Below are 55,844 nucleotides of genomic sequence, written 5' to 3'. Positions count from 1 at the left end.
CATGGGTTGTCCATTAGAAGATGCCCAATTAGCCACCCAGGTACTGCTGGAGGCTGATTTGCGCGGCGTAGATTCCCATGGCGTGGCCCGACTGAGCGGTTACATTCGCCTGTGGGAAGCCGGCCGCATCAATCCGAAGCCTGCTATTAACATTGTGCACGAAACACCCAGCACCGCCACAGTGGACGGCGATGGCGGGCTTGGCCTGGTGGTAGCCCCACGCGCTATGGAAATTGCCATGAAGAAAGCAGAGAACGTAGGGACGGGATGGGTGTCGGTGCGCAATTCCAATCACTTCGGTATTGCGGGTTACCATGCCATGCAGGCCCTTCAGCGCGACATGATCGGGATGGCCATGACCAATGCCAGCCCACTGGTGGCGCCTACCCACTCGACACAGCGCATGCTGGGCACCAACCCGATTGCCGTTGCCGTACCTGCCAACGAGCAGCCCCCTTTTGTAGCTGACCTGGCCACCACCACGGCCGCCAACGGCAAGCTGGAAATATTGCAGCGCAAGCAAAAGAAAACACCTAGCGGCTGGGTACAAACGGCTACGGGACTGGGCTCTACCAATGCTTTTGAAGTACAGGCCGGTGGCGCCCTGCTTCCGTTGGGCAGCACCAAGAACCGCGGCAGCCACAAAGGCTATGCGCTGGGCTCTATTGTCGATATTTTTTCGGGTGTGCTTTCGGGTGCCAACTACGGGCCTTGGGTGCCGCCTTTCGTGAGTTTTTTGGCCCCGCCTGCCGACCCCGTGGGACAAGGTATAGGGCACTTTTTGGGCGCTATGCGCATCGATGCCTTCCGCCCTGCCGACGAGTTTAAGCACCACATGGACAACTGGATCACAGCTTTCCGTAACGCCCACGTAAAGCGTGGTGAGAAAGCCGTGCTTATACCTGGCGACCCGGAGCGCATCATGACAGCCAACCGGCTCAAGAAAGGTATACCGTTGCTGCCTCCTGTTGAGAAAGATCTGGAAGAGGTGGGTAAAAAGTTTGGTGTTAAATTTTAAGGTATGGCTGCGGGCAAGGTAGTGCCGTTTCTGCGGGCGCTCGGACTAGTCTCTACGAAGCGAAGCATCCTCATGCTGGTGCTGACCTGGGTGCTAAACCTAGCATGGCTCACCGTGAACTACTTTTGGAACCTGGTGCCTATACCTGTCCTGATCGCTATACCTGTACTACTACTTATCTATGCCCTGATCGCACTGGCAGCCTATGTGTACTGGGGTGTAAAGGGTGTGCGTGAACAGGACGAGCCTTACGCCAACGTGATGGTCGGCGTGATTGTAGCAGCCAGCTTGCTATACCTGAACTATAACTTCTTCGAATTCATACTTTCAGTCATCAAGTAGGCTATAAAACAAGAAGAGCTGACCCTGAGGGCCAGCTCTTCTTGTTTTATACAAGGTATAGCTTATTCAATTTTTTTGCCTGCCATAGCTTTTTTGATGGAAATCTGCATCACACGCTCCGCAAACGGGCTTGTCTGCTCTTCCAGTATATCCACTGCCTTTAGTATCTGGTCTTTGTCGCCGCTTGGCAAGGCATCGCGCAGTTTTTGCAGATTCTCGCGTGTCAGGTTGATCTCTTCTTCTGTGAGGTGCTCACCGTTCTTTTCCAGAAAGCGCTCAACCTGGTAGAGCATCTGCTCCGCTGTGGTGCGGGCTTCGATCACCATGCGCGCCGACACATCCTCACGGGCATGCGTGATGGAGTCCATCAGCATTTGCTCCACCTGCGAGTCGGTGAGTCCGTACTGGGGCTTCACTTCCACTTCCTGGCGCACGCCGGAGCGCAGCTCAATGGCCTCTACTTTCAGAATACCATCGGCATTCAGGATAAAGTTCACATCCACCTTCGGGAAACCGGCTGGCATGGCAGGTATACCTTTCAGGTCGAACTCAGCCAGTTTGCGGTTTTCCTTCACCAGGTCACGCTCTCCCTGGTATACAGAGATCTTCATATTTACCTGTCCGTCAATGGATGTTGTGTACTGACGTCCTGCTTTTGTAGGTATCTTAGAGTTACGGGGGATGATGGAGTCCATCAGGCCGCCCATGGTTTCTATACCCAAGGTAAGCGGCGTGACGTCCAGCAGCAGGATGTCCTTGCGGTTACCTGCCAGGATATCGGCTTGTATGGCGGCACCTAAGGCCACTACTTCATCGGGGTTGAGGGTATTATTGGCTGGCTTACCGAAAAACTCTGATACGGCTTCGTATACCAACGGCACACGGGTAGAGCCTCCTACCATGATCACCGCATCAATCTGTTCCGGCTTCAGTTTGGCGTCGGCCATGGCCATACGGCAACTGTCGATTGTCTTGGCGACAATCGGCGCGATCAGTTCCTCAAAGGTATGCCGCGTGATATAACACTCTATGTTATCGCCTAGGTTGCTCGTGTATACTTCGTTGGAGCTAAGCGTTTTCTTGGCTTCCTCCGCTTTAAGACGCAACTCCTGCTGCAGATTCTTATCTCGGTTAAGAGTATCCGCTATCAGCTCATTTTCCTGAATCCAGTAGTTGATGATAGCACGGTCCAGATCGTCGCCGCCCAGGTAAGTGTCCCCGTGCGTCGAGAGCACTTCAAATATACCTTGGTGAATGCTCAGAATAGAGATATCGAAAGTACCACCGCCTAAATCGTATACTGCTATGGTTTTCTCTTCAGCAGGGTCTATACCTATACCGTAGGCAAGTGAAGCAGCTGTTGGTTCGTTCACAATGCGGAGCACTTCCAGCCCAGCCAGTTTGCCGGCGTCGCGGGTGGCCTGGCGCTGGGAGTCGTTGAAGTAGGCCGGCACCGTAATGACCGCTCTGTTGACGGGTGTTTTCAAGGCATGTTCGGCACGTTCGCGCAGCTCCTTTAGTATCTCTGCCGAGAGCTCAATCGGGGAGTAAAATTTATCGCCTACCCTGATTTTTACCAACCCTTCGCTGTCATCGTCAATAATCTTGTAGCCAAAATAGTCTTTGTGCTCGCCCAGGTCTTTGTAAGATTTGCCTAACAGGCGCTTTACAGAATAGATGGTATTCGACGGGTCTGTCGTCAGGTACTCCTTTGCGTCGTTGCCGACAATGGTTTCGCCGTTCGGTGTGAAGTGCACCACAGAGGGTACAATGGTACCGCGCCCCAGATCGTTTATCGCAACGGGTTTCTTTGTTTCGGGATGTATGTAGGCTACCAGGCTATTGGTAGTCCCAAGGTCTATACCTACAATCACCTCTTCCTGCTGAAGGGCGCCTGTAGAAAGGTTTATCGCAACTTTTGCCATGTCTTTATGCTTTGGTAAGGCCACCGCTTCAGAGCAGCAGCTCATATGCACAAAGTTACGAATAATTTAGGGAGCGGGCTTGCTTTGCGGGGAACTCTGAAACGGAAACGTGAAGACACTATAAACAAAAAGCCCGGGAGATACCCAGGCTCATCATTCAGTTTGGCGCTATTCCTTACTTCTCTTTTTTCGGGACAACAATAAACACATCCTCCCCTGGCCGTTTCATCAGGTATTTCTCCCGTGCGAACTTTTCCAGCAGCTCCGGATTACCCATTAGCTCCTCCCGATCCTGCTGCACTTCGGCCATCTTTTCGAGGTAATACTCTTTGTCCTTTTCCTTATCACGCAATTCTTTACTCATGCGGTATTGTGTGATAAAATCGTTGGAGTCAAAGAAAAGCATCCATACCAGAAACAGTACACCTGTAATGAAATAGAAACTGCGAAAAACTTTAGGTATACGTTTGATCATATATAGTAGACTATCGGTATTATGCTGAGGGCTTTACACAAAAATAAGGCTGTGAGTCGTAAACCCACAGCCTTATGCCTAAAATATTTTCAATTGGTTCTTTAGAACTTCTTGCCTGGATAATAAGCCACCTCTCCCAGTTCCTCCTCAATGCGGAGCAATTGGTTGTATTTGGCCATACGGTCCGAGCGGGAAGCAGAACCGGTCTTGATCTGGCCGGTATTCAAAGCTACCGCCAGGTCAGCGATCGTGTTGTCCTCTGTCTCGCCAGAGCGGTGCGACATCACACTCTTATAACCATGACGCAAGCCCAGGTTAATGGCATTGATCGTCTCAGTTAGAGTACCGATCTGGTTTACCTTGATCAGAATAGAGTTGGCCACGCCCTGGTCTATACCTTGCTGCAGGCGCTTCACGTTGGTTACAAACAAGTCATCCCCTACCAACTGCACCTTGTTTCCAATGGTTTCGGTCAGCTCTTTCCACCCTTTCCAGTCGTCCTCGTCCATACCGTCTTCGATAGAAGCGATCGGGTACTTCTCGGTCCACTCTTTCCAGTAGCTTACCATCTCAGAAGAAGTCAGCTTGTCGCCAGTTGACTTCTTGAAGGTATACAGACCGGTAGACTTATCGTAGAACTCGGAGCTGGCGGCGTCCATAGCAATCATCATATCGTCGCCTGGCTTGTAACCGGCCGCCTCAATCGCCTGCAGTACTACCTCAATCGCCTCCACGTTAGAGGCAATGTTTGGAGCAAAACCGCCCTCGTCGCCTACGTTTGTAGAAAGGCCTTTCTTCTTCAGTACGTTCTTGAGGTGGTGGAATACCTCAGAACCCATGCGCAGCGCTTCAGAGAACGAAGGCGCACCTACCGGCATGATCATGAACTCCTGAAAATCGATGGCATTATCTGCGTGGCTACCACCATTCAGAATATTCATCATGGGCACCGGCAAGGTATTGGCGTTTACACCACCTACATAGCGGTAAAGCGGCATACCCAGCTCCTGCGCAGCGGCACGGGCAATCGCCAGCGACACACCCAGGATAGCATTCGCACCAAGATTGGCTTTATTGTCCGAACCGTCCAACTCGATCATGATCTTGTCGAGCAGGTTTTGTTCGAACACCGGAAAACCAACCAGTTCCTCGGCAATTTTCTCATTCACGTTATTTACTGCCTGCAATACACCTTTGCCCATGTACTTGCCTTTGTCGCCGTCGCGTAGCTCAACCGCTTCGTGCACACCAGTGGAAGCACCGGAAGGAACAGCTGCACGGCCCAACACGCCATTTTCAGTAAACACATCTACTTCTACAGTAGGATTGCCTCTCGAATCGAAGATTTGGCGGGCCTTAATATCTGTAATTAAGCTCATTGGTTTGTTTTTATATAGTTTTACTTGTTTTGCTCCAACAGGGCGATAAAATCATCGAACAGATAAGTAGAGTCATGTGGTCCTGGTGAAGACTCCGGGTGATACTGCACCGAAAAGGCAGGCTTGCCCTTCATGCGTATACCCTCAATGGTGTTGTCATTGAGGTTAACATGCGTCACTTCAACCTCCGGATGATTCTTAATTTGATCTGCATCCACTACAAAACCATGATTCTGAGAGGTAATCTCACTAAAACCCGTAATCAGATTTTTAACAGGGTGGTTCAGTCCTCTATGTCCGTTATGCATTTTGTAAGTGGCTATCCCATTAGCCTGAGCTAACATCTGATGCCCCATACAGATACCGAACATTGGCCTGTTCTTGTCCAAAATTTGCTTTACACTTTCAATGGCCATGGTAGTGGCAGCAGGATCGCCGGGGCCATTAGAAATAAAGTAACCATCTGGGTTCCATTTCTCCATTTCTTCAAAAGGAGTATTATACGGAAATACCTTCACAGCACATCCACGCTGCACCAGGTTAATAAGACTATTACGCTTCACGCCCAGGTCAAGTACGGCTACTCTATACTTGATTTCTGCGGGTTGCATATCATATTCTTCTTGCGTGCTTACTTTAGAAGCGAGTTCAAGTCCAGCCATGGAGGGAACCTCATCAAGCTTACGCTTTAACTCATCTATATCAGCTATATCAGAGGAGATTATACCGTTCATGGCACCTTTATCACGAATATGGCGGACCAAGGCACGCGTATCGATTTCGCAGATACCCACAATCCCAGCCTTTTCAAAGTAATCCTGCAAGGATCCTTCAGCTGTTTTACGTGAGAAGTGATGAGAAAATTCCTTACATACAAGGCCATTGATCTGTACCTTATTGGACTCAACTTCGGCAGACTGTACACCATAGTTGCCAATGTGCGAGAAGGTCGTCACAACCAGTTGACCATAATAAGATGGGTCTGTAAAAATTTCCTGGTAACCAGTCATACCTGTGTTAAAGCATAACTCACCACCAGTTGTACCTATGCGTCCCAGGCTTTTGCCTGTAAATACGGTACCATCTTTTAATAAAAGGATTGCCTCGGAAGTCGTATGTTTCTTCATCTTAAAAAAATTTAATACAAAAATAAAAAAGGGACACGACTTACGTCATGTCCCTTTATAATATTTCACAAATGAAGCTTATTCAGCATCTTTTGTATCTTCTTTAGTACCTTCTGTCTCAGGAGTTGAAGGAGCAGAAGCCTCGGTAGACTCAGCGCCTTTTTTCTTAGAAGAAGAACGACGACGAGTTTTCTTAGCACCAGCTGCAGTACCAGTTGAAGACAGCATATCTTCGTTGTAGTCTACAAGCTCGATCACACACATTTCAGCGTTGTCACCCAGTCTGTAACCAGTCTTGATGATACGAGTGTAACCACCTGGACGAGCTGCAATCTTTACAGATACTTCATCGAACAATTCCTTAACAGACTCTTTATCCTGAAGATAAGCAAATACTGTTCTTCTAGAGTGTGTGGTATCGTTCTTTGATTTAGTCAGCAAAGGCTCAACATACTTACGCAATGCTTTCGCCTTAGCTACTGTGGTAGAGATACGCTTATGTACGATAAGTGAAGCTGCCATATTTGACAACATCGCCTTACGATGTGAAGCTGTTCTACCTAAATGATTTATTTTTTTACCGTGTCTCATTATTTTGATTTGTGCACGTGCATACCGTCGATCAACCCGCTAGAGGATCGGGAATTATGCCGTAGATTAATTAATCTTCTTCTAATTTATACTTAGAAAGATCCATCCCGAAAGTTAAACCCTTCTCCTGTACGAGGTTCTCAAGCTCAGTAAGAGACTTCTTACCAAAGTTACGGAACTTCATCATGTCAGAAATGTCTAATTGCACTAGGTCACCGAGCGTTTTGATGTCGGCAGCCTTAAGGCAGTTGTAAGCTCTAACTGACAAGTCCATATCCTGAAGAGAAGTCTTAAGGACTTTGCGCATGTGAAGCAGTTCTTCATCCACAGCTTCTTCCTCTTCAGGTTTAGCTGTCTCAAATGTCATAGTGTTGTCAGAGAAGAGCATGAAGTGCTGAATCAAAATATTGGCAGCACCTTTCAAAGCATCTTCCGGGTGGATAGAACCATCTGTCTGTATGTCAAGCACAAGCTTTTCATAGTCAGTCTTCTGCTCAACACGAGTATTTTCTACGCTAAACTTCACATTTTTAATTGGTGTGAAGATCGCGTCTATCGGAATAAGACCGAAAACCTGATCTGCTGGCTTATTATCTTCAGCCGGAACGTAACCACGTCCTTTCTGGATAGTAAGCTCAACCTCTAAAGTCATATTCTTATCAAGGTTGCAGATCACAAGCTCAGGATTTAAAACCTCAAAACTTGTAGAAAATTTATTGATGTCACCAGCAGCAAATTTATCCTGGCCTGAAATGGAAACTGTGATCTTATCATCAATAACTTCGCTTACTTTCTTGAAACGAACCATTTTCAGGTTAAGGATAATGTCAGAGATATCCTCCACTACGCCTTCAACAGACGAGAACTCATGCAGTACACCAGGTATGCGAACGCTAGTAATAGCGAAACCTTCCAGAGAAGAAAGCAAAATTCTTCGCAGAGCATTACCGATGGTTACTCCGTAACCTTTTTCAAGCGGCTTGAATTCAAATAAACCATGAAAGTCGTCGGCTTTTTCCATTACAACTTTCTCTGGCATTTGAAATGCTAATATTGACATACTTGCAGTGTTAAAGGTTAAAAATTGATTATGCGGCTTACTTAGAGTAAAGCTCGACGATCAGCTGCTCCTGAATCTTTTCAGGAATCTGGTCACGCTGTGGCGCAGACACAAATTTACCAACCATCTCGGCTCCGTCCCACTCTAGCCAGCTGAACTGACGTGCATTGCGCACAGTCAGGCTGGTTGTAATCGCCTCAAGAGATTTAGATTTCTCTCTAACAGCTACCGTATCACCAACTTTCAAGCTATAAGAAGGTATATTAACAATCTCACCGTTAACAGTGATATGTTTGTGCAACACAAGCTGACGAGCAGCTCTTCTTGTTGGTGCTATACCTAATCTATAAACAGTGTTATCTAATCTTGACTCGAGTAAGATCAACAAGTTTTCACCTGTGATACCGCCTTTACGGGCTGCTTTCTCAAACAAGTTAGCAAACTGCTTTTCAAGCATGCCATAGATGTATTTTGCCTTTTGCTTTTCAGCAAGCTGAACTGCATATTCAGACTGCTTCTTACGACGACCACGGCCGTGCATCCCTGGAGGATAGCTTTTCTTTTTAAGTGCTTTGCTTGGGCCAAAGATTTCCTCATTGAATTTGCGGGAAATCTTGCTTTTAGGACCAGTATATCTTGCCATTGTATTTAATCTGATTTACTAATTAAACTCTTCTGCGTTTAGGAGGACGACATCCGTTGTGAGGAAGTGGCGTAACATCCTTGATAGTTGTTACTTCGATGCCAGTATTCTGTACAGTACGGATGGCGGACTCTCTACCTGCACCAGGACCTTTAACAAAAACTTCAGCTTTACGCATGCCAAGGTCATAAGCAACCTTAGCGCAATCTGAAGCTGCCATCTGTGCAGCGTAAGGAGTGTTCTTTTTAGAACCTTTAAAACCCATTTTACCAGCAGAAGCCCAAGAGATAACTTGTCCTGCGTTATTGGTTACTGAGATAATAATATTGTTGAAAGAAGCCTTGATGTGTACTTGGCCAGTTGATTCTACAACAACTACACGCTTCTTAGCTTTATCTTTTCTTTTCTGAGCCATGATCAAAAATTATTTAGAAGCCTTCTTCTTGTTTGCTACTGTCTTACGCTTACCTTTTCTTGTGCGCGAGTTATTCTTAGTGCGCTGACCACGTACAGGTAGACCTTTACGGTGTCTCAAACCACGGTAGCAGCCAATATCAAGAAGACGCTTAATATGCAATTGCACTTCTGATCTTAAAACACCTTCGGTTTTAATTTCAGCTGCAATGATATTTCTGATCTCATTAGCTTCATCTTCGGTCCAGTCTTTCACCTTTTTGTCAAGATCCACCCCGGCTTTGTTAAGGATTTGAACAGAGAGATTGCGACCAATACCAAAAATGTAGGTCAAAGAGATCTCTCCTCTTTTGTTATCCGGAATATCTACTCCTGCTATTCTTGCCATAATAAATAATTATCCTTGTCTTTGTTTATATCTTGGATTTTTCTTGTTGATCACATAAAGCTTCCCCTTGCGGCGGATCACTTTACATTCAGCACTTCTCTTTTTTACTGATGCTTTAACTTTCATTGTATTTATTTATATCGATAAACAATTCTACCTTTAGTTAAATCGTAGGGAGACATCTCTAGTTTAACTCTGTCGCCAGGCAAAATCTTAATATAGTTCATTCTCATCTTACCTGAGATGTGAGCTATTACCTGATGACCATTTTCTAACTCTACCCGGAACATTGCATTTGATAATGCTTCTATGATAGTACCGTCTTGTTCGATAGAGGACTGCTTCGCCATTTATTGTTGTTTAGCTTTATCTATGTAATCAAAAGTAGTTAATACTTCTGCTTTATCTTTTCGAATTACAACTGTATGCTCAAAATGAGCGGAAGGCTTTTTGTCTCTGGTTCTAATGGTCCACCCATCTTCCTCTTGAACAACATAGCGTGTGCCCAAATTAATCATTGGTTCAATAGCTAGTACTAAACCGCTTTGCAATTTTAGTCCCTGACCACGCTTACCGTAATTAGGAACCTCAGGTGACTCATGCAAATTTCTACCAATTCCGTGACCTACCAATTCACGTACTACACCATAGCCAAAACTTTCAGCATAATTTTGAATGGCATAGCTTACATCACCCAAACGAGCACCTTCAATCGCTTTGTCAATGCCGTGATAAAGCGAGGTCTTCGTAACTTCTAGTAAGTTGGTTATATCATCAGAGACATTACCAACAGCATGTGTATAAGCACAATCACTATGAAAACCTTGAAAGTAAACTCCACAATCAACAGAGATCACATCTCCATCGTTCAAAATGTAGTTGCTTGGCATACCATGAACTACAGTGGAATTAACAGAGATGCAAAGACTAAAAGGAAAACCGTTGTAATTCTTAAATGAAGGAACAGCTTTATGGTCTTTAATAAACTCCTCTGCTCTTTTATCCAGCTCAAGAGTTGAAACCCCTTCCTTTATAAGAAGAGCTATTTCGCCATGTGCTTTACTTAGTATTAAAGCACTCTGGCGAATTAGCTCAATTTCTTCTTCAGTCTTGTAAAATATCATCTATTAGGAAACCATGGCGATGTTCTCCGTTCTGCCTCTTAGCTTACCGGATTTCATCATACCATCGTAATGACGCATTAACAAATAACTTTCAATTTGTTGCAGTGTGTCTAAAACAACACCCACCATAATAATAAGAGAAGTACCACCGAAAAACTGAGAGAATTCTCTTGTTACCCCCATCATCATTGCGATTGCAGGGAATATAGCAACGAGTGCTAAGTAGATCGCTCCCGGAAGAGTTATCTTAGTAAGAATATTATCAATGTACTCAGAAGTAGCACGTCCTGGTTTAACACCTGGAACGAAACCACCGCTTCTTTTCAGATCGTCCGCGATTTGATTAGGATTAACACTTATAGCTGTGTAAAAATAAGTAAAAACCAGAATCATTAAACCAAAAACAACATTATATTGCCAAGAAGTAAAATCTGAAAAAGTGGCACCAATGTAACTAGCAGTTTCATTAGAATCAGCCCAGATCGAAGCAATCATTGATGGAAGAAACATTAACGATTGAGCAAATATAATAGGCATAACACCCGCAGCATTTACCTTAAGAGGGATAAACTGACGCTGACCGCTGTAAAGTGAACTGCCGCCAACCTGTTTTGCATATTGCACTGGAATTCTTCGCACAGCCTGCGTCAACATTACGACAGACATTACTACAAAGAATAGAACTACCAGTTCAAAGATAAATAACAATGCTCCATTCAACTCTTTTGAAAGACCCTCTGCTACAATTGCTCCTGGGAATCGAGAGATAATACCAATCATGATAAGCATCGAAATACCATTTCCGATACCTTTATCCGTAATTCGCTCACCTAACCACATACAGAAGATTGTACCTGAAGTGAGGACAATCATGGAAGTAATTGTGAAAAGCGTAGTGTTGATAACTATAGCTTCACTATTTATGGTAGCTACAAATCCTACAGCTTGAGCTAATGTAATAATGATAGTAAGAACTCGGGTGATTTGATTGATTTTCTTTCGACCAGATTCACCCTCCTTCTGCATTTTTTGAAAATAAGGAACAGCAATTGTGAGCAACTGTAATACGATAGAAGCTGATATATATGGCATAATACCCAACGCAAAGATGGAAGCATTGCTAAATGCTCCACCTAAGAAAGTATCTAACAGACCAAAAATTCCGGTCGTATTAGCTTTTAGTTGATTGGGATCAATACCAGGAAGAACAACATAAGAACCTAATCTGAAAATAGCTATAAATCCGAGTGTATTGAGAATTCTAACTCTCAAATCATCAATAGCAAAAATGTTCTTAATTGTTGTTATAAACTTCTTCATAAAAATTAAAGAGCTACTGTTTTACCGCCTGCTTTTTCAATAGATGATATGGCAGTTTGAGAAAAAGCATGTGCATGTACTTCTACAGCCTTAGACAATTCACCTCTACCTAAAATCTTTACTTTATCATTCTTAGACACCAAACCATGTGCCTTGAAGAAATCAAAGTTAAAAACTTTTTCGTTAGTATCTGCAGCCAAAGACTCCAGAACATCTAAATTAATTCCTTTATATTCAACTCTGTTGAAATTCTTGAAGCCAAACTTAGGAACTCTTCTTTGTAATGGCATTTGACCACCTTCAAAGCCAGACTTCTGCGAGTAGCCGGAACGAGATTTAGCACCTTTATGACCTCTTGTAGAAGTGCCACCTCTACCTGAACCAGTTCCTCTGCCTATTCTCTTTCTGGTCTTTACAGACCCCTCTGCAGGTTTTAATGAATTCAAATACATATTAAATGTCCTTTACTTCTACTAAATTGTGAACCTTGTTAATCATACCAGCAATCTGAGGTGTTTTTTCAACAGTTACTGATTTATTGATCTTACCAAGACCAAGCGCTTGAATTGTAAGCTTCTGGCTTTTTGGTCTGTCAATAATGCTTTTAACCTGTGTGATTGTTACTTTAGCCATCTCAATTAACCGTTAAATACTTTCTGTAAATTAACACCACGCTGCTGAGCAACGGCCAATGGATCACGCATTTTAGACAGTGCGTCAAAAGTTGCTTTTACCACGTTGTGTGGGTTCGAAGATCCTTTAGACTTACAAAGCACGTCTTTAATACCGGCACTCTCCAAAACTGCACGCATCGCACCACCAGCAATTACACCTGTACCAGGAGCTGCCGGTTTCACCAAAACAAAACCTCCAGAGTACTTGCCTTCCATGGCATGGGGAACAGTATGATGGTAAAGAGGAACTTTAACAAGATTCTTCTTAGCGTCATCAATACCTTTAGCAATGGCGTCAGTTACTTCATTGGCTTTGCCAAGACCGTAACCTACAACACCGTTACCATCACCTACAACCACGATAGCAGCGAAACTAAATCTTCTACCACCTTTAACTACTTTGGCTACACGATTGATGGCTACTACTTTTTCCTTTAGCTCAATTTCGCTAGCCTTCACACTACGAATGTTATTTTTCAACATAATTCTTAGAATTTAAGGCCTGCTTCGCGAGCGCCTTCAGCCAATGATTTAACTTTGCCATGGTAAAGATATCCTGAGCGGTCAAATACCACTTGAGTAATACCTAACTCGACAGCTTTAGCGCCAATTTCCTTACCAACTTGATTCGATACAGAGATATTAGCGTTAGTTGCACCATCAAGCTTTGTAGAAGAGGCAGCCGCTAAAGTTTTCCCTGTAGTGTCATCGATTAACTGAGCATAGATAGCTTTATTGCTTCTAAAAACTGATAATCTTGGTCTGGCAGAAGTACCAGAAATCTTGTTTCTGATACTTCTCTTAATTCTAAGTCTTCTTTGTACTTTATTAGCAGACATGATGATGATTATTTAGACGCTGTTTTACCAGCTTTTCTTCTTACAACTTCACCAACAAAACGAATACCTTTACCTTTGTAAGGCTCTACTTTGCGTAGTGATCTGATTTTAGCGGCCACTTGGCCAATAAGCTGCTTGTCGTTACTTTCAAGTGTTATAACAGGAGCTTTACCTTTTTCAGTTACAGCAGAAGCGGTAACTTCAGCGGGCATTGTCATAAAGATATTGTGCGAGTAACCCAGCGCCAATTCAAGTACATTACCCTGAACGGTTGCCTTATAACCAACACCAACTAACTCAAGCTGCTCTTTGTATCCTTCACTAACACCGATAACCATGTTATTGATTAGTGAGCGATAAAGACCATGCATGGCTTTATGGCGCTTTTGTTCGGTAGGACGCTCAACCACAATCTGATTGTCTTCCTGCTTTACAATGATATCTTTATCAACTGGAGTTGAAAGAGTACCTTTAGGGCCTTTAACCGTTACAATATTGTCTTTCGCTACACTTACCTCAATACTTGAAGGCAGGGTGATTGGCAATTTTCCTATACGTGACATTGTCTATCCTCCTATTAGTAAACGTAACACAATACCTCGCCACCTACATTAAGGGACTTGGCTTCCTTTTCAGTCATTACACCTTTGGAAGTAGACAAAATTGCAATACCAAGTCCATTAAGAACTCGTGGAAGATTGTCATTTCCTGTGTACTTACGAAGCCCTGGCTTACTAACCCTTTCAAGTTTCACAATAGCAGACTGCTTAGTGTTTGGGTTGTACTTCAGAGCGATCTTAATAGTACCTTGTACTGAGGCGTCATCAAATTTGTAGCTTTGAATATAGCCTTTTTCGTACAGTACTTTAGTTATCTCTTTTTTAATATTGCTAGATGGTATTTCAACTACTCTGTGGTTCGCCTTAATAGCGTTACGCACTCTAGTTAAATAATCTGCTATTGGATCTGAGTTCATTATGAATCACTTAAATCTTGAATGCTTTTTCTAAGCGAGGGGCAAAGATAAGAATATCTTTTCTTCTTTCTTAGTATGTTAAGAAAAAATTACCAGCTCGATTTTGTTACACCAGGAATCTTGCCCATAACAGCCAACTCTCTGAACACAACACGTGAGATGCCAAATTTTCTCATGTATCCACGTGGTCTTCCTGATAGTTTGCAGCGGTTATGTAACCTTACTGGAGATGAATTCTTAGGAAGCTTGTCAAGTGCTTCATAATCTCCCTTAGCTTTTAATTCAGCGCGCTTCGCAGCGTACTTTGCTACTAACTTCTGTCTTTTAAGCTCTCTCGCTTTTACTGCTTCTTTAGCCATTTTTTTATTTCTTAATATTAGTGAAAGGCATACCAAATGCTTTTAGCAATTCATAACTTTCCTCATCAGTCTGAGCTGTTGTTACGAATGTGATATCCATACCACTAATGGCTTTAACTTTATCGATGCTGATTTCAGGGAAGATGATTTGCTCTTTAACACCTAGTGTATAGTTGCCTCTACCATCAAACCCTTTATCATTAACCCCTCTAAAGTCACGTACACGTGGCAGAGCGATTGTCAATAAACGATCTAGGAATTCATACATTTTCTGACCTCTTAGCGTCACACGTGCGCCAATAGGCATACCCTCGCGAAGCTTAAAGTTAGAAACTGATTTCTTAGCAATAGTAGCAACTGCTTTTTGCCCAGAGATCGTAGTAAGTTCTTCTACCCCGATATCAACAAGTTTCTTGTCCGCTACAGCTGAACCTATACCTTTATTGATAGAGATTTTAGTGATCTTAGGCACCTGCATTACGTTCTTATACTGGAACTTTTCTTTCAGTGCAGGCACTACCTCCTGTTGATATTTTTCTTTTAATCTTGAAGTTGCCATGTTAGATTACCTCCCCTGATTTTTTAGAGTAACGCTCTGATTTACCTTCGCTGTTCGTTCTTCTGCCAACTTTGGTAGTCTCACCTGACTTAGGGTCAACAAGTGCTACGTTGCTTGCATGAATCGGAGCTTCGATCTTAGTGATACCACCTTGAGGGTTTTTAGCGCTCGGTTTAGAGTGCTTAGTCACCAGATTTAATCCTTCGATGGTTACTTTTTGCTTCTCGATATTAACAGCTGTAATGCGGCCTGTCTTACCGCGCTCGTCACCGGCAATTACTTTTACTGTATCGCCAGTCTTTACATGAAGTTTTTTCTTATTCATTTTAATGTCTGAATTAGTGATTAAAGAACTTCAGGTGCTAACGAAACAATTTTCATGAATTGCTTTTCACGAAGTTCGCGTGCAACTGGTCCGAAAATACGCGTGCCACGAGGTTCGTTGTTTGCATTCAAAAGAACAGCGGCGTTATCGTCAAAACGAATATAAGAGCCGTCTTTTCTTCTGATTTCTTTCTTTGTTCTTACAATTACTGCTTTTGAAACAGTTCCTTTCTTGACGTTTCCTGATGAAAGGGCTGACTTTACAGTTACAACTATTCTATCTCCAATAGAAGCGTATTTTTTGCCAGTACCACCTAGAACACGGATACAAAGAACTTCTTTCGCACCGCTGTTGTCAGCTACACTTAATCTTGATTCTTGCTGTATCATCTTACTTAGCCCTTTCTATAATTTCAACTAAACGCCAGTTTTTGTTCTTGCTTAGAGGACGTGTTTCCTGAATGCGAACAGTGTCTCCAATGTTGCAATCGTTGTTTTCGTCATGAGCCATGAACTTAGTGGACTTGCTAACAAACTTACCGTAAATCGGGTGTTTCATTCTGCTTTCCACTAAGACAGTGATAGACTTGTCCATCTTGTTGCTAACAACCTTACCACTTCTTTCTTTTCTAAGATTTCTCTCTTCCATGATTTCTATTAAGTATTAAGAGTTAGCTTCAATTTCACGGCGACGAACCTCAGTGTTAAGACGGGCAATCAGCTTTTTCGTCTCACGTATTTTCATCGGATTTTCCAACGGAGAAATAGCATGCGCAAAACGCAGGTTTTGCATTGTTGTTTGCTCCGTATTAAGCTTCTCTTTCAGCTCTTCTAAAGACAAAGCTTTAATCTCTGAATTTTTCATATACTATTTCTCAACGTAATCTCTACGTACTACAAACTTTGTTTTAACTGGCAGCTTTTGTGCAGCAAGTCTTAATGACTCTTTTGCAACTTCCAAAGGCACACCGTCCGATTCAAACATGATGGTACCTGGCTTCACAACGGCTACCCAATATTCAGGAGAACCTTTACCCTTACCCATACGAACCTCTGCAGGCTTCTTCGTAACTGGCTTATCCGGGAAAATTCTGATCCATACCTGACCTTCACGTTTCATAGCTCTTGTCATCGCGATACGAGCGGCCTCAATTTGACGGCTCGTAATCCAAGTAGCTTCCAGAGATTTGATAGCAAATGAACCAAATGAAATAGTACTGCCTCTATGAGCCAGACCTTTCACACGGCCTTTTTGCATTTTTCTATATTTTGTCCTTTTAGGCTGTAACATTTTCTAAAACGTAATAATGTTATCAATCAATTATTGGCGACGCTTGCGCTTAGGAGCTCCGTCCGTTTTCTTACGATCACGGTCACCACGGCTTCTTCTATCACCACCACCTTGTGCACCAGGTCCACCTTTAGTCTCTAAGCCAGCGTTTGGAGTAAGATCTTTCTTACCATAAACCTCACCTTTGAAGATCCACACTTTGATGCCTAGCTTGCCATACACAGTCTGAGCTTCAGACAGTGCATAGTCAATATCTGCACGAAGCGTATGAAGGGGGGTTCTACCTTCTTTGTAGTGCTCTGTTCTTGCCATTTCAGCACCGCCAAGACGACCTGAAACTTGAACTTTAATACCTTCAGCACCAACACGTAGAGCAGAAGCAATCGCTTGCTTCATAGCACGACGGAAAGAGATACGAGCCTGAAGCTGCTGAGCGATGGATTCACCTACCAGCTTGGCGTCGAGCTCAGGACGCTTAATCTCAAAGATATTGATTTGAACATCTTTGTTCGTAAGCTTCTTAAGTTCTTCTTTAATCTTATCAACTTCCTGTCCGCCTTTACCAATTACAACTCCTGGTCTGGCTGTATTAACAGTGATAGTGATGCGCTTAAGAGTCCTCTCAATGATGATTTTAGAAATACCACCTTTAGGAATACGCGCTAAAATGTATTTTCTGATTTTTTCGTCTTCAACCAGCTTTTCAGCGAAATCTTTGCCACCATACCAGTTAGAATCCCAACCTTTGATAACTCCTAGGCGAAAACCGATCGGATTTACTTTCTGTCCCATATTCTTACTTATTGGCTTTTTTAGATTTCTTGGATTGCTGCTGCTCTAGTTGTTCTTCAGTCATGCTATCAATTACAATGGTAACATGGTTAGATCTTTTTCTGATGCGGTAACCACGTCCTTGTGGAGCTGGGCGCAGGCGCTTCAGCATTTTACCCTCATCAACAAAAATCTCTTTAATGAAGAGGTTGGCATCCTCGATGCGAGAATCTTCATTTTTCTGTTGCCAGTTAGATAAGGCAGATAAAAGAAGTTTTTCGATTCTGGCTGCTCCTGAATTGGCTTCAAATTTCAATAATCCCAAAGCCTTATTTACGCTCTTGCCGCGCACCAAACCTGCTACTAATCGCATTTTGCGAGGAGAAGTAGGCACATTTTTAAGTCTTGCTACTGCTTCCATGTTATCGCTTACCTTTATCTTTTTTAGCAATATGACCTCTAAAGTTTCTGGTTGGGGCGAACTCTCCGAGTTTATGACCTACCATGTTTTCAGTTACATAAACTGGGATAAATTTATTACCGTTATGTACTGCAAATGTATGTCCAACGAAATCTGGAGAAATCATGGATCTGCGTGACCAAGTCTTGATAACAGTCTTCTTACCAGACTCGTTCATCACGTCTACTTTCTTCTCGAGCCTATAGTCAATATAAGGCCCTTTTTTTAATGATCTAGCCATTTACTATTTCTTTCCTCTATTAACTATAAGTTTCTCTGAATGCTTTTTCTTGCTTCTTGTCTTAAGACCTTTAGCCAGTAAGCCTTTACGTGAACGAGGGTGACCGCCTGAAGACTTACCTTCACCACCACCCATAGGGTGATCAACTGGGTTCATCGCAACACCACGCACTCTTGGACGTCTTCCTAACCATCTGTTACGACCAGCTTTGCCGATCTTAACGTTCATGTGGTCAGAGTTAGAAACTGTACCTACTGTAGCATAGCAATTCACAAGCACCATTCTTAACTCACCAGAAGGAAGCTTAATCGTTGCATAACGGCCTTCTCTCGCAACCAGCTGTGCATAAGAACCAGCACTTCTAGCAAGCGTAGCACCATTACCTGGCTGTAGCTCAATGTTATGAATGATCGTACCTAGAGGAATATCAGATAGAGGAAGGCAGTTACCTACTTCTGGTGCCACTCCTGGACCAGAAACTATTACAGTACCTACTTGAATGCCAGATGGAGCAATGATATAGCTCTTTTCACCATCAGCATAATAGAGCAGTGCAATACGTGCCGTTCTGTTCGGATCGTACTCAATAGTCTTCACAGTAGCTGGAACACCATACTTGGTGCGCTTGAAGTCTATCATTCTGTACTTTTGCTTATGCCCACCGCCCATATAGCGCATGGTCATTTTACCTGAGTTGTTGCGTCCACCAGATTTTTTAATAGGTGCCAACAAAGATTTCTCGGGTGTAGCTGTGGTGATCTCTTCGAACGCCGGGGCTACTCGGAATCTTTGACCTGGTGTTGTTGGTCTTAACTTCTTTAAAGCCATTGTTAATTAATTAAATGCTGCTATAAAAGTCTATCACTTCGCCCTCTTTCAAGGTTACGATTGCTTTTTTCTTTGAAGCCGCGCGGCCAGATACAGCACCCGATTTGGTATACTTGCTCTTTACTTTACCTTGCGTCTTCATGGTAGCTACCTTCTCAACAGTAACACCATAAAGCTTTTCAACTGCCTTTTTGATTTCAACCTTGTTGGCTTTGATGTTCACCTCGAAAGCATACTTTCCAACCTCATTCATGGCAGCGAATTTTTCCGTCAGAAGCGGTTTTTTCAGAATATTCATTGTTATGCGCTTAGGAGGTTTTCAATAATGTTTACAGACTCCTCTACCAACAGCACACGATCCGTATTTAAAAGGTCGTATGTGTTTAGGTCACTAGCAGTCGAAATTTTAACCTTGTTAAGGTTTCTTCCAGAGAGAATTACATTCGAATCAACTGCTGGCAAAACCAATAAAGTTTTTCCAGTTACCTGAAGATTGCTAAGTATATTCTTAAACTCTTTCGTTTTAGGAGTTTCAAATGTGAAAGCTTCTAACAAAGAAACCTTATTGTCTTTCGCCAATAAAGAAAGTGCTGATACTCTGGCTACTTCTTTCAGTTTTTTGTTAAGCTTAAAGCTATAGTTTCTTGGCTTTGGACCAAAAACTCTACCACCACCCACAAAAAGCGGAGCTTTTATACTGCCTGCACGAGCGCCACCAGTACCTTTTTGCTTTTTGATCTTTTTGGTAGATCCGGCTACTTCGTTTCTTTCTTTCGACTTGTGCGTACCTTGTCTTTGATTAGCCAGGTACTGTTTCACGTCAAGATACATTGCATGCTCATTTGGCTCGGCGCCAAATACAGCATCAGAAAGGCTCACCTTTCTACCTGTATCTTCACCTTTGATATTCAATACAGAAAGCTCCATTTTATTTCTCAATTAACACGTAAGAATTTTTGGCACCTGGTACAGAGCCACTAACTACCAACAGATTTTTCTCTGCAATAACACGCAATACAGTTAAGTTCTGAATCTTAACTCTATTACCGCCCATTCTTCCTGCCATGCGCATTCCTTTGAATACTCGTGACGGCCAAGAACATGCACCAATTGAACCAGGGTGTCTTGCTCTGTTGTGCTGACCGTGCGTCTGACCGCCAACACCGGCAAAGTTGTGGCGTTTTACTACACCTTGAAAACCTTTACCCTTTGATGTTCCCACTACATCAATAAATTCTCCTTCTTCGAAGAGATTTACATCAACTGAATCACCAAGATTCAGAGATATACCTTCTACATCGAATTCAGCAACTTTTTTCTTAGCTGACGTATTAGCTTTCTTGTAGTGACCAGCTTCCGCTTTTGTTACTCTTTTAAGCTTCTTCTCGCCATAGCCAAGCTGTACAGCTGCATAGCCATCAGTCTCAACCGTCTTCACCTGAGTAACTACACATGGGCCTGCTTGGATAAGCGTAACTGGAGTGTATTTACCATCTGCTGTGAAGAGGCTTGTCATTCCGATTTTTTTACCGATAATTCCAGGCATTCAACTTGTTTTTTAAAAGATGGATATAATTATTTTAGCCCTCAGCTTTTGCTAAGGGAGTGCAAAGTTAATGAATTTTAAAATTCTTTAGCAACTTTTGTCTAAAATATTATTAATCAGTACATAAAAAAAGAGAACCAGTACTGGTTCTCTTTTTTTATGATTGTAGTTATTATCAAACTTTGATTTCTACATCTACACCGCTAGGAAGCTCTAGCTTCATCAAGGCGTCTACTGTTTTAGAGCTTGTAGAGTAGATATCAACTAAACGCTTGTAAGTGCAAAGCTGAAACTGCTCACGAGACTTCTTGTTAACGTGTGGTGAACGTAGTACTGTAAACTTATCCTTTTCAGTTGGAAGAGGAATTGGTCCGCTTACGATTGCTCCAGTAGCTTTTACAGCTTTTACAATCTTTTCAGACGACTTGTCTACCAGATTGTGGTCGTAAGACTTAAGCTTAATTCTAATTTTCTGATTCATTATCTTTACTACTATTTAGCTGCAGTTCCTTTTAATTTTGCAATGATACCATCTGCCAGGTTTTGTGGTACTTGCTCATAGTGTGAGAAAGTAAGTGAGGCAGTAGCTCTTCCTGAAGTAATTGTACGAAGGTCTGTTACATAACCAAACAGTTCAGAAAGCGGAACATCTGCTTTCACAACTGTAGATGTACCTTTAGTATCCATTCCCTTCATGATACCTCTTCTTCTGTTCAAGTCACCTGTTACAGGACCAGTATATTCATCAGGAGTAACTACGTCAACAGCCATGATTGGCTCTAACAGTTTTGGTGCACACTGCTTACCAGCCTCTTTGAAACCCTGACGTGCAGCAAGTTCAAATGAAAGTGAATCAGAGTCTACATCGTGGAATGAACCATGGAACAAACGCACTTTCATAGAGTCGATTGGGAAGCCAGCTAGAATACCGTTCTTCATCGCCTCTTCGAAACCTTTTTGCACGGCTGGAATGAATTCTCTTGGAATCACACCGCCCACAATCGCATTTTCGAACTCAAGCCCTTGCTTACCATCTTCTCTTGGTCCCATTGTGAACACAATGTCGGCAAACTTACCACGACCACCTGACTGCTTTTTGAATACTTCTCTGTGTTCAACAGTCTTGGTAATTGTTTCTTTGTAAGCAACCTGTGGTGCACCCTGATTCAATTCTACCTTGAATTCACGCTTCATACGATCAATAATGATCTCCAGGTGAAGTTCTCCCATACCTCTCAGGATAGTTTGACCAGTTTCCTCGTCTGTATTAACCTGAAGTGTTGGATCTTCTTCAACAAGCTTCGCGATAGCCATACCCATTTTATCAGAGTCCGCCTGAGTTTTTGGCTCAATCGCATATCCAATTACTGGTTCAGGGAAATCCATGGACTCTAGAACGATTTTTGCGTTCTGATCACATAGGGTATCTCCTGTTTTGATGTCTTTAAAACCAACAACGGCTGCAATATCACCTGCTTGCAGTTTATCAATCTGGTTTTGCTTATTCGCGTGCATCTGGAAGATACGTGATATACGCTCCTTGTTGCCTGAACGCGAATTGAATATATAAGAACCTGATTCAAGAACACCTGAATAAGCACGCACGAAGCATAGACGACCTACGTAAGGGTCAGTTGCGATTTTGAAGGCAAGGCCTGCAAATGGCTCTTTCTCACTTGGCTTTCTTGCTACTTCATCCCCTGTGTCAGGATTAGTACCGATAATGCTTTCTTTATCCATCGGTGATGGGCAAAGCGCCATTACGTAGTCAAGCATTGTCTGTACACCTTTGTTTTTGAAAGATGAACCGCAAAGCATCGGTACTATCGCCATGTCAATCGTAGCAGCGCGAAGAGCAGCCAAAATCTCATCTTCAGTGATTGAGCTTGGATCTTCAAAGTATTTCTCCATTAAAGATTCATCGTACTCTGCCACTGCCTCAAGAAGCTTCTCTCTGTACTCCTCTGCTTCTTCCATCATATCGTCTGGAATTGGAACTTCAGTAAAGGTCATACCTTTATCTTCTTCGTTCCACTCGATACCTCTGAAGTTCACCAGGTCAACTACACCTTTGAAATTATCTTCAGAACCTATTGGCAGCTGAAGTGCTACAGCATTACTGCCTAGCATTTCTTTTACTTGCTTGCATACTGCAAGGAAATCAGCGCCAGAACGGTCCATTTTATTAACGAAACCGATACGTGCCACTTTATAGTTGTCAGCAAGTCTCCAGTTAGTCTCTGACTGAGGCTCTACACCATCAACAGCACTAAAAAGGAACACCAGACCATCCAATACACGCAGCGAACGGTTTACCTCTACGGTGAAATCCACGTGACCAGGAGTATCAATGATGTTGATATGGTACTGCTCGTTTCTATAATTCCAGTTTACTGTAGTAGCTGCAGAAGTAATTGTAATACCTCTCTCCTGCTCTTGCTCCATCCAGTCCATTGTAGCTGCACCATCGTGAACTTCACCTATCTTGTGGCTTACACCAGCATAGTAAAGGATTCGCTCAGTAGTAGTTGTTTTACCAGCATCAATGTGCGCAGCAATACCGATATTTCTTGTTAATCTTAAATCGCGTGCCATTAATTAAAATCTAAAGTGTGAGAATGCTTTGTTAGCCTCGGCCATTCTGTGCGTGTCGTCTTTCTTTTTAACGGCAGCACCTTCACCTTTTGCAGCTGCGATAATCTCGCCAGCCAATTTGTCTTTCATTGTCTTCTCACCTCTTCTGCGAGCGTAAGAAATCATCCACTTGATACCAAGAGATACTCTGCGGTCCGGACGAACCTCAGTCGGCACTTGGAAAGTAGCACCACCCACACGGCGGCTTTTAACCTCTACACTTGGCATAACATTGTTCAATGCTTTCTTCCAAGTCTCAAGGCCGTTCTCTTTCGTTCTTTGCTCTACTAATTCTACAGCATCATAGAAGATACCATAAGCAATACTTTTCTTACCATCTTCCATCAGATAGTTTACGAAGCGTGTTACTAAGGTCTCTTTGAACTTTGGGTCTGGAAGGAGAACTCTACTTTTAGGCTTTGCTTTTCTCATTATATTATTACTCTATCAATTATTTTTTCTTACCACCTTTACCTGCTGCAGCTGCTGGCTGTCCTGGCTTAGGTCTCTTTGCACCATACTTAGAACGAGACTGAAGACGGCCGCTAACTCCGGCTGTATCTAAAGCACCGCGCACGATGTGATAACGTACACCTGGAAGGTCTTTCACTCTACCACCTCTGATAAGCACAATTGAGTGCTCCTGCAGGTTATGTCCTTCACCAGGGATATAGGCGTTCACTTCTTTTCCGTTTGTAAGTCTAACCCTAGCTACTTTACGCATAGCTGAGTTTGGCTTCTTAGGAGTGGTTGTGTACACTCTTGTACATACACCACGGCGTTGTGGGCATGAATCTAGGGCAGGAGACTTCGACTTTGAAGTTAATTTCTCTCTTCCCTTTCTTACTAATTGCTGTATAGTAGGCATTTATAATTTGTTAATTATAGATTTTTTTCACTCTAAAATTTGGTCTGCAAAGGTAGGAAAATCACTTTGCAATTTCAAAATTTTAATTCATTAATTATTAGCACCTTAGGCTTCACCCATAGTTCCTCCGAAGTTCATCGGGAAGGAAGGGGCCTCGTTTGCTGGCTTAATTTCACCAAAGCTTGTTTCAAATTTTTGAATGTTATCGGCCAGAGCCGCTAATAATCTCTTAGCGTGCTCTGGCGTGATAACGATTCTAGATTTTACTTTTGCTTTCGGCAATCCTGGCATTAGTCTTATAAAATCAATTACAAATTCACCGCTTGAATGGGCGATCATGGCCAGATTGGCATATTCTCCCTCTGCTATCTCTTCAGAAAGCTCAATGTTAATTTGGTCTTGATTTTTCAGTTCCCCTGCCATACCTGATTATTTGTTATTCTGTAACTCTTGCTGTCTGGCACGGCTACCCGTTCCAGTTTTCTTGGACTCTACCAGTTGGTCATACTCTTCTTGACTGCCAACAATCATTTTCTGGTATTCCCGTAAACCTGTACCGGCTGGGATAAGGTGACCTACGATCACGTTTTCCTTTAGACCAAGCAGTTCGTCTGCCTTGCCTTTGATTGCTGCCTCGCTTAGTACTTTCGTGGTTTCCTGGAATGATGCCGCAGAAATAAAGCTTTGAGTTCCCAATGAAGCCTGCGTTATACCTTGCAATGTTGGTCTCGATACTGCTGGAGAAGCATCACGTACTGTTACCAATTTCAAATCTCGTCGCTTCAGACTGGAATTTTCATCCCGAAGTCTTCTGGTTGTCACGATTTGTCCTGGTTTAAAGTTACTGGAGTCACCTGCATCTTCTACCACTTTCATGTCAATGATGCGGTCGTTCTCTTCCATGAAGTTGATCTTATCTACTACCTGGTGTTCTAGGAAACTAGTATCACCTGCGTCGATAATCACAACTTTCTGCATCATCTGGCGAACAACAACTTCAATGTGCTTATCATTGATTTTCACACCCTGTAAGCGGTATACTTCCTGTATCTCATTTACTAGATACTCTTGTACTGCGCCTGGTCCTTGAATATTAAGGATATCATTTGGTGTAATTGCACCATCAGATAGAGGCATACCTGCACGCACGAAGTCATTGTCCTGAACAAGTATGTGCTTAGAAAGCGGTACCATGTATTTCTTCTTCACCCCGTCTTTCGACTCAATGAAGATTTCACGATTACCACGCTTCACGCTTCCGTATGTTACTACACCATCAATTTCAGACACAACTGCCGGATTAGATGGATTACGGGCTTCGAACAGTTCAGTAACTCGTGGCAGACCACCTGTAATATCCCTTGTCTTACCGATAGCACGAGGAATCTTTACCAGGATTTGACCAGCTTTGATTTTCTCGCCATTTTCAACTGTCAAGTGAGCACCTACCGGAATGTTATAGCCTTTTGACTCACCATTTTTAGGGTTTACCAATATGGCAGGGTTTTGCGTCTTGTCCTTCGTGTCTATAATTACTTTTTCACGGTAACCCGTCTGCTCATCGGACTCCTCACGATATGTGATACCTTCAATGATCGATTCGTAAGAGATCTCACCGTCAAATTCAGAAAGTATAACTGCGTTATATGGATCCCACATACACAGCTGATCTCCTTTTTCAACGATTTGGCCTTCATTTACAGTAATGAATGAACCATAAGGAACGTGGTTACTGATAAGAAGCTTACCTGAAGTTGGATCTACGATCTTCACCTCACCTGAACGACCCATTACCACTTTCACCGGATCTCCTTCGTTGTTGATGGTCTCAATTGTACGCACATCTTCAAACTCGATCTTACCTGCGAACTTAGCTCTGATCATTGCGTCTACCGCAATGTTTGAAGCAGTACCACCCACGTGGAATGTACGAAGTGTCAACTGCGTACCTGGTTCACCGATTGACTGCGCGGCAATAACTCCTACAGCCTCACCTTTCTGCACCATAAAGCCTGTTGCCAGGTTACGGCCGTAGCACTTAGCACATATTCCGCGCTTAGACTCACAGGTAAGAACTGAGCGAATCTCCACCGTTTCAATAGCCGTGTTCTCAATTGCACGAGCTACTTCTTCAGTCACCTCATCTCCAGACTCTACAATCAGTTCATTTGTAATAGGATCGTATACATCATGTACTGTTACACGGCCAAGGATACGTTCTGATAGAGACTCCACGATATCTTCGTTGTCTTTCAGTGCGCTCACTTCCAGACCTCTCAGCGTACCGCAATCTTCCTCATTCACGATTACGTCCTGCGATACGTCTACCAAACGACGAGTCAGGTAACCAGCATCCGCAGTCTTAAGAGCCGTATCGGCTAGACCTTTACGGGCACCGTGAGTAGAGATAAAGTACTCGATTACATCAAGACCTTCCTTAAAGTTAGAAAGAATCGGGTTTTCAATAATCTCACCTACTGAGCCTTGCAATGATTTCTGAGGTTTCGCCATCAGACCACGCATACCACCCAACTGACGGATCTGCTCTCTCGAACCACGAGCACCGGAGTGCATCATCATAAAGATTGAGTTGAAACCCTGATCATCATTCTCCAGACGGCGCATCAACGTTTCGGTAATCTGGTTGTTGATACGAGTCCAGATATCGATCACCTGGTTATAACGCTCATTGTCTGTGATCAGACCCATGGAGTAATTTTGCCATACAGCATCTACATCCTTCTTAGCCTGTGCTACCAGAATATCCTTCTCTGCTGGAATCTGTATGTCACCCAGACCCATTGACAGACCGCCTTTATAGGCAGACTGGAAACCTAGTGTTTTGATATCATCAAGGAAGTGGGCGGTACGGGCCATACCCGTTTCTTTGAATACTCGTGAAATGATCTGCTGAAGCTTTTTCTTCGTCAACAGTTCATCAATGTATCCCACCTCTTCTGGCACAAACTGGTTGAAGATTACGCGGCCTGCTACTGTCTCGATGAGTTTCGTAACCAGTTCGCCTTTTTCGTCTTTTATCTTAGCTCTTACTTTAATGTAAGCTTGCTTAGATAGACGGCCTTCGTTGATTGCGATGATAACTTCCTCCGCAGAGTAGAAGCTCATGCCTTCACCAGGTATAATCTCATTTTCTGTGCTACGCTTTCCTTTCGATACGTAGTATAGACCAAGTACCATGTCCTGAGAAGGTACCGCAATTGGTGCACCATTCGCCGGGTTCAGGATGTTATGTGAAGCAAGCATCAGCATAGAGGCTTCCAGTACCGCTGCAGGTCCGAGAGGAACGTGCACCGCCATCTGGTCACCGTCAAAGTCAGCGTTGAATGCCGTACATACCAATGGGTGCAGCTGTATTGCTTTTCCTTCGATCAGCTTTGGCTGGAAAGCCTGTATACCCAATCTGTGGAGTGTAGGAGCACGGTTAAGGAGCACTGGATGGCCTTTCAGCACGTTCTCCAAGATATCCCAAACAACAGGATCCTTACGGTCCACAATCTTCTTGGCAGACTTCACCGTCTTCACGATGCCTCTTTCGATTAGCTTGCGGATGATAAACGGCTTGAAGAGCTCAGCTGCCATATTCTTAGGCAGACCGCACTCATGCAGCTTCAGTTCAGGTCCAACAACAATTACCGAACGACCAGAGTAGTCAACACGCTTACCAAGCAAGTTTTGACGGAAACGTCCCTGCTTACCTTTCAACATGTCAGAAAGCGACTTCAGTGCACGGTTACCTTCTGCACGAACAGCGTTCACTTTACGTGAGTTGTCAAACAGGGAGTCTACCGCCTCTTGAAGCATACGCTTCTCGTTACGGAGAATTACCTCTGGAGCTTTGATCTCGATCAGACGCTTCAGACGGTTGTTACGGATAATAACACGTCTGTAAAGGTCGTTCAAGTCAGATGTAGCAAAACGGCCACCATCCAATGGAACAAGCGGACGAAGCTCAGGTGGAATAACAGGCACCATACGGATGATCATCCACTCTGGTCTGTTTTCGATTCTTGTTGTTGCATCACGGAACGCCTCTACCACACGAAGACGCTTTAAAGCTTCAGCTTTACGCTGTTGTGAAGTCTCGTGAGCAGCAGCATGACGAAGCTCGTAGGACAAATCGTCCAAGTTCGTTCGCTCCAACAGCATTTGTAATGCCTCAGCACCCATCTTCGCGATGAACTTATTTGGATCATTATTGTCCAACATCTGGTTCTCGCGAGGGAGCTTGTCAATCATATCCAGGTATTCGTCTTCTGTCAGGAAGTCCAGCGTGTTTACCCCATCTTCTGCCAGTATACCAGGTTGGATAACTACATATCTTTCATAATAGATGATCTGGTCAAGCTTCTTGGTTGGCAAGCCTAACAGATAACCTATTTTATTTGGAAGAGATTTGAAGTACCAGATGTGAGCAACAGGAACTACCAGCTCGATGTGCCCCATGCGCTCACGACGCACTTTTTTCTCAGTAACCTCTACACCGCAACGGTCGCAGATGATACCCTTATATCTGATTCTCTTATATTTTCCGCAGTGGCATTCCCAGTCCTTTACAGGTCCGAATATTCTTTCACAGAATAAACCACCCATCTCAGGCTTATAGGTTCTATAGTTGATTGTCTCAGGCTTTGTAACCTCGCCATTTGATCTTTCCAGAATCGACTCTGGAGAAGCCAAGCTGATCGTTACTTTGGAGAAGTCCTGAGTTAGCTTTTTGTTTTTTGCAAATGCCATATTATTATAATAATGTCGATACAATGAATATGCCTTACGCTAATCCGCATAAAGTATGCTGAGCACTCCGGCAATATGCCAAAGCGCTCAGCTTAAACTTTAGTTACTCTAACGTGATTTCGAGCGCCAGACCTCTTAACTCGTGAATCAGTACATTGAATGATTCCGGGATATTTGGCTTTGGCAACACATCGCCTTTTACAATTGCCTCATAGGCTTTCGCACGGCCGATCACGTCGTCAGATTTCACTGTAAGTATTTCCTGCAGTACGTTTGATGCACCGAATGCCTCTAGTGCCCACACTTCCATTTCACCAAAACGCTGACCACCGAATTGGGCTTTACCACCCAATGGCTGCTGTGTAATCAGTGAGTATGGACCGATCGAACGAGCGTGCATCTTATCGTCAACTAAGTGACCCAGTTTCAGCATGTAAATGATACCAACTGTTACAGGTTGGTCAAAACGATCGCCTGACAAACCATCATACAGGTATGAACGTCCGAACTTAGGAAGTCCTGCCTCAGCCAGTTCTGCAGAAACCTGATCTTCTGTAGCACCGTCAAAAATTGGAGTAGCATAAGTTCTGCCCAATTTCTTTCCAGCCCATCCAAGTACCGTCTCATAAATCTGACCGATGTTCATCCTTGAAGGTACACCTAGCGGATTCAAGACGATGTCCATTGGTTCACCTGTCTCCAGGAATGGCATATCTTCTTCACGCACGATACGGGCTACTACACCCTTGTTACCGTGACGACCCGCCATCTTGTCACCTACTTTGAGCTTACGCTTTTTGGCGATGTACACTTTGGCAAGTTGAACGATTCCTGCTGGCAGTTCATCTCCTACTTCTAAAGTGAAACGCTCACGCTTGAAGTGGGCTGACGTGATGTTGCGGCGCTTGTTGTAGTTCTTAACAAGTTCCAACAGCATGCTATTGGTTTTCTCATCAGCTGTCCAATTCTCAAGAATAAGGTCCTTAAACATATTCACCTCTTCCGGAACCGCATAGTTACTTTCGTCCTTGTATGGGTTCTTCTCAGGGAATAGGGCCTCTATGATGTTTTTCTTAGAAAACTTAACGCCTTTAGTAAGAATCTCATCACCAAACTTGTGTTTGATGCCTTGAGACGTTTTGCCTTCCAACAAAGTCACCAGTTTGTCAACCATTACGTTCTTAATGGCAGTCAAATCCTTTGAGTATTTCACTTTAAGCTCTTCTACCTCTTTCTTAGACTTGGCCCGTAGGTTTTTGTCTTTCTTAGGTCTAGAGAAAAGCTTCGTTTCAATAACAACACCGTTCAGTGATGGTGGCGCCTTAAGCGAGGCGTCCTTCACGTCACCGGCTTTATCTCCGAAGATAGCACGAAGAAGTTTCTCCTCCGGAGTTGGGTCTGTCTCACCTTTCGGTGTGATCTTGCCGATCAGGATGTCACCTTCACGAACTTCAGCTCCTATACGGATGATACCGTTTTCGTCCAAATTCTTCACAGCTTCCTCACTTACGTTCGGAATCTCAGAAGTCAGTTCTTCTTCACCACGCTTCGTCTCACGAACCTCAAGTTCGAACTCCTCAATGTGTATAGAAGTAAAGATGTCATCTCTTACTACTTTTTCAGAGATAACAATAGCATCCTCGAAGTTATATCCTTGCCAAGGCATGAACGCCACCTGCATGTTTCGGCCTATTGCTAGTTCACCGTTGTTGGTGGCGTATCCTTCGCAAAGCGGCTGACCTTTCGTTACACGCTGTCCGGTATAGACAATTGGTGTTAAGTTAATGCAGGTATCCTGGTTAGTTCTTCGGAACTTGATCAGGTTGTATGTAACGAATTCTGCATCGAAGGCAACCAGTTTCTCTTCTTCTGTCAGATCGTACTTTACTACAATCTTATTGGCATCAACAAAATCAATTAAGCCGTCACCTTCAGCAATTACTAATGCTCTAGAGTCAATCGCAGCTCTTCTTTCTAAACCTGTACCCACAATAGGGGCTTCCGGCTTCAAAAGTGGAACTGCCTGGCGCTGCATGTTTGATCCCATCAAGGCACGGTTCGCGTCATCGTGCTCCAAAAATGGAATCAACGAGGCAGCTACCGATACAATCTGGTTTGGCGCAACGTCCATGTAGGTATAGGTCTTAGGCTCTTCTACCGGGAAGTCACCCTCGAATCGTCCCTTTACTCTATCATTTATGAAGTTACCTTTATCATCGATAATGGCATTGGCCTGTGCAATGTGGTGGGTATCTTCTTCTTCAGCAGTCAGGTATTCCACCGTTCCATTCATCTCCACTATACCTTCATTTACCTTACGGTAAGGAGTTTCGATAAAACCCATGTGGTTAACCCGAGCATGAACGCACAAAGAAGAGATCAAACCGATGTTCGGTCCTTCTGGAGTTTCAATTGTACACAGACGTCCATAGTGAGTGTAGTGAACGTCACGTACCTCGAAACCAGCACGCTCTCTGGACAGACCGCCTGGCCCCAGTGCAGAGACACGACGCTTATGCGTTACCTCCGCTAGTGGGTTCGTCTGGTCCATGAACTGTGAAAGCTGGTTGGTTCCAAAAAACGAATTAATCACAGATGAAAGCGTACGTGCGTTGATCAAATCAACAGGTTTGAAGTCCTCGTTATCACGTACGTTCATGCGTTCCTTGATCGTTCTGGCCATACGGGCTAGACCTACACCGAACTGCGCATAAAGCTGCTCACCAACCGTTCTAACACGACGGTTGCTCAAGTGGTCAATATCATCCACCACAGCTTTCGAGTTAATCAAACCGATCAGGTACTTCACAATCAGGACAATATCCTCATTGGTCAGAACCTTTGCATCCCAATTTGTATCAAGGCCAAGTTTCTTATTGATTCTATAGCGACCAACTTCACCCAGATCGTAGCGTTTGTCAGAGAAAAACAGCTTCTGAATAATATCACGTGCTGTCTCTTCATCAGGCGCCTCAGTATTACGGAGCTGACGATAAATCTGCTCTACCGCTTCTTTCTCCGAGTTAGAATTGTCTTTCTGAAGAGTATTGTAAATGATTGCGTAGTCAGCAATGTTTACGTTCTCGCGGTGTAGAATAATAGATTTAACACCAGAATCCTGTATTACATCAATATCTTCCGCTGTGATTTCTGAATCACGCTCAAGGAGTACTTCGTTACGGTCGATCGATACAACTTCACCTGTATCTTCATCCACAAAGTCTTCAGTCCAGGTTCTTAGTACACGCGCCGCCAGCTTTCTGCCTATCGCGTTTTTAAGATTAGACTTTGTTGCTGGGATTTCCTCAGAGAGGCCGAACAGATCCAGGATATCCTTGTCCGTTCCATAGCCTATCGCACGCAAAAGTGTCGTAACAGGAAACTTTTTCTTACGGTCGATGTAAGCATACATCACGTTATTTACGTCCGTCGCAAACTCAACCCAAGATCCTTTAAAAGGAATGATTCTGGCAGAATACAGTTTTGTACCGTTTGTGTGCTTGCTTTGTGCAAAGAACACACCTGGTGATCTATGGAGTTGAGATACTATAACGCGTTCAGCTCCATTGATAACAAAGGAGCCTTTTTCCGTCATGTATGGAATGTTACCCAAGAAAACCTCTTGTTCGATCGTTTCAAAGTCTTCATTGTCTTCATCATTACAGATAAGACGAAGTTTGGCTTTAAGCGGAACCGAATAAGTGAGCCCTCTGTCAATACACTCATCTACTGAGTATTTTGGTGGGTCAATATGGTAGTCGATAAACTCGAGTACGAAGTTCTCTCGTGAATCAGAAATCGGAAAGTTCTCAGCGAACACCTTGAACAAACCTTCCTGAGCCCTATTCTCAGCTGGAGTTTCCAACTGGAAGAAGTCCTGGAATGACTGTAACTGAACATCCAGGAAGTCAGGGTAGTCAATAACCGGGTTTATAGAGGCAAAATTGATTCGCTCTGTCGTTTTATTCTTAGCCAAAGCTGTGGAATTTTAACGTTTACAATATGATTCCAGCGCATAGCTTTTAAACTCGCTACGGGCAAAAAAAGGATTCATCAGATGAATCCATATACAAACAGGAAAAGACCTGACGAATATGCCAGGTCTACCTGTTATCGGTATGTTGGTAAGTGAGATTATTTAACCTCTACTTCAGCACCAGCTTCTTCCAAAGATTTCTTCAATGAATCTGCTTCGTCCTTAGCAACACCTTCTTTAAGTGGCTTAGGAGCGCCGTCTACCAGTTCTTTAGCTTCTTTCAGACCAAGACCAGTAAGTTCTTTCACTAGCTTAACAACTGCTAGTTTAGATGCACCTGCTGACTTAAGGATTACGTCAAAAGAAGTTTTTTCTTCTGCAGCCGCGCCTCCTTCAGCACCTGCGCCACCAGCCATCATAACTGGAGCAGCAGCAGCTGGCTCGATACCATACTCGTCCTTAAGAATTGTAGCTAGTTCATTAACCTCTTTCACAGTCAAGTTTACTAACTGCTCAGCGAATGCTTTCAAATCTGCCATTTTATTGAAATTAAAAGTTACTTATTGATTACGTTTTTAAATTATTCTTTTTCAGATAAAGTCTTCAGGATACCGGCCAATTTACCGCCGCTGCTCTGGAGAGCAGAAACAACATTTTTAGCTGGAGATTGAAGTAAGCCAATGATATCTCCGATGAGCTCATTCTTAGACTTGATGTTTGATAGGGTCTCAAGTTGGTCATCTCCAACATATATCCCGCTATCAATAAAGGCACCCTTTAAAAGTGGAAGCGTGTTACCTTTTTTTCTAAAGTCTTTGATAAGCTTTGCCGGAGCATTGCCAGACTCAGTAGAAAACAAAATACCAGATGAACCCTTCAATACGCCTGTTAGGGCTGTAGTGTCTGTGTCCAGTGTATCCAGTGCTTTCTTGATGAGTGTGTTTTTGTAAACTTTATACTCAAGACCTCTATCGAAGGCCATTCTCCTGAACTGGTTGATGCCTGCTACTGTCATAGCAGAGGAATCTGTGATATAGAAGTAATTAGTGTTAGCTAACTTCTCGCTCAGGTCTTTAACAATTATCTCTTTTTCTTCCCTGGTCATGTTCTTAGATAGTTGCGTTCTTGTCAACGATTACGGCCGGGCTCATTGTACTAGACAATGTTATGCTCTTAATGTAAGTACCCTTTGCTGAAGATGGCTTCAGACGGTTTAATGTAGCGATTACTTCTGCTGCATTGGCGGCAAGTTGCTCAGGTGCAAAAGACACTTTGCCAACACTTGTATGGATGATACCATATTTGTCAACTTTGAAGTCTATCTTACCTGCTTTTACTTCCTTAACTGCTTTCGCTACATCTTGTGTAACAGTGCCAGACTTAGGGTTTGGCATCAAGTTACGTGGGCCTAATATTCTGCCCAAACGACCAACTTTAGCCATTACAGCAGGCATCGTGATGATCACGTCTACATCTGTCCAGCCTTTTTCGATCTTTTGGATATAATCATCAAGACCAACGAAGTCAGCACCGGCGTCTTTCGCCTCCTGCTCTTTGTCAGGAGTAACGAGTGCAAGAACTTTTACATCTTTACCAGTACCGTGAGGAAGGGTAACAATACCACGAACCATTTGGTCAGCCTTGCGAGGGTCAACGCCTAAGCGTACATCAATATCAACAGAGGCATCAAACTTGGTAAAAGTAATTTCCTTTACTACTGAAGCCGCATCTGTTAAAGAATACTCTTTTGTCAGGTCAGCCTTTTCTAGGGCTGCTTTCCTGTTCTTTGAAATCTTCGCCATTATCCTTTAACTCTAATTATTCGTTCCACGGAGCGTTTCCAGACACTGTAATACCCATGCTTCTTGCTGTACCAGCTACCATTTTCATGGCAGACTCTAGCTTGAAAGCATTCAAATCAGGCATTTTCAGTTCTGCAATCTCTCTTACCTGATCCCATGTAACTGAACCTACTTTGTTACGGTTAGGCTCCTTAGAACCTCCCTTAATTTTAGCAGCATCCATTAGCAATACTGGAGCAGGTGGCGTCTTAACCACGAAGTCGAAGGACTTATCTGCGTATATTGTAATCAATACTGGTAACACTTGTCCTGGCTTATCCTGGGTTCTAGCATTAAACTGCTTACAGAACTCCATGATGTTAAGACCTTTAGAACCAAGTGCAGGTCCAACCGGTGGCGATGGATTCGCGGCACCTCCCTTTATCTGAAGTTTCAGATAACCTTTTATTTCCTTTGCCATTATTTGTATTTACTACGATTCTTTTTCTACCTGCATGTAATTCAGCTCAACCGGAGTGTTACGACCAAATATCTTCACCATAACATTAAGCTTCTTACGTTCTTCGAACACCTCTTCTACTGTACCGGAGAAACCACTGAAAGGACCGTCCATCACCTTCACCATTTCTCCTACCAAGAACGGAGTATCCAGCACTTCTGTCTGCTCCTCCGCCTCGTCTACAGTTCCCAGGATTCTGTTCACCTCAGACTGGCGTAACGGTACAGGCTTTTTAGTCTGGCCTCCTTCGTTAGACCCCAGGAATCCGATAACTCCTGGTGTACTGATGATAATGTGCTCTGCTTCACCATGTGAAAGATCAGCGTGAACTAGCACATAACCCGGAAAGAAGTTGCGTTCTCTGATCTTCTTTTTACCTCCACGCATTTCATATACCTTCTCTGCAGGTATAAGCACTTGAGGAACGTATTCTCCTAGATTCTGCCTTACTATCTCGTTTTCCAGATAAGCTTTAGCCTTTTTTTCCTGGCCACTTACCGCCCGAACTACATACCATTTTAAATCAGCCATAGACCTATATTAAAACTGGTTGTAAAACCAAGACAGCGTGGAGTCAAAAACAAAATCCATCGCTCCGACAACCAGGGCAAATATTAAAGACCCAATTAGCACCAATACAGAACTATTCTGCAGTTCAGAATATGAAGGCCATGAAACTTTGTTTTTCATTTCCTCCACTGTCTCGTCTATGTAGCCTTTTACTTTGCTCATCGCCTTCGCTTTAATAGATTATAATTGCACGGGTGGAGAGACTCGAACTCCCAGCCAATGGTTTTGGAGACCACTACTCTACCAATTGAGCTACACCCGTAAAAAAATGCACGCCAATTTTAATTGGAGTGCAAATTTATTCAAAAGTATATTAAAAACAAACCCGTTCCTAAAAAAGATTTCAGAAACGGGTTTGAATTAGATATAATTAGTCAAGGATTTCAGTTACCTGGCCGGCACCTACTGTTCTACCACCCTCACGGATAGCGAAACGAAGACCTTTCTCCATGGCTACTTTGTTGATCAGGTTAACCTCGATTGTGATGTTATCACCAGGCATAACCATCTCTACTCCTTCTGGAAGCATGATCTCACCTGTAACGTCTGTCGTTCTGAAGTAGAACTGTGGACGGTACTTGTTGAAGAATGGCGTGTGACGTCCACCTTCTTCTTTAGAAAGAACGTAAACTTCAGCCTTGAACTTCATGTGAGGCTTCACTGAACCTGGCTTACAGATTACCATACCACGACGGATATCAGTTTTCTCTATACCACGAAGAAGAAGACCTACGTTGTCACCAGCTTCACCTCTGTCAAGAATCTTACGGAACATCTCAACACCTGTAACTACTGACTTCAGGTTCTCAGCACCCATACCCAGAATTTCAACTTGCTCACCAGAGTTGATTACACCACGCTCGATACGGCCTGTAGCAACAGTACCACGACCAGTGATTGAGAACACGTCCTCAACTGGCATCAAGAATGGAAGGTCAGTCAAACGAGCTGGGATTGGAATAAAGTTATCAACTGCATCCATCAGGGCCTCAATTGTGCCTACCCACTTTGTGTCGCCGTTCAGGCCACCAAGAGCAGAACCTTGGATAACTGGAATGTTATCGCCGTCGAAATCATAGAAAGAAAGAAGCTCACGGATTTCCATCTCAACAAGCTCAAGAAGCTCTGGATCGTCCACCATGTCAACTTTGTTCATGAATACTACCAGCTGAGGAACACCTACCTGACGAGCAAGAAGGATGTGCTCACGAGTCTGTGGCATTGGTCCGTCAGTTGCAGCAACCACAAGGATAGCACCGTCCATCTGGGCAGCACCAGTAACCATGTTCTTCACGTAGTCAGCGTGACCTGGGCAGTCAACGTGCGCGTAGTGGCGGTTTTCTGTTGCGTATTCAACGTGAGAAGTATTGATTGTAATACCTCTTTCTTTTTCCTCTGGAGCGTTATCGATAGAAGAGAAATCTCTCATCTTAGCCAGACCTTTGTTTGCCAATACCTGCGTAATGGCAGCAGTCAAGGTAGTTTTGCCGTGGTCAACGTGACCGATAGTACCGATGTTTACGTGCGGTTTGGAACGGTCAAATGTTTCTTTAGCCATTGTATGATATTAAATTAAGGTTAAAACGTTTAAAGTTATGTTGCGCTTTCTTTACACGTAACGGGCTTTGAGCCAACGATGGGAATTGAACCCACGACCCCTTCCTTACCAAGGAAGTACTCTACCCCTGAGCTACGTCGGCTTTATTTACCATCACTTATCTAAAAATGCGTTTATACTAAAAAGGAAATCCATCTACATGAAATTCCTTTAAAACAAACCCATAAATGACAAGCAGCACGTTATTTGCAATTGAGCGGGAGACGAGGGTCGAACTCGCGGCCTATAGCTTGGAAGGCTATCGCTCTACCAACTGAGCTACTCCCGCTTCAAATGTTACTAAACCTAAATAGGTGGTTTTTAATGTGGGGAGAGCAGGATTCGAACCTGCGAAGTATCACTACAACGGAGTTACAGTCCGTCCCATTTGGCCGCTCTGGAATCTCCCCTAATATTTAACCGGGCTAACTTTTTTAACCCTCCTTAGCACTTTAAAACCGGCTTTTGAACCAGCCCCTTGTTCTAAGGAGATGCAAAATTAAGCGCTTTTTCTTTAGAGTCAAATATTCTTCAAAAATTTCTCAACTTTTTTTTCTCCCCTTCATATAGAAAGTTGATTATACAGCTCCAGAAGCCTTTTATCCTTTTCATTTTGTTTTATCTCTTTTAGCAATTCTAATATTTCTGCCTGCTCTGACAGCACCATCAACGCCTGGAAGGCAGCCAGTCTGACGTAATACTGGCTATGGTTTTGCGCAAGGTCTGCAAGCATTGCTATTGCCTCCGGTGTGTTGGCCTCGTGGTTTACGGCCAGATAGGCTCCCAGGCTTTGCAGCATGTAATACAGGGCGCCTCCTTTTGCGTTTTTGGTCTGCTTCATAAACCAATCGTACTTAGTTGGTCCTCCCTGCACAGCATAGTACGAAGCCAGCGCCAGCACAATCTCCTCGTTCTTTTCTTTCTCGAACGCACTCAGCCGTTGCGTTACGTCCTTTGCACCGGTTCCCGCATAAGCCAGTATACCTGCCGCAGCCACTTTATAGGAACTATCCCGCATGGCCTGCTCATACAGTGCCTTGTACTTTTCTTGCTCTGTCTCCCAACCTGAGAGCACCAGTATTGCCCCTGCCCTGACATCACTTTTCTTATCGTTTTGCGCCATCTGCTTTACCTTCGCCTCAAACGCCATCGCTTCTTTCCCCTTGAGCTGCCCCAAAGCCTCTAGTGCCACGTTTCTTATAAACCAGAAGTCATCCTGAAGGGCCACTTGCATTAATTTCTGAATGTCAGGACTACTCATCTCATCTAACAGTTGCTCCAAGGCGTTCAATTTAGCCTTAAACTGCTTCGCGTTGCTGAATTGAAAGATCAGCTCTTCTTTTGTCTTGGCATGATCGACAGTTCCCAACAATTGCTGTTCACTGTCGAAGAGCACCAGTTGTGGTTGTGCGCTCACGGGCAAAAGGAAGTTTTGTTTCGCTTTGGTTATTTCGATCGCATGCTCTGTCTTTTTACCATTCTCCCAGGTAACCACTTTAACCGGAAGGCGGTATACAGGTGCATAAAGCGTATCTTGCTGTTGCCATACCTGCAGGCTGAGCCCTCCATTTTGATAGGTATGGCTAACCTTCAGTTCCGGGTGGCCGGCACTCAGGAACCATTGGTCGAAAAACCACATTAAGTCCTCTCCGGTTACATCCTCGAAGGCCATGCGCAGCTCAGCCACCTCCACGTCAGATAATTTGTGCAGGGTAAGGTAGCGGTTGAGCGAGGCGAAAAAGGCTTCATCTCCCACGTACTTGCGCAGCATGTGTAGCACCCGCCCTCCCTTAGCGTAGGAATGGCTATCAAACATGTCTTCGCGGTCAGCATAACGATACCGGATCAGAGGCTCCCGCTTTGTTTCCGCCTCGTCCAAGTACTGCTCCAGCTCATCCAAGTGCAGGTATGCGGCTTCATCAGCACCGAACTTATGCTCTGCCCACAGGTATTCCGAGTAATTGGCAAAAGCCTCATTCAAAGGTAGGTTGGCCCAGGATTCTGTCGTTACATAATCGCCGAACCACTGGTGGAAAAGCTCATGTGCGATAATGCCGTCCCAATTTTTATCCAGCAGTTCACGCTCATTCAGTTGCACATCTTCCATAAAGGTAGAGGCCGAGGTGTTTTCCATTGCCCCCGATACAAAGTCACGGACTACTACTTGCGCGTATTTAGACCAAGGATAATCCACACCCAGTTTTTGAGAGAAGAACTCCATCATTTCCGGCGTATGCCCGAATATTTTCTTAGCTGTTTTTTCATAGGCCGGCTCTACATAATAGTTCACCTCTAGGTTTCGCCATTTGTCTTTCACGACGGCGAACTCTCCTATAGCCATCATGGTGAGGTATGGCGCATGCGGCATATCCATTTTCCAGTAGTCGGTCTTGGTCCCGTCAGCGTTCTTGCGCGAGTACACAAAGGTCCCGTTGGACAGCGTTGTGAACTTTGGGTCAACTGTAAGGTATAGCTCCTGCGTCATGCGCTCATTGGGAGAATCAATGGTGGGAAACCAGGCAGAGTTGGCTTCAGTCTCTCCCTGTGTCCAGATCTGCCGTGGCTTGTCGGGATCCTTGCCTTTTGGGTTTATGAAATAGAGGCCTTTGTCCTGGGTAATCGCGTCGCTTCCGCCCAAGGCTAGTTCATTGGGCTTAGCCGTGTAGTCGATCTCGACAACGAACTTGTCGTTGCGGGTAAAGGTCTTGCCCAGATCGATGGTGAGTTTCATCCCGTCATAGGTATACTGCAGTTCTTTGGCGTCGAACCCATTCATCAAGCTCACACGGTGAATATCAAACCCTTTGGCATCCAACACCAACTTGTTTTGCGGATAGAAGTAGGGCTTAAGCGTCAACTCGGCTATACCAAGCAGGTGCTGTTTTTCCCAATCGAAACTTATGCGCAGTTTGGTGTGCAGCAGATCGTGAACACGGGTTTTGGAAGGATTGAAGGCGTGATTCTTAGGAGCCCAAACAGGCACTGCGGCTACTGCTGCCGTAGTCTGCTTATCGGCAACTGGTCCGGTTGCCGGCGCTGCCCCTGTAGATTTGTTTACACGACAGCCACTTGTAAAAGCCATCGCTGTGGCTAAACCAACTATACCCAAAAACCTATGATTCATGATGGAATGTTTTAATTTTGAGCTCAATTTCTAAAAATACTCTGATAAATCAATTATCTTTAAGCTTCCAAACCTGATTTATAAAGATGCTCCAGATAAAAACCGCTAACGACAATACATGGCAGGTTGATATTCAAAAAGACGCAATTCTCCTCAACGGAACACCTTTCGACTGGGACATCTCTCCCATTGGCCCCAGTTCATTCCACATTATCAAAGACGACAAGTCTTACACGGCAGAGTTGGTAGAGGCTGATTATCAATCCAAAACATTCACGTTTAAGATAAATGGTGTGAAGCAGACGGTGAGCGTGAAAGATCGTTTTGACCTCCTGCTGGATAAGCTCGGTATGAGCAACGCTAACACCCAGAAAGTGAATGATGTGAAGGCGCCTATGCCAGGTTTGATCCTGGAAATAAAAGTGCAGCCTGGCCAGGAAGTGAAAAAGGGCGACCCGATCATGATACTGGAGGCCATGAAGATGGAGAACATCCTGAAGTCGCCGGGTGATGGCGTGGTTAAGGAAGTAAAGGTAGCTGTGAAGCAAAATGTAGAAAAGAACCAGATTTTGATTCTATTTTAACTTTTTTGTGTTGCTCGATGGGCAGCACAGCCTGCCTTCCCGTAACATGAGCATCCATAAACATTAACATTACTATAAAACGACCGTGAAGTATAAAAGAATATTGCTGAAGTTAAGCGGCGAAGCGCTGATGGGAGATCAGCAGTACGGCATCGATTCCAACAGACTGATGCAGTACTCGCAGGAGATAAAGGAAGTTGCCGCAATGGGCGTTGAGGTAGCAGTCGTGATTGGAGGCGGCAACATCTTTAGAGGTGTGCAGGCTGAAGAAGTAGGACTGGACCGTGTGCAGGGCGACTACATGGGTATGTTGGCCACCGTAATCAACAGCATGGCGCTGCAAAGCGCACTCGAAAAGCTGGGCGTTTATACCCGTTTGCTTTCCGGTTTGAACATCCAGCAGGTATGCGAGCCGTACATTCGCCGCCGTGCTGTTCGCCACCTCGAGAAAGGGCGCGTCGTGATTTTCGGCGCGGGAACTGGCAATCCGTACTTCACCACTGACTCCGCAGCCAGTCTTCGTGCCATCGAGATCGAGGCAGACGTGGTACTGAAAGGAACCCGTGTGGACGGCATCTACTCTGCTGATCCGGAGAAAGACCCAAATGCGATCTTCTATTCCAATATTTCTTTCAGAGAAGTATTTGAGAAAGGACTCAATGTGATGGACATGACTGCTTTCACGCTGTGCAAGGAGAATGGCCTTCCAATCATTGTGTTCGACATGAACAAGGCCGACAACCTGAAGCGTTTGGTGCAGGGCGAAAAAATCGGTACGCTTGTCTCCATGGACGACCTGGCAGACTCTATAGAAGAGGCAGTGGATAAAATGCAGGCTTCGGAAGGCTCCAGCAGATCTGACAATAATTAGTACTTTTGCACATATAAATAAAGAGTAAAGTCAAACAGAAGAACCTATTTAAGATAAAATTGATATGACGGAAGAAATTCAGTTTTACCTCAGCGAAGCCGAGGAGTCTATGCAAAAAGCACTACAGCACACAAATGCAGAACTGCTTAAGATCAGAGCGGGCAAAGCATCCCCTGCCATGGTGGAAGATTTGCGTGTGGATTATTATGGCTCCCAGACACCAATCTCACAGGTGGCCAACATTACTGCGCCGGACGCCCGTACGCTCATGATCAAGCCATGGGAAAAGCAAATGGTAGGAGAAATCGGCAAAGCAATCAAGAACAGCGACCTGAACCTGAACCCACTGGTTGAGGCTGACGGGATTCGCCTGAACATTCCGCCACTGACTGAGGAGCGTCGCCGTGACCTCGTGAAGCAAGCGAAGAATGAAACTGAAAGCGGTAAGATCAGCATCCGTAACATCCGCAAGGACGTGAACGACTCGTTGAGAAAGTTGCAGAAAGAAGGCACATCAGAAGACGCAGTGCGTGACGCCGAAGCCAAAGTGCAGAAACTAACAGACGCCTACATCGTGAAGATGGACGAACTGCTTACTAAAAAGGAAGCCGAGATCATGACGGTCTAGTTTTAAAACGCAAGACATCAGACACAGGACGCAAGACCTTTCTTTACTCCTGTGAACAAAAAAGAAAAGCCCCGCACTGCTGCGGGGCTTTTCTTTTTACGGTAAAAAATTTTGTGTCTTACATGCCATGTCTTGCGTCCCAAACTATAGGTATAGCTTGTGTACTTTGATGTACTCGGCAACCTCATCAGGCACCATATACTTTATCGACTTCTCTTCTTTGATGCACTTCCGGATGAATGTGGCGGAGATATCCAAAACGGGGGCCTTTATAAAAGTCACGTTTGGCATGGCCGGTAACTCCTCGGTTGCAGAACCGGAACGTGGGTATACGTATACTCGGTGATACTCCAGAATGCGCTCAAAGTTTTTCCATTTTGGAAAAAGAGGCAGATTGTCCTCTCCCATGATCAACACAAACTCATAGCTGGGATACTTTTCCTGCAGGTAAGTAAGCGTATCGATGGTATAGCTCGGCTTAGGCATATTAAACTCGATGTTCGATACTCCCAGGCTTGGGTTATCGGCCACCGCCAGCGACACCATGTGCAACCGGTCGAACTCGTGAAGCAATGTGTTGCTTGGCTTAAAGGGGTTCTGCGGCGACACTACCAACCACACTGTGTCCAGGTCTGTATTGTTGGCCATGAAATTAGCCAAAATCAGGTGCCCGATGTGAATGGGATTGAAGGAGCCGAATAACAGCCCTACCTTCATACGATTGCTGGTTCCGCGTTCAGGAATTCTTCTACCAGCTTTTCAGCCCTGCTGCAAGCCTGCTCCAGGTTGTCGTTCACGATCACCTTGTCAAACTGGTCCTCGAACTTAAGCTCGAACTCCGCCTTGAACACACGGCTGGAAATGCTGGAGGCAGAATCTGTGTTGCGTGCCTGCAGGCGTTTGGCAAGCTCTTCTACTGAAGGAGGCTTTACGAATACGGCCAATGCTCTTTCTTTGTAAAAATGCTTGATGCTGAGCCCCCCTTTTACGTCCACATCCAAAATGACATGCTTGCCGCTTTTCCAGATGCGCTCTATCTCTGACTTGAGTGTTCCGTAGAAAGCGCCTTCATACACTTCCTCCCATTCCACAAACTCGTCTTTTGCGATTTTTTGCTTAAATTCTTCAGGTGTTATGAAGTAGTAGTCTTTGCCGTTCTCCTCGGAGCGGCCTCGCTTGTCGCGGGTGCAAGCCGATATTGAGAAGGCGAGATGAGGGTTTACCTGCAAGAGGTGCTTTACAATGGTAGTCTTGCCGGCACCGGAGGGAGCCGAAAAAATGATAATCTTTCCTTGCATCGGAGGTTATACGGTTACTTGAATTCTGGCTTTAATGGACAAAGCTAAGCTTTCCGGCACAATTACGCGCTTTAAATGACCGCTGACAAGCCCTTTGAGGAGTTTTTGCTTTTGATGGCTTTCGAAGCAGGCAATGCACTCTTCGATGTGAGTGTTAAAATAAGACTGCTCTTCTGTTGAGGCTTCCCCATCAATCATGAGGTCCAGCATACGGGCCACCTTGTCGCACTCTGACTCGTGCCCGTCTTCAGAAATTTTCTGATACGCTTCTGTAAATTTTGATTCCATCTTAACTCAAACTCTTTAGATTTTGCTAACCGTTATATCCCATGCTCTTCGCATATTTCTCTAACTTTTCCTTCAAAGAGTTCCGGGCGCGGTGAAGCCTGGAGCGCACAGTCCCTATTGGGATGTCCAGTATTTTGGCCATTTCCTCGTAGGTGAATCCTTCCAGGTCGCAAAGAATGATGACTGTTCTGAAATCAACCGGTAATGCGTTCAGGGCACTGGCGACCTCATCGCCTATCAGGTCCTGTACACTTTCGGTGCGCATGTCGGTGGTAGTGGCTACGCCGCCCTCACCCTCCACGTCGTCCGAATTGTAGTATCCTTCGACCTCGCTGTAGTCTACCTTGGCAGGCTGTTTGCTCTTTTTCCGGAACTCGTTTATGAAGGAGTTCTTCAGGATTCGAAACAGCCAGGCTTTTGCATTAGTTCCTTGCTCAAAGTAATCGAAGAAGCGGTACGCCTTTAAATACGTCTCCTGCACCAGGTCATTGGCATCATCTTCGTCGAGGGTGAGCCTGTAAGCGAAATTGTACAGAGGGTCGAGCACGGGCAGCAGTTCGGCCTCAAACCGTGCATCTTTTTCCTCTTTACTCAATTGTTTACCTGTCTGTTCGCTCATTTGACTTGATTTTGTACTTTTAACAAAGCCCTGCTCGCGTAATTATACGCAAATATAGAAATTTTAATTACATACCTTGCTTAGCCCTGTAGGGTTGCAAGGGGGCACTAACTGAGGATAGGCTTGCATGCGGCACCCAGGCTACGCCTATTCAATTCGTTTTTAGAAACATACGGATTTTCAAAGCATTCAGCAGTTCCAATGCAATTTTTTAACGCATTTAAGCATTAAAACTTAATTTTGCACTCGCAATCATTTTGGGCAATACCACGCATGAGCCATCCGATCTCCGTCACGATTCTTACCAAAAACAGCCAAAAACACTTGCCTGCTTGCCTTGAGGCGCTGCAGCGCTTTCCAGAGGTAATTGTACTGGATAATGGCTCTACTGACGATACGATGGCCATAGCGACAAGATTTCCGAACACCCGCATCGTAGAGCATTCCTTCATTGGTTTTGGACCTTTGAAGAACCTGGCGGCGCAGCACGCCACCCATCCCTGGATCCTTTCCATCGACAGTGATGAAGTGTTGTCACGTGAGCTGGCTGATGAAATCCTCCAATTGGCCCTGAGCAACCCTCAGCAGGTATACCGTTTTCTGCGGCATAATTTCTATGGCAAAAGGCATATAAAGGCGTGCGGATGGGATAATGACTGGGTATTGCGCCTTTACCACAAAGGCACCACCCGTTTTGCAGATCTGCCAGTGCATGAGTACATCCAGACGAAAGGGCTGCATGTTCAGAACCTGCAAGGTACATTAAGGCACTTCTCCTTTGACAGTATAGCGCAGCTACTGGACAAGTTGAACCAGTATACAACGCTCTTCGCCAAGGAGAATCGTTTCCGTAAAAGCTCCTCGCCTGCGAAGAGCTGCTTAAAATGGGCTTTTTCACTTTTCAGGAACTATGTGCTGCAACGCGGGTTTCTGTATGGGTACGAAGGGCTGGCCATAGCCTTTTCCAATGCCAATGGCACTTTTTACAAATACATGAAACTGCACGAAGAAAACCAACGCCTCGACATCAGCCTGATCATCACAACCTATAACTGGAAAGAGGCCCTCGCCACTGTTCTGAAGAGTGCTTTCCGGCAGAGCGAGCTTCCGCGTGAGATCATCGTGGCAGACGACGGCTCCCGCGAAGATACTCGTGACGTGATCGAGGCGCTGGCCAAAGAGTCGCCGGTACCGGTGCGGCATTGCTGGCACCCTGATACCGGTTTTCGACTGGCTGAGATCCGCAACAAAGCCATCGCCATGGCTGGCGGAGAGTACATGGTGATGGTGGATGGCGACATGGTGCTGCACCCCGACTTCCTGAAAAGCCATCGGCGTATGGCCCGCAAAGATCAGTTTATTCAGGGCAAGCGGGTGTTGCTGAGCAGCGAAACCAGCCAAAGCTTGATGAACGGCCAAATCGACAAAATCACGCCTTTTACAGCAGGTATAAAAAACAGATTCAATGCCATTAGTTCCGGAACATTGTCGGGTTTGTTCAGTGCCCGCAAAAAGGACATTAAGGCGGTTCGTGGCTGCAACATGGCTTTCTGGCGCGCAGACGTGGTGAAGGTGAACGGTTTCAACGAGGACTTTGTGGGTTGGGGCCGAGAGGACAGCGAGTTTGTGATTCGGTTGCTTAACCAAGGTATAGCGCGTCGCAACCTGAAGTTCGGAGGTGTTGCTTACCACTTATACCACCCGGAAAATACCCGCAACGGCCTCAATGCCAATGACGCTATCCTGGAAAAGGCAATAGAAGAGAAAAGCACCTTTTGCCCAAACGGGATAAACCGACATCTCGCCGCTAACCAGCATTGAACAGATTTACTTTACTGCGCTATACCTGCTGGCCATCGATCATCAGGTATAGCTTACAATTACATCTCTTGATCAGGTAGCCGTTTTACCTGTCACGAACCTGCCTACTATACCTGTGTCCCGAATTTTAAGCACATCGCCTGAGATGCAGTCGTGAGCAACAAATTATTGCTAAATCAGTAATATAAACATTACGGCATTTATTTTAACTTAACCAAAATAAAGCTGCATGTCTTGCTGAACTATAGCCTGCAATTTTTTGATGCGCTTCATCACCCTTCTCTTTCTGCTGCTGCCTGCACTTACATCACAGGCACAGCAGTTCAACTTCCGCAACTGGTCACTTGAGCAGGGTCTGCCCCAGTCTCAGGTCAATGATATATTGCAGGATAATAAGGGACAGTTGTGGGTTGCCACACTCGGCGGACTAAGCCGATTCGACGGAACCACTTTCCAAACCTACACCAAACGCGATGGGCTGAGCAGCAACAGCATCAGTTGCCTCTTCCAGGACAGCAAGCGCCGTATCTGGATCGGCACCCGCGACAAGGGGCTGATGCAATTAAATAGGAACCGTTTCTATACCTATGATGGTGAGTCTGGCCTGCCGCCGGGGGGCGTGTTCGACATTGCAGAGGATAACCTTGGCATGATCTGGGTGGCGACGGGCAGTGGTGTATACTCTCTGTCCGGCACTAAGTTCGCATCGCATGACTCATTGCCTCCTATTCGGTACAATGCTCTGCTTTCCACTTCGGCCAATGAGCTTTGGGCAGGTAGCGCTACCGAGGGCGTATATAGGGCCACATTACAAGGTATAACTCACTACACTTCTTCGAACAGCAGCCTGCCCGACGATGCCGTCAATGCTATTAGTCAATCCCCTACCGGTACTATTTGGGTCGGCACAACACAGGGTGTTGCCATTTTCCGGCAAAACAAACTGCAGCGATTCCCGCTTCCGCCCGGCCTGCTCTCTCCTGACGTTACTGACTTCACCACCGATACCTATGGGCACCAATGGCTCAGCATGCGAAACAAAGGCGCTCTGAAATACGACGGCAAACAGTTTCAGCACCTGACCCGCTACAGTGGGTTGCGCACGGACAAAGTAAACGCCATTGCCACCGACATGGAGGGCAATATCTGGATTGGAACATCCGGGCAAGGGCTAATGCAGTACCGCAACCCTTGGTTTGTGCACTACTTTGATATGGGGCAGGTGAAAGAGCCCGTGATCTCGGCACTCGCCCAGGACACCAAAGGCAGGGTATGGATTGGAACAGACGACGGGTATGCTGCTTATATGGAAGGAGGGATTCTCCATTGGTTGAGGACGGACATTTGGCCCGCAGGAACCACCCTGCACAGCATGTGGGTACAGCACGAAGACGACGTTTGGGTATGCAGCAGCCAGGGCGTATACAGGTTAGGCCCCAAAAGTGTCAGGCATTACGGCACACTGCAGGGGCTGCCCGCGGCAGAGACCTATCAGGCCATGCCCGACCAGGCCGGCAACATGCTGCTGGCAACGGCCGGAGGTATGGCCATCATGTCTGTCAACCAGCAAGTTGTCGTTCCTGTTTCACCGCCCGGGATTACCGGCAAGGTATACACCATACACCGCGATACAAACGGCAGAACATGGCTGGGTGCCGAAAATGGCATATTCAGGTATAAGAATGGAAACGTCGTGCCTGCCCCGGAGCTGAGCGGAGCCAATTTCAAAGAAGTACTGACAATAGCCGAAGACAAAAAAGGCACACTCTATTTCGGGGGATTCAACTATGGCATCCTGGCCTTCCATGATAGTTGGAAGGCCCTCAAGGTATACAACTCGCAAAGTGGGCTTCCCAACGAAGGTATAAAAAGCCTGTATGTGGACAGAAGTAACTTCCTGTGGGTAGGCACCAGCAGAAGCGTGTTGAAGATGCGCCTTGATGAACTGCACCGTTTAGGCCGAATCAGTTTCAGGTCCTATGCCAACCAGGATGGTTTCAGAGGGATGGAGGTAAGTAACAAGGGCATCACCCAAACCCCTGACGGCACCGTGTGGTTCGCAACGTCCAAAGGCCTGACCATGTACCTGCCAGACATGGACCGCCGCAACAGGGTATACCCCTATGCTGTCCTGACCAGTATCATGCTGTTTTTAAAGCCCACTGACTGGGAAGCCCTTGGGCATAAAGTCGACTCAACCAACGGACTTCCCATCAACCTGAAGCTACCCCATACCCAAAACCACCTCACCTTCGATTTTCACGGCATCTCACTCACCGCGCCGGATAGGGTAAAGTATAGGTATAGACTGAAGGGGCACGATGACAACTGGTCTGCCGTCACGGACCAGTCTTTTGCGACCTATGCCAGCCTTGGCCCCGGCAACTATACCTTTCAGCTGCTTGCCTCTAACGGTGACGGCTATTGGACCCCGAGCCCGCTTACCTACTCTTTCTCGATTGTGCCGCCTATCTGGCGTCGGGAGTGGTTCATTGTCCTGCTGCTGCTGATCGGTTCGGGCGGGGCCATCAGTATCGTGCGGCTCCGGGAGAGCAGCCTTGTGAAGCTGAACTCGCTCCTCGAACAGAAGGTACAGCACCGCACCGAATTGCTGGAACAGAAAAACCGCGAAAAGGAGATTCTGCTCAAAGAGATACACCACCGCGTGAAGAACAACCTGCAGATTATCATGAGTATGCTCAACCTGCAGGCCCGCCACATTCAGGATCCGAAGGCGCTGGAGGTTATGCAGTCGATCAGGGGCCGGGTCAGGTCAATGGCCCTCTTACACGAGCGACTCTACCAGCATGAGGATCTGGCTGCCATTAACCTTCACGATTATTTTAAAAGTATATGCGATGGCCTGTACGCAACTTATGGCGTAACGAACCAACAGGTCAGGCTGCAACTCGATGTTCCCAATTTGATGGTGGAAGCCGACACAGCCTTATCCTTGGGTCTGATCGTGAATGAGTTGGCGTCCAATACACTGAAGTATGCGTTTCCGGATCGCACTGGCCTGCTCCGCATCAGTCTCGACTCTAGGAATAAGCCTGCCTACGTACTGGTTGTGGCAGATGATGGGATAGGTCTCCCGGACGATTTTGAGGATAGAAGAAAACGCTCATTCGGACTGCACCTTGTGACATCGCTGACGAAGAAACTGAACGGCAAGATTGATTTTAAAAATAATAATGGTACAAATTCAATATTACATTTTGTTTTGGCATCATAAATGACCAATTTTACGTATGTGATTAATGCTATGACAAAACCAAAAATTCTAATTTCGGAGGACGAAGTCATCATCGCTGAAGATATCGCCGCATCGCTCGAAGAGATGGGTTATCAGGCATGCGCCATTGACTCCGGTGAAAATACCCTTGAGATGATCCGGACCATGCAGCCAGACCTTGTACTGCTTGATGTGAACCTCAAAGGGGATGCGGATGGGATAGAGATCGGATCGAAGATAAAGGAGGAGTTCCATATCCCTTTCATATACCTGACTGCCTACGCAGATAAGGATACTCTTGACAGAGCCAAAAAAACCGAACCCGATGGTTTCCTGGCGAAGCCTTTTGATGAGAAAAATCTTCGCTCCGCAATCGAGATCGCCCTGTATAAGCACGACAGCAATGCCAAGAACGGGGATGCGGAAGGACCGGCTTCGCCCAAGAGCCACAAAGAGAGCGACCTGCAGACCGATTATATCTTTGTGAAAGTAAAGCACCGCATCATCAAAGTGCATTACAGCGACATCCTGTGGGTGGAGGCTTACGACAACTATTCCTTTATTGTAACCGCAGACCAGAAATACCTGGTAAGTTCTACCCTGAAGGACATGGAACACAAGTTGCCGTCCGGAAACTTTGTGCGCGTGCACCGCTCCTACATCGCCAACCTCGACAAGGTGGAGGCTCTCGAAGAAAACTCGGTGGTTTTCTCCAAAGGGGACGTTCCGATTGGGAAATCCTATAAGAAGACGCTGATGTCGCGCTTCAATATCATTTAATGAGCCTACCAGGTTCAAGACGCTATCAATGCAACCCAACAAGTAAATATACTGGCTACTAAGGCATTTATCTTGCGGGCATCTTTATCTTTGCACTATAGGGCCAGCTATGCCCTCGCGGTATAGCGCTTGTTTTGTAATCAGTTTGTCCCTGCTATGCCTAAAGGAATCACCGTCGTTATTACCAGTTGCAACCGCTTTGACCTGCTTGAAGCCACGCTCCGTAGCTTTTTCAAACATAATACTTACCCTGTCGAGAAGGTCCTGGTGATAGAGGACAGCGGCAACCAAAGAGGGCTGGAAAATGTGCTGGCAAAGTTCGATTATGGCCAGTTTGAAACTATCGTGAATCCTGAGCAGCTGGGCCAGCAAAAGAGCATTGACAGGGCGTATAGCCAAGTAAGCACGGAGTATGTCTTTCATTGTGAGGACGACTGGGATTTCCTGCGCAAAGGCTTTATCGAAGAATCGCTCACGCTGATGGAGCATAACCCCAAACTGATTACGGTATGGGGCCGGAGCGCCGATGAATACCCCGCAGGTTTTTTTGCTGATGAAGTGCGGGAGTTTCAAGGTATAAAGTACCGTGAGGTCAAAAAAGACATCTTTACCCTCAACCCTAGCCTAAAGCGGATAAGCGACTATCACTTGATGGGCCGCTTTGAACAATATACGCCCGGGCAATTTGAGCGGGAGATCTCCGATTTTTATTCTGCCTTGGGCTATACCGCTTTTATACTGGAGGAGCCTTACACCAACCACCTGGGTTGGCACCGCCGCATCCACTTCCGTGACAAAGCAAACAAGTACCTCAAACTCGACAACAAGTTTAAACAGGCCAAAGCCTCGGTATACAAGCTACTGAAGATGGGCAAGTTTAAAGACTAGTTATAAAACAGAAAAGCCGGGACATTAGCCCCGGCTTTTCTGTTTTATAACTATACCTTAGATTAGTATCTGTAGTACTCCGGCTTGTAAGGGCCTTCCACTTCCACACCAATGTAGGCAGCTTGGTCCGGGCGAAGTTCATCCAGTTCCACACCGATCTTGCTCAGGTGCAAGCGGGCTACTTTCTCGTCGAGTTGCTTTGGCAAAGTGTATACCTTGTTCTCGTACGCGTCAGCGTTTGTCCAAAGCTCCAACTGTGCCAGTGTCTGGTTTGAGAAAGAGTTTGACATCACGAAAGATGGGTGACCAGTCGCGCAACCCAGGTTTACCAAACGGCCTTCAGCCAGCACAATGATGTCTTTTCCATCAATGTTGTAAAGGTCCACCTGCGGCTTGATGGTGTCTTTCGTGTCGCCGTAAGCACCATTCAGCCAAGCCATGTCAATTTCGTTGTCGAAGTGACCGATGTTACAAACAATGGCCTTGTCCTTCATGCTGCGGAAATGCTCCTCAGAAATGATGTCTTTGTTACCAGTGGCAGTTACCACAATGTCCGCTTCTTTCACGGCGTCCACCATGCGCTTTACTGCAAAGCCATCCATGGCAGCCTGCAAAGCGCAAATTGGATCGATCTCTGTAACAATTACACGGGCACCGGCACCACGAAGCGAAGCAGCAGAGCCTTTTCCAACGTCACCGTAGCCGGCTACTACCGCTACCTTACCGGCCATCATTACGTCCGTAGCACGACGAATCGCATCTACCAAAGACTCCTTGCAACCATACTTGTTGTCAAACTTAGACTTGGTAACCGAGTCGTTCACGTTGATGGCAGGCATTGGCAGAGTGCCGTTTTTCATGCGCTCATACAGACGGTGCACGCCGGTGGTCGTCTCTTCAGAAAGGCCTTTAATACCAGCTGCCAACTCTGGGTATTTGTCAAGCACCATGTTGGTCAAGTCACCGCCATCGTCCAGAATCATGTTCAACGGTTTGCTTTCGTCACCAAAGAACAGGGTCTGCTCGATGCACCAGTCAAACTCCTCGGCCGTCATACCTTTCCAGGCATACACCGAAATGCCAGCCGCCGCGATAGCCGCCGCCGCATGATCCTGCGTCGAAAAGATATTGCACGAAGACCAGGTTACCTCAGCACCCAACTCTACCAATGTTTCGATCAGTACAGCTGTCTGGATGGTCATGTGCAAGCAACCGGCAATACGGGCTCCGGCAAGCGGCTTGCTTGCACCGTACTCCTCACGGATCGCCATCAGGCCCGGCATTTCAGCCTCAGCCAGTCTGATCTCCTTGCGGCCCCACTCGGCCAGCGAAATATCTTTTACTTTGTACTTGAGTGTTGTATCTATCATATTCTTTAAATTCTAATATTTTCTTAAAGGAGCACAAAATTACAAAATTTCTTTCTCTTCTTCAACCCTCACTTGGCATACTACCTTATTATCAGCCTTTTATAATTTACACATCATACCAAAGCCTGTACTGGCAGCACAGGCTTTGGTATGCATGCTGGTTCCGGAGAATTATCTATTGATGATCACTTCGGCACCAAGGGTATTGTTGTTGTCTGACGGCGGGGCGACAAACCCTTTCGCAAATATGGTATAGATGCGGCCACTAGCCACCTGCACGCCAGGCACTGACAACACCACTGTATTCGTTCCAGCCAGTCTTACTTCCAAATCATAGGAGGTGGCATCAACAGGCGTGAAATCAGCAGCATGATTTCATCCATTTCTTCATAGTCCATTCAATCATTAGGTTAATAAAAACTTCTTTTAACTGTGAATAAAACCAGTTGATTTAGGGATTGTTTGAACAGAATGATTTTATCAGAAAAAAACAGGTTGGCAAAGATTCGTATCTTTGCCAACACACATGAAGCCCTATACCCAGCAAGAACAAGCGTTTATTCAACAGCACCAGCACCGGAGCCCTGCCGAGCTGATGCTGCAGGCAAGCCGTTATCCCAACCTGCCTGTTGCTGACTTGGTCAAACAGATACAGGCACGCCAGAAGGCCGCTGACAAACTGCCAACCTGGGTAACTAACACCGATGTGGTATTTCCGGTAGCTGTATCAGTAGAGCAAAGCTCCTCCGAAGCCGCTGCTGCTTTTAAGGCCTCCTTTTTTTCGGGGAAGTTACTGATAGACCTCACCGGTGGCTTTGGCGTGGACAGCTTCTACTTTGCCAGGCAGTTTGAGCGGGTGGTGCATATAGAGCAGAACAGCGAACTGTCGGAAGTAGCGGCCCATAACTTCAGGTTGCTGGGCGCAGACAATGTTGAAGCTTTAAACTCCACGGCAGAAGATTTTTTGCAGACCTTCGAAGGAAAAGCAGATGTGCTATACCTGGACCCGGCGCGGCGCGGAGAACGGGCTGAGAAGGTGCACTTGCTGCAAGACTGCGAGCCCGATGTGCTGCGGTTGTTGCCTTTACTGCTACAAAAAGCAAATGCCGTATTACTCAAGACTTCTCCCATGCTCGATATTGACCTGGCCGTAGAGCAGTTGGGCACCGTTACGAAAGTATGGGTAGTAGCCCTTCAGAACGAGTGCAAAGAGGTGCTATACCTTATCGAGCCATCAGCAGGTATAGAACCGGAGTTACATACTGTGAATATCCTGTCCAACGGCACATCACAGAAACTGAGCTTCACCAAATCGCAGGAGGACCAGGCGAAGGCAGGCTTTGCTGATCCGCAGCGTTACCTATACGAACCCAACTCCGCTATTCTTAAGTCTGGGGCTTACCGAAGCGTGGCCATCCAGTATGGGTTACAAAAGCTGCATCCGAACAGCCACCTCTATACCTCTGCTGTCCTCCTACCTGATTTTCCGGGGAGGATATTCGAATGCCAGGGCGTGGGGCGATACAACAAAAAAGAGCTACTGGCCCGGCTCCCCTCACGCAAAGCCAACATCACGGTTCGCAATTTCCCTGAGTCGGTAGCCGATATCCGAAAGAAAACATGTATAAAAGAAGGTGGCACTGACTATCTTTTCTTCACGACGGATATGCACCAGAAGCCGATAGTGGTGTATTGCCGGAAAGCTATACCTACCGTAGCCTAAAATTTATTCTGATTTTTTTCAGCCCTTTTCCGATTCCTCTCTCCTGCTTTAATCCTAATCACTCACTGGACTCAGGCGCTGCTTTGGGATGGCAACGACTTACACCACAACTACATACACCTGCTGTTATACTTGCATAAAGCTATATACCCATACTGTATTTTGATGAGCAAAGTACTATTCCGCCTATACCTAACTTGTCTTTAAACCCCTAACTGTTAGTTGCTTATGCCGTAAAACAGGAGACCCCGACTAGATCGGGATATGTACCATTAAAACAAATTTAACAAGCTATGAAACGCAATAATGAAGAAAACCTGAATCAGGAAAACCAGAATAGAAACCCAAAAAACCAAAATCAAAACAGAGATGAGTCTGGTCAGTTCAAGGGCTCATCCTCTCAGCAAAACAACCCTACGTCGCAAAGCGGCCAGCAGTCGCAGGCACGTAGCAGCAATCAGGGCCAAGGCTGGCACGGCGACTCGCAGGGACACGCCGAAGCCGGACGCCAGAGCCACAAAAACGACACATCTTCTTCTACCAACAGAAGTTCGTCGCAGAGCAATCAAACCCAAGCCAGCAGCAGCAACCAACCCCAGGCTCGCAGCAGCCAAAGCCAGGGACGCGGCTGGCACGGTGATCCGCAGGGACATGCTGAAGCCGGAAAGCAGAGCCATAAGAGCGACAGCTCTTCATCGAGCAACCGCAACCAGGATTCATCTGAAAGCGACAGAAACAATTCCTAATTGAGTTTAGCTTACATTTAGATATCAGAAAAGCCCGTGGCCTATGTCACGGGCTTTTCTGTACCTGGCGGGTTGCACAAACCAGCGGGCCATGGTACCGTAAAACGATATGACAAGATAATTTAAATTATACAGCTATGAAAAACGAGAAAGAGAATAAGAACCAGCAAACTGATACGAACAAGGAAAAAACCGGCAAAACAAAGGACATTGGCAACAACCTGGACCAGGACGCCGTGGGCAAGATGGGCTCCAATAACCCAACGCCCCAGGCACGTACCGATAATGAGCAGAAGAAATAAATAAGACAAGCTCACATTCTATTTTCCCCGTCAGTTACCGCAATGATTGCAGTAGCTGACGGGGATTAATTTTTGGTTGTGGTCTACAATGTATGATGGTTTCTATAATAGAAAATTAGCTTCATGGCGCTGTAATGGTTCTGCTCTTTTTTGGAGAAGCAGGCCGTTTTTCTCACGATTCTTCGGTTTCTG

Annotated in this window: 66 protein-coding genes, 4 tRNA genes and 1 pseudogene (1 of these 71 running past the window's edge); 12 read left to right on the top strand and 59 right to left on the bottom strand. The window is 45.3% G+C overall.

Annotated features, from left to right (window positions below):
• Both H9Q13_RS13775 and H9Q13_RS13770 read left to right on the top strand, forming a co-directional pair.
• Positions 1-1,018: the 3' portion of an Ldh family oxidoreductase gene (locus H9Q13_RS13775; RefSeq protein WP_191184385.1), read on the top strand. Its footprint begins 50 nt before the window's first position; only the last 1,018 of its 1,068 coding nucleotides appear in the window; its start codon lies beyond the left edge, outside the window; its stop codon occupies positions 1,016-1,018.
• 3 nt (positions 1,019-1,021) lie between these two features.
• Positions 1,022-1,360, top strand: a complete 339-nt coding sequence (locus tag H9Q13_RS13770; protein ID WP_191184384.1) for a hypothetical protein — start codon at positions 1,022-1,024, stop codon at positions 1,358-1,360.
• A gap of 62 nt (positions 1,361-1,422) precedes the next feature.
• On the opposite strand, the gene hscA is transcribed toward H9Q13_RS13770, so the two are convergent.
• The 52 genes from hscA to H9Q13_RS13510 all read right to left on the bottom strand — a co-directional run bounded on the left by hscA (position 1,423) and on the right by H9Q13_RS13510 (position 40,499).
• Complete coding sequence (gene hscA, locus H9Q13_RS13765) at positions 1,423-3,285, bottom strand: Fe-S protein assembly chaperone HscA (RefSeq protein ID WP_191184383.1); 1,863 nt, start codon at positions 3,283-3,285, stop codon at positions 1,423-1,425.
• Between the two features lie 175 nt (positions 3,286-3,460).
• The gene (locus tag H9Q13_RS13760) at positions 3,461-3,760 is read right to left on the bottom strand and encodes an FtsB family cell division protein (RefSeq protein ID WP_191184382.1); all 300 of its coding nucleotides are present in this window, start codon (positions 3,758-3,760) and stop codon (positions 3,461-3,463) included.
• A gap of 101 nt (positions 3,761-3,861) precedes the next feature.
• A complete protein-coding gene (gene eno / locus H9Q13_RS13755; protein WP_191184381.1) occupies positions 3,862-5,139 on the bottom strand; it encodes a phosphopyruvate hydratase in 1,278 nt (425 codons plus the stop codon).
• Positions 5,140-5,159: 20 nt separating this feature from the next.
• Positions 5,160-6,266 (bottom strand): glutamine-hydrolyzing carbamoyl-phosphate synthase small subunit, encoded by a 1,107-nt coding sequence (gene carA / locus H9Q13_RS13750; protein ID WP_191184380.1) that lies wholly within the window; start codon positions 6,264-6,266, stop codon positions 5,160-5,162.
• A gap of 78 nt (positions 6,267-6,344) precedes the next feature.
• Positions 6,345-6,857 carry a 50S ribosomal protein L17 gene (gene rplQ / locus H9Q13_RS13745; RefSeq protein WP_191184379.1) on the bottom strand — a complete coding sequence of 171 codons (513 nt, stop codon included), beginning with the start codon at positions 6,855-6,857 and terminating at the stop codon, positions 6,345-6,347.
• A gap of 70 nt (positions 6,858-6,927) precedes the next feature.
• A complete protein-coding gene (locus tag H9Q13_RS13740; RefSeq protein WP_191184378.1) occupies positions 6,928-7,917 on the bottom strand; it encodes a DNA-directed RNA polymerase subunit alpha in 990 nt (329 codons plus the stop codon).
• Between the two features lie 37 nt (positions 7,918-7,954).
• Positions 7,955-8,560: a 30S ribosomal protein S4 gene (gene rpsD, locus H9Q13_RS13735; protein WP_191184377.1), complete on the bottom strand. Its 606-nt coding sequence runs from the start codon at positions 8,558-8,560 to the stop codon at positions 7,955-7,957.
• Between the two features lie 22 nt (positions 8,561-8,582).
• Positions 8,583-8,975: a 30S ribosomal protein S11 gene (gene rpsK, locus H9Q13_RS13730; RefSeq protein WP_018476863.1), complete on the bottom strand. Its 393-nt coding sequence runs from the start codon at positions 8,973-8,975 to the stop codon at positions 8,583-8,585.
• 9 nt (positions 8,976-8,984) lie between these two features.
• Complete coding sequence (rpsM, locus tag H9Q13_RS13725) at positions 8,985-9,362, bottom strand: 30S ribosomal protein S13 (RefSeq protein ID WP_076669293.1); 378 nt, start codon at positions 9,360-9,362, stop codon at positions 8,985-8,987.
• A gap of 9 nt (positions 9,363-9,371) precedes the next feature.
• Complete coding sequence (gene rpmJ, locus H9Q13_RS13720; protein WP_007654264.1) at positions 9,372-9,488, bottom strand: 50S ribosomal protein L36; 117 nt, start codon at positions 9,486-9,488, stop codon at positions 9,372-9,374.
• 5 nt (positions 9,489-9,493) lie between these two features.
• Positions 9,494-9,712: a translation initiation factor IF-1 gene (infA, locus tag H9Q13_RS13715; RefSeq protein ID WP_007654265.1), complete on the bottom strand. Its 219-nt coding sequence runs from the start codon at positions 9,710-9,712 to the stop codon at positions 9,494-9,496.
• On the bottom strand, positions 9,713-10,486 hold the full coding sequence (gene map, locus H9Q13_RS13710; protein ID WP_191184376.1) for a type I methionyl aminopeptidase: 774 nt from the start codon (positions 10,484-10,486) through the stop codon (positions 9,713-9,715).
• Positions 10,487-10,489: 3 nt separating this feature from the next.
• Positions 10,490-11,806, bottom strand: a complete 1,317-nt coding sequence (secY, locus tag H9Q13_RS13705) for a preprotein translocase subunit SecY (RefSeq protein WP_191184375.1) — start codon at positions 11,804-11,806, stop codon at positions 10,490-10,492.
• Positions 11,807-11,811: 5 nt separating this feature from the next.
• Positions 11,812-12,258 carry a 50S ribosomal protein L15 gene (gene rplO, locus H9Q13_RS13700; protein ID WP_191184374.1) on the bottom strand — a complete coding sequence of 149 codons (447 nt, stop codon included), beginning with the start codon at positions 12,256-12,258 and terminating at the stop codon, positions 11,812-11,814.
• A 1-nt stretch (position 12,259) separates the two neighbouring features.
• Complete coding sequence (rpmD, locus tag H9Q13_RS13695) at positions 12,260-12,439, bottom strand: 50S ribosomal protein L30 (protein WP_191184373.1); 180 nt, start codon at positions 12,437-12,439, stop codon at positions 12,260-12,262.
• A gap of 5 nt (positions 12,440-12,444) precedes the next feature.
• Positions 12,445-12,963, bottom strand: coding sequence for a 30S ribosomal protein S5 (gene rpsE / locus H9Q13_RS13690; protein ID WP_040573757.1), 519 nt, complete (start codon positions 12,961-12,963; stop codon positions 12,445-12,447).
• Between the two features lie 5 nt (positions 12,964-12,968).
• Positions 12,969-13,319 (bottom strand): 50S ribosomal protein L18, encoded by a 351-nt coding sequence (rplR, locus tag H9Q13_RS13685; protein ID WP_191184372.1) that lies wholly within the window; start codon positions 13,317-13,319, stop codon positions 12,969-12,971.
• 8 nt (positions 13,320-13,327) lie between these two features.
• On the bottom strand, positions 13,328-13,882 hold the full coding sequence (rplF, locus tag H9Q13_RS13680; RefSeq protein WP_191184371.1) for a 50S ribosomal protein L6: 555 nt from the start codon (positions 13,880-13,882) through the stop codon (positions 13,328-13,330).
• Between the two features lie 14 nt (positions 13,883-13,896).
• Positions 13,897-14,295 (bottom strand): 30S ribosomal protein S8, encoded by a 399-nt coding sequence (gene rpsH, locus H9Q13_RS13675; protein WP_191184370.1) that lies wholly within the window; start codon positions 14,293-14,295, stop codon positions 13,897-13,899.
• Between the two features lie 89 nt (positions 14,296-14,384).
• The gene (gene rpsN, locus H9Q13_RS13670; protein WP_191184369.1) at positions 14,385-14,654 is read right to left on the bottom strand and encodes a 30S ribosomal protein S14; all 270 of its coding nucleotides are present in this window, start codon (positions 14,652-14,654) and stop codon (positions 14,385-14,387) included.
• Between the two features lie 4 nt (positions 14,655-14,658).
• Complete coding sequence (gene rplE, locus H9Q13_RS13665; RefSeq protein ID WP_191184368.1) at positions 14,659-15,213, bottom strand: 50S ribosomal protein L5; 555 nt, start codon at positions 15,211-15,213, stop codon at positions 14,659-14,661.
• Between the two features lies 1 nt (position 15,214).
• Entirely contained in the window at positions 15,215-15,538 is a 324-nt protein-coding gene (rplX, locus tag H9Q13_RS13660) for a 50S ribosomal protein L24 (protein WP_191184367.1), read from the bottom strand.
• Positions 15,539-15,558: 20 nt separating this feature from the next.
• Positions 15,559-15,927 (bottom strand): 50S ribosomal protein L14, encoded by a 369-nt coding sequence (rplN, locus tag H9Q13_RS13655; protein ID WP_137759971.1) that lies wholly within the window; start codon positions 15,925-15,927, stop codon positions 15,559-15,561.
• 1 nt (position 15,928) lies between these two features.
• The gene (gene rpsQ, locus H9Q13_RS13650) at positions 15,929-16,186 is read right to left on the bottom strand and encodes a 30S ribosomal protein S17 (RefSeq protein WP_191184366.1); all 258 of its coding nucleotides are present in this window, start codon (positions 16,184-16,186) and stop codon (positions 15,929-15,931) included.
• A gap of 15 nt (positions 16,187-16,201) precedes the next feature.
• Positions 16,202-16,402, bottom strand: coding sequence for a 50S ribosomal protein L29 (gene rpmC / locus H9Q13_RS13645; RefSeq protein ID WP_191184365.1), 201 nt, complete (start codon positions 16,400-16,402; stop codon positions 16,202-16,204).
• Between the two features lie 3 nt (positions 16,403-16,405).
• Positions 16,406-16,828 carry a 50S ribosomal protein L16 gene (gene rplP / locus H9Q13_RS13640; protein WP_191184364.1) on the bottom strand — a complete coding sequence of 141 codons (423 nt, stop codon included), beginning with the start codon at positions 16,826-16,828 and terminating at the stop codon, positions 16,406-16,408.
• 30 nt (positions 16,829-16,858) lie between these two features.
• Positions 16,859-17,620, bottom strand: coding sequence for a 30S ribosomal protein S3 (gene rpsC, locus H9Q13_RS13635; RefSeq protein WP_191184363.1), 762 nt, complete (start codon positions 17,618-17,620; stop codon positions 16,859-16,861).
• A 4-nt stretch (positions 17,621-17,624) separates the two neighbouring features.
• Positions 17,625-18,020: a 50S ribosomal protein L22 gene (rplV, locus tag H9Q13_RS13630; RefSeq protein WP_191184362.1), complete on the bottom strand. Its 396-nt coding sequence runs from the start codon at positions 18,018-18,020 to the stop codon at positions 17,625-17,627.
• A gap of 1 nt (position 18,021) precedes the next feature.
• Entirely contained in the window at positions 18,022-18,300 is a 279-nt protein-coding gene (gene rpsS, locus H9Q13_RS13625; protein ID WP_076420878.1) for a 30S ribosomal protein S19, read from the bottom strand.
• A 3-nt stretch (positions 18,301-18,303) separates the two neighbouring features.
• The gene (rplB, locus tag H9Q13_RS13620; RefSeq protein WP_191184361.1) at positions 18,304-19,128 is read right to left on the bottom strand and encodes a 50S ribosomal protein L2; all 825 of its coding nucleotides are present in this window, start codon (positions 19,126-19,128) and stop codon (positions 18,304-18,306) included.
• Between the two features lie 10 nt (positions 19,129-19,138).
• A complete protein-coding gene (rplW, locus tag H9Q13_RS13615; protein ID WP_191184360.1) occupies positions 19,139-19,426 on the bottom strand; it encodes a 50S ribosomal protein L23 in 288 nt (95 codons plus the stop codon).
• A gap of 2 nt (positions 19,427-19,428) precedes the next feature.
• Positions 19,429-20,055 carry a 50S ribosomal protein L4 gene (gene rplD / locus H9Q13_RS13610; protein ID WP_191184359.1) on the bottom strand — a complete coding sequence of 209 codons (627 nt, stop codon included), beginning with the start codon at positions 20,053-20,055 and terminating at the stop codon, positions 19,429-19,431.
• Between the two features lies 1 nt (position 20,056).
• Entirely contained in the window at positions 20,057-20,674 is a 618-nt protein-coding gene (gene rplC, locus H9Q13_RS13605; protein ID WP_191184358.1) for a 50S ribosomal protein L3, read from the bottom strand.
• Positions 20,675-20,849: 175 nt separating this feature from the next.
• Positions 20,850-21,155, bottom strand: a complete 306-nt coding sequence (gene rpsJ, locus H9Q13_RS13600) for a 30S ribosomal protein S10 (protein ID WP_007654312.1) — start codon at positions 21,153-21,155, stop codon at positions 20,850-20,852.
• 11 nt (positions 21,156-21,166) lie between these two features.
• On the bottom strand, positions 21,167-23,269 hold the full coding sequence (fusA, locus tag H9Q13_RS13595) for an elongation factor G (protein WP_191184357.1): 2,103 nt from the start codon (positions 23,267-23,269) through the stop codon (positions 21,167-21,169).
• A 3-nt stretch (positions 23,270-23,272) separates the two neighbouring features.
• Positions 23,273-23,740 (bottom strand): 30S ribosomal protein S7, encoded by a 468-nt coding sequence (gene rpsG / locus H9Q13_RS13590; protein WP_076669252.1) that lies wholly within the window; start codon positions 23,738-23,740, stop codon positions 23,273-23,275.
• 19 nt (positions 23,741-23,759) lie between these two features.
• Positions 23,760-24,176 carry a 30S ribosomal protein S12 gene (gene rpsL, locus H9Q13_RS13585; RefSeq protein ID WP_115565639.1) on the bottom strand — a complete coding sequence of 139 codons (417 nt, stop codon included), beginning with the start codon at positions 24,174-24,176 and terminating at the stop codon, positions 23,760-23,762.
• 105 nt (positions 24,177-24,281) lie between these two features.
• Entirely contained in the window at positions 24,282-24,599 is a 318-nt protein-coding gene (locus H9Q13_RS13580) for a DUF3467 domain-containing protein (RefSeq protein ID WP_191184356.1), read from the bottom strand.
• A gap of 6 nt (positions 24,600-24,605) precedes the next feature.
• Positions 24,606-28,931 (bottom strand): DNA-directed RNA polymerase subunit beta', encoded by a 4,326-nt coding sequence (rpoC, locus tag H9Q13_RS13575; protein WP_191184355.1) that lies wholly within the window; start codon positions 28,929-28,931, stop codon positions 24,606-24,608.
• Between the two features lie 103 nt (positions 28,932-29,034).
• The gene (rpoB, locus tag H9Q13_RS13570) at positions 29,035-32,907 is read right to left on the bottom strand and encodes a DNA-directed RNA polymerase subunit beta (protein WP_191184354.1); all 3,873 of its coding nucleotides are present in this window, start codon (positions 32,905-32,907) and stop codon (positions 29,035-29,037) included.
• Positions 32,908-33,065: 158 nt separating this feature from the next.
• A complete protein-coding gene (gene rplL / locus H9Q13_RS13565; protein ID WP_191184353.1) occupies positions 33,066-33,446 on the bottom strand; it encodes a 50S ribosomal protein L7/L12 in 381 nt (126 codons plus the stop codon).
• A 41-nt stretch (positions 33,447-33,487) separates the two neighbouring features.
• On the bottom strand, positions 33,488-34,012 hold the full coding sequence (rplJ, locus tag H9Q13_RS13560; RefSeq protein WP_191184352.1) for a 50S ribosomal protein L10: 525 nt from the start codon (positions 34,010-34,012) through the stop codon (positions 33,488-33,490).
• Positions 34,013-34,016: 4 nt separating this feature from the next.
• The gene (gene rplA, locus H9Q13_RS13555) at positions 34,017-34,709 is read right to left on the bottom strand and encodes a 50S ribosomal protein L1 (RefSeq protein WP_191184351.1); all 693 of its coding nucleotides are present in this window, start codon (positions 34,707-34,709) and stop codon (positions 34,017-34,019) included.
• A gap of 16 nt (positions 34,710-34,725) precedes the next feature.
• Positions 34,726-35,169, bottom strand: a complete 444-nt coding sequence (gene rplK, locus H9Q13_RS13550) for a 50S ribosomal protein L11 (protein ID WP_185196846.1) — start codon at positions 35,167-35,169, stop codon at positions 34,726-34,728.
• Between the two features lie 12 nt (positions 35,170-35,181).
• A complete protein-coding gene (gene nusG, locus H9Q13_RS13545; RefSeq protein WP_191184350.1) occupies positions 35,182-35,739 on the bottom strand; it encodes a transcription termination/antitermination protein NusG in 558 nt (185 codons plus the stop codon).
• Between the two features lie 9 nt (positions 35,740-35,748).
• On the bottom strand, positions 35,749-35,940 hold the full coding sequence (gene secE, locus H9Q13_RS13540) for a preprotein translocase subunit SecE (RefSeq protein ID WP_191184349.1): 192 nt from the start codon (positions 35,938-35,940) through the stop codon (positions 35,749-35,751).
• Positions 35,941-35,967: 27 nt separating this feature from the next.
• Positions 35,968-36,040 (bottom strand) — tRNA-Trp (locus H9Q13_RS13535).
• A gap of 108 nt (positions 36,041-36,148) precedes the next feature.
• Positions 36,149-37,336 carry an elongation factor Tu gene (tuf, locus tag H9Q13_RS13530; RefSeq protein ID WP_191184348.1) on the bottom strand — a complete coding sequence of 396 codons (1,188 nt, stop codon included), beginning with the start codon at positions 37,334-37,336 and terminating at the stop codon, positions 36,149-36,151.
• Between the two features lie 70 nt (positions 37,337-37,406).
• Positions 37,407-37,478 (bottom strand) — tRNA-Thr (locus H9Q13_RS13525).
• Between the two features lie 113 nt (positions 37,479-37,591).
• Positions 37,592-37,664, bottom strand: a tRNA-Gly gene (locus H9Q13_RS13520).
• 38 nt (positions 37,665-37,702) lie between these two features.
• A tRNA-Tyr gene (locus tag H9Q13_RS13515) sits at positions 37,703-37,785 on the bottom strand.
• A gap of 152 nt (positions 37,786-37,937) precedes the next feature.
• Positions 37,938-40,499, bottom strand: coding sequence for a M1 family metallopeptidase (locus tag H9Q13_RS13510; RefSeq protein WP_191184347.1), 2,562 nt, complete (start codon positions 40,497-40,499; stop codon positions 37,938-37,940).
• Between the two features lie 86 nt (positions 40,500-40,585).
• On the opposite strand from H9Q13_RS13510, the gene H9Q13_RS13505 reads away from it, so the two are divergent.
• The 3 genes from H9Q13_RS13505 to frr all read left to right on the top strand — a co-directional run bounded on the left by H9Q13_RS13505 (position 40,586) and on the right by frr (position 42,582).
• Positions 40,586-41,083 carry a biotin/lipoyl-containing protein gene (locus H9Q13_RS13505; protein WP_191184346.1) on the top strand — a complete coding sequence of 166 codons (498 nt, stop codon included), beginning with the start codon at positions 40,586-40,588 and terminating at the stop codon, positions 41,081-41,083.
• 85 nt (positions 41,084-41,168) lie between these two features.
• Complete coding sequence (gene pyrH / locus H9Q13_RS13500) at positions 41,169-41,954, top strand: UMP kinase (RefSeq protein WP_191184345.1); 786 nt, start codon at positions 41,169-41,171, stop codon at positions 41,952-41,954.
• A 64-nt stretch (positions 41,955-42,018) separates the two neighbouring features.
• On the top strand, positions 42,019-42,582 hold the full coding sequence (gene frr / locus H9Q13_RS13495) for a ribosome recycling factor (protein ID WP_191184344.1): 564 nt from the start codon (positions 42,019-42,021) through the stop codon (positions 42,580-42,582).
• Between the two features lie 144 nt (positions 42,583-42,726).
• On the opposite strand, the gene nadD is transcribed toward frr, so the two are convergent.
• From nadD to H9Q13_RS13475, 4 genes are read right to left on the bottom strand one after another with little or no spacing between them, the layout of a single operon-like run.
• The gene (nadD, locus tag H9Q13_RS13490) at positions 42,727-43,299 is read right to left on the bottom strand and encodes a nicotinate (nicotinamide) nucleotide adenylyltransferase (RefSeq protein WP_191184343.1); all 573 of its coding nucleotides are present in this window, start codon (positions 43,297-43,299) and stop codon (positions 42,727-42,729) included.
• Positions 43,296-43,880: a guanylate kinase gene (gmk, locus tag H9Q13_RS13485; RefSeq protein ID WP_191184342.1), complete on the bottom strand. Its 585-nt coding sequence runs from the start codon at positions 43,878-43,880 to the stop codon at positions 43,296-43,298. Before gmk ends, nadD begins: the two co-directional genes overlap by 4 nt.
• A gap of 6 nt (positions 43,881-43,886) precedes the next feature.
• A complete protein-coding gene (locus H9Q13_RS13480) occupies positions 43,887-44,168 on the bottom strand; it encodes a hypothetical protein (protein ID WP_191184341.1) in 282 nt (93 codons plus the stop codon).
• Between the two features lie 25 nt (positions 44,169-44,193).
• On the bottom strand, positions 44,194-44,787 hold the full coding sequence (locus tag H9Q13_RS13475; protein ID WP_191184340.1) for a sigma-70 family RNA polymerase sigma factor: 594 nt from the start codon (positions 44,785-44,787) through the stop codon (positions 44,194-44,196).
• A gap of 273 nt (positions 44,788-45,060) precedes the next feature.
• Here H9Q13_RS13475 and H9Q13_RS13470 point away from each other — a divergent pair, with 273 nt between their 5' ends.
• From H9Q13_RS13470 to H9Q13_RS13455, 4 genes are all read left to right on the top strand, one after another.
• A complete protein-coding gene (locus tag H9Q13_RS13470; protein ID WP_191184339.1) occupies positions 45,061-46,608 on the top strand; it encodes a glycosyltransferase family 2 protein in 1,548 nt (515 codons plus the stop codon).
• 262 nt (positions 46,609-46,870) lie between these two features.
• A complete protein-coding gene (locus H9Q13_RS13465) occupies positions 46,871-49,843 on the top strand; it encodes a two-component regulator propeller domain-containing protein (RefSeq protein WP_191184338.1) in 2,973 nt (990 codons plus the stop codon).
• A 30-nt stretch (positions 49,844-49,873) separates the two neighbouring features.
• Positions 49,874-50,623: a response regulator gene (locus H9Q13_RS13460; protein WP_191184337.1), complete on the top strand. Its 750-nt coding sequence runs from the start codon at positions 49,874-49,876 to the stop codon at positions 50,621-50,623.
• A 156-nt stretch (positions 50,624-50,779) separates the two neighbouring features.
• Positions 50,780-51,511, top strand: coding sequence for a glycosyltransferase (locus H9Q13_RS13455; protein ID WP_191184336.1), 732 nt, complete (start codon positions 50,780-50,782; stop codon positions 51,509-51,511).
• A gap of 62 nt (positions 51,512-51,573) precedes the next feature.
• Here H9Q13_RS13455 and ahcY read toward each other — a convergent pair whose 3' ends face one another.
• Together ahcY and H9Q13_RS13445 are read right to left on the bottom strand one after the other, a co-directional pair.
• On the bottom strand, positions 51,574-52,881 hold the full coding sequence (ahcY, locus tag H9Q13_RS13450; protein WP_191184335.1) for an adenosylhomocysteinase: 1,308 nt from the start codon (positions 52,879-52,881) through the stop codon (positions 51,574-51,576).
• 171 nt (positions 52,882-53,052) lie between these two features.
• A complete protein-coding gene (locus tag H9Q13_RS13445) occupies positions 53,053-53,211 on the bottom strand; it encodes a hypothetical protein (protein ID WP_224744287.1) in 159 nt (52 codons plus the stop codon).
• Between the two features lie 196 nt (positions 53,212-53,407).
• Between H9Q13_RS13445 and H9Q13_RS13440 the strand changes: the two genes are divergently transcribed.
• The 3 genes from H9Q13_RS13440 to H9Q13_RS13430 all read left to right on the top strand — a co-directional run bounded on the left by H9Q13_RS13440 (position 53,408) and on the right by H9Q13_RS13430 (position 55,652).
• Complete coding sequence (locus H9Q13_RS13440; RefSeq protein ID WP_191184334.1) at positions 53,408-54,604, top strand: THUMP-like domain-containing protein; 1,197 nt, start codon at positions 53,408-53,410, stop codon at positions 54,602-54,604.
• A gap of 293 nt (positions 54,605-54,897) precedes the next feature.
• Positions 54,898-55,350: a hypothetical protein gene (locus H9Q13_RS13435; protein ID WP_191184333.1), complete on the top strand. Its 453-nt coding sequence runs from the start codon at positions 54,898-54,900 to the stop codon at positions 55,348-55,350.
• Positions 55,351-55,487: 137 nt separating this feature from the next.
• Complete coding sequence (locus H9Q13_RS13430; RefSeq protein ID WP_191184332.1) at positions 55,488-55,652, top strand: hypothetical protein; 165 nt, start codon at positions 55,488-55,490, stop codon at positions 55,650-55,652.
• A gap of 83 nt (positions 55,653-55,735) precedes the next feature.
• Here H9Q13_RS13430 and H9Q13_RS18305 read toward each other — a convergent pair.
• A pseudogene (locus H9Q13_RS18305) lies at positions 55,736-55,844 on the bottom strand (IS1 family transposase); the annotation flags it as partial.

This window comes from Pontibacter aquaedesilientis (assembly GCF_014773225.1).
GTDB classification, from domain to species: domain Bacteria; phylum Bacteroidota; class Bacteroidia; order Cytophagales; family Hymenobacteraceae; genus Pontibacter; species Pontibacter aquaedesilientis.
Note: the sequence above shows the minus strand (reverse complement) of the source record. Positions and strands in the feature narration are given on the sequence as shown.

Coding starts and splice junctions, on each gene's coding strand:
- H9Q13_RS13770 (WP_191184384.1), top strand. CDS start 1,022: ATGGCTGCGGGCAAGGTAGTGCCGTTTCTGCGGGCGCTCGGACTAGTC.
- hscA (WP_191184383.1), bottom strand. CDS start 3,285: ATGGCAAAAGTTGCGATAAACCTTTCTACAGGCGCCCTTCAGCAGGAA.
- H9Q13_RS13760 (WP_191184382.1), bottom strand. CDS start 3,760: ATGATCAAACGTATACCTAAAGTTTTTCGCAGTTTCTATTTCATTACA.
- eno (WP_191184381.1), bottom strand. CDS start 5,139: ATGAGCTTAATTACAGATATTAAGGCCCGCCAAATCTTCGATTCGAGA.
- carA (WP_191184380.1), bottom strand. CDS start 6,266: ATGAAGAAACATACGACTTCCGAGGCAATCCTTTTATTAAAAGATGGT.
- rplQ (WP_191184379.1), bottom strand. CDS start 6,857: ATGAGACACGGTAAAAAAATAAATCATTTAGGTAGAACAGCTTCACAT.
- H9Q13_RS13740 (WP_191184378.1), bottom strand. CDS start 7,917: ATGTCAATATTAGCATTTCAAATGCCAGAGAAAGTTGTAATGGAAAAA.
- rpsD (WP_191184377.1), bottom strand. CDS start 8,560: ATGGCAAGATATACTGGTCCTAAAAGCAAGATTTCCCGCAAATTCAAT.
- rpsK (WP_018476863.1), bottom strand. CDS start 8,975: ATGGCTCAGAAAAGAAAAGATAAAGCTAAGAAGCGTGTAGTTGTTGTA.
- rpsM (WP_076669293.1), bottom strand. CDS start 9,362: ATGGCAAGAATAGCAGGAGTAGATATTCCGGATAACAAAAGAGGAGAG.
- rpmJ (WP_007654264.1), bottom strand. CDS start 9,488: ATGAAAGTTAAAGCATCAGTAAAAAAGAGAAGTGCTGAATGTAAAGTG.
- infA (WP_007654265.1), bottom strand. CDS start 9,712: ATGGCGAAGCAGTCCTCTATCGAACAAGACGGTACTATCATAGAAGCA.
- map (WP_191184376.1), bottom strand. CDS start 10,486: ATGATATTTTACAAGACTGAAGAAGAAATTGAGCTAATTCGCCAGAGT.
- secY (WP_191184375.1), bottom strand. CDS start 11,806: ATGAAGAAGTTTATAACAACAATTAAGAACATTTTTGCTATTGATGAT.
- rplO (WP_191184374.1), bottom strand. CDS start 12,258: ATGTATTTGAATTCATTAAAACCTGCAGAGGGGTCTGTAAAGACCAGA.
- rpmD (WP_191184373.1), bottom strand. CDS start 12,439: ATGGCTAAAGTAACAATCACACAGGTTAAAAGCATTATTGACAGACCA.
- rpsE (WP_040573757.1), bottom strand. CDS start 12,963: ATGTTGAAAAATAACATTCGTAGTGTGAAGGCTAGCGAAATTGAGCTA.
- rplR (WP_191184372.1), bottom strand. CDS start 13,319: ATGTCTGCTAATAAAGTACAAAGAAGACTTAGAATTAAGAGAAGTATC.
- rplF (WP_191184371.1), bottom strand. CDS start 13,882: ATGTCACGTATAGGAAAATTGCCAATCACCCTGCCTTCAAGTATTGAG.
- rpsH (WP_191184370.1), bottom strand. CDS start 14,295: ATGAACTCAGATCCAATAGCAGATTATTTAACTAGAGTGCGTAACGCT.
- rpsN (WP_191184369.1), bottom strand. CDS start 14,654: ATGGCTAAAGAAGCAGTAAAAGCGAGAGAGCTTAAAAGACAGAAGTTA.
- rplE (WP_191184368.1), bottom strand. CDS start 15,213: ATGGCAACTTCAAGATTAAAAGAAAAATATCAACAGGAGGTAGTGCCT.
- rplX (WP_191184367.1), bottom strand. CDS start 15,538: ATGAATAAGAAAAAACTTCATGTAAAGACTGGCGATACAGTAAAAGTA.
- rplN (WP_137759971.1), bottom strand. CDS start 15,927: ATGATACAGCAAGAATCAAGATTAAGTGTAGCTGACAACAGCGGTGCG.
- rpsQ (WP_191184366.1), bottom strand. CDS start 16,186: ATGGAAGAGAGAAATCTTAGAAAAGAAAGAAGTGGTAAGGTTGTTAGC.
- rpmC (WP_191184365.1), bottom strand. CDS start 16,402: ATGAAAAATTCAGAGATTAAAGCTTTGTCTTTAGAAGAGCTGAAAGAG.
- rplP (WP_191184364.1), bottom strand. CDS start 16,828: ATGTTACAGCCTAAAAGGACAAAATATAGAAAAATGCAAAAAGGCCGT.
- rpsC (WP_191184363.1), bottom strand. CDS start 17,620: ATGGGACAGAAAGTAAATCCGATCGGTTTTCGCCTAGGAGTTATCAAA.
- rplV (WP_191184362.1), bottom strand. CDS start 18,020: ATGGAAGCAGTAGCAAGACTTAAAAATGTGCCTACTTCTCCTCGCAAA.
- rpsS (WP_076420878.1), bottom strand. CDS start 18,300: ATGGCTAGATCATTAAAAAAAGGGCCTTATATTGACTATAGGCTCGAG.
- rplB (WP_191184361.1), bottom strand. CDS start 19,128: ATGGCTTTAAAGAAGTTAAGACCAACAACACCAGGTCAAAGATTCCGA.
- rplW (WP_191184360.1), bottom strand. CDS start 19,426: ATGAATATTCTGAAAAAACCGCTTCTGACGGAAAAATTCGCTGCCATG.
- rplD (WP_191184359.1), bottom strand. CDS start 20,055: ATGGAGCTTTCTGTATTGAATATCAAAGGTGAAGATACAGGTAGAAAG.
- rplC (WP_191184358.1), bottom strand. CDS start 20,674: ATGCCTGGAATTATCGGTAAAAAAATCGGAATGACAAGCCTCTTCACA.
- rpsJ (WP_007654312.1), bottom strand. CDS start 21,155: ATGAATCAGAAAATTAGAATTAAGCTTAAGTCTTACGACCACAATCTG.
- fusA (WP_191184357.1), bottom strand. CDS start 23,269: ATGGCACGCGATTTAAGATTAACAAGAAATATCGGTATTGCTGCGCAC.
- rpsG (WP_076669252.1), bottom strand. CDS start 23,740: ATGAGAAAAGCAAAGCCTAAAAGTAGAGTTCTCCTTCCAGACCCAAAG.
- rpsL (WP_115565639.1), bottom strand. CDS start 24,176: ATGCCTACTATACAGCAATTAGTAAGAAAGGGAAGAGAGAAATTAACT.
- H9Q13_RS13580 (WP_191184356.1), bottom strand. CDS start 24,599: ATGGCAGGGGAACTGAAAAATCAAGACCAAATTAACATTGAGCTTTCT.
- rpoC (WP_191184355.1), bottom strand. CDS start 28,931: ATGGCATTTGCAAAAAACAAAAAGCTAACTCAGGACTTCTCCAAAGTA.
- rplL (WP_191184353.1), bottom strand. CDS start 33,446: ATGGCAGATTTGAAAGCATTCGCTGAGCAGTTAGTAAACTTGACTGTG.
- rplJ (WP_191184352.1), bottom strand. CDS start 34,012: ATGACCAGGGAAGAAAAAGAGATAATTGTTAAAGACCTGAGCGAGAAG.
- rplA (WP_191184351.1), bottom strand. CDS start 34,709: ATGGCGAAGATTTCAAAGAACAGGAAAGCAGCCCTAGAAAAGGCTGAC.
- rplK (WP_185196846.1), bottom strand. CDS start 35,169: ATGGCAAAGGAAATAAAAGGTTATCTGAAACTTCAGATAAAGGGAGGT.
- nusG (WP_191184350.1), bottom strand. CDS start 35,739: ATGGCTGATTTAAAATGGTATGTAGTTCGGGCGGTAAGTGGCCAGGAA.
- secE (WP_191184349.1), bottom strand. CDS start 35,940: ATGAGCAAAGTAAAAGGCTACATAGACGAGACAGTGGAGGAAATGAAA.
- tuf (WP_191184348.1), bottom strand. CDS start 37,336: ATGGCTAAAGAAACATTTGACCGTTCCAAACCGCACGTAAACATCGGT.
- H9Q13_RS13510 (WP_191184347.1), bottom strand. CDS start 40,499: ATGAATCATAGGTTTTTGGGTATAGTTGGTTTAGCCACAGCGATGGCT.
- H9Q13_RS13505 (WP_191184346.1), top strand. CDS start 40,586: ATGCTCCAGATAAAAACCGCTAACGACAATACATGGCAGGTTGATATT.
- frr (WP_191184344.1), top strand. CDS start 42,019: ATGACGGAAGAAATTCAGTTTTACCTCAGCGAAGCCGAGGAGTCTATG.
- nadD (WP_191184343.1), bottom strand. CDS start 43,299: ATGAAGGTAGGGCTGTTATTCGGCTCCTTCAATCCCATTCACATCGGG.
- gmk (WP_191184342.1), bottom strand. CDS start 43,880: ATGCAAGGAAAGATTATCATTTTTTCGGCTCCCTCCGGTGCCGGCAAG.
- H9Q13_RS13480 (WP_191184341.1), bottom strand. CDS start 44,168: ATGGAATCAAAATTTACAGAAGCGTATCAGAAAATTTCTGAAGACGGG.
- H9Q13_RS13475 (WP_191184340.1), bottom strand. CDS start 44,787: ATGAGCGAACAGACAGGTAAACAATTGAGTAAAGAGGAAAAAGATGCA.
- H9Q13_RS13470 (WP_191184339.1), top strand. CDS start 45,061: ATGAGCCATCCGATCTCCGTCACGATTCTTACCAAAAACAGCCAAAAA.
- H9Q13_RS13465 (WP_191184338.1), top strand. CDS start 46,871: ATGCGCTTCATCACCCTTCTCTTTCTGCTGCTGCCTGCACTTACATCA.
- H9Q13_RS13460 (WP_191184337.1), top strand. CDS start 49,874: ATGACAAAACCAAAAATTCTAATTTCGGAGGACGAAGTCATCATCGCT.
- H9Q13_RS13455 (WP_191184336.1), top strand. CDS start 50,780: ATGCCTAAAGGAATCACCGTCGTTATTACCAGTTGCAACCGCTTTGAC.
- ahcY (WP_191184335.1), bottom strand. CDS start 52,881: ATGATAGATACAACACTCAAGTACAAAGTAAAAGATATTTCGCTGGCC.
- H9Q13_RS13440 (WP_191184334.1), top strand. CDS start 53,408: ATGAAGCCCTATACCCAGCAAGAACAAGCGTTTATTCAACAGCACCAG.
- H9Q13_RS13435 (WP_191184333.1), top strand. CDS start 54,898: ATGAAACGCAATAATGAAGAAAACCTGAATCAGGAAAACCAGAATAGA.
- H9Q13_RS13430 (WP_191184332.1), top strand. CDS start 55,488: ATGAAAAACGAGAAAGAGAATAAGAACCAGCAAACTGATACGAACAAG.